This is a genomic window from Shewanella sp. SP2S2-4 (assembly GCF_031932025.1).
Taxonomy (GTDB): Bacteria; Pseudomonadota; Gammaproteobacteria; order Enterobacterales; family Shewanellaceae; genus Shewanella; species Shewanella baltica.
The window spans coordinates 1-57,671 of sequence record NZ_JAUOER010000028.1; the positions used below are offsets into that span (position 1 = coordinate 1).

A 57,671-nucleotide genomic window follows, 5' to 3' on the forward strand; every position below is an offset into this window, starting at 1 on the left:
TCCGTCTTACGACTTCAGCGGCTCAATGAATTCTGATTTTTTTGTTTCTCGCTAAAAGAAACAAACTGTACATATTGCTATGAACACTCATTGTTACATTGATTTAAATTTTTGACTGCCAACCCGAAGGTTAAGCAGTTTCGATTAACTCAACACCTGTGAGTGTCCACACAGATTTCTTGTTTTATCTTGTTAAAGAGCAACTCAATATCCGTAAGAGGACTTGAGTACCACACTGAGCGCCGAACGCTTCCAGGTGGCTAGGGCTGCGTATTCTACGCATTTCCCGTTTTGCGTCAAGGAGTTTTTGCAAACTTTCTCAACACTCATCAATCAGTAAACTCATCGATGAACTGTCACATCAGGCTGCTTAACGCTGTCTGCCGTGTCAGTGGATGCGCATTATAGGGAGATTGAGAAAGTGCGCAACCCCTATTTTTAAGATAATTGTCATTTTCTCACTGTTCGTTGGATATTTGACCTGACCAGCTAGTTTTTAACCTTTATAATACAAAAAACCACTCAATTAGGGACTTTTCTATGTCAGGGCCTCTCAGAACTTACCAAGGTATTCATCCTCAATTAGGCAATAATGTGTATGTAGATGAAGCTTCGGTGCTTGTTGGCGATATTGCGTTAGATACTGATGCCAGTATTTGGCCTATGGTGGCGGCGCGTGGTGATGTTAACCATATTCGTATTGGTAAGCGCTCTAATGTGCAAGACGGTAGCATATTGCATGTGACGCGTAAGTCAGCTGCTCGTCCCGATGGTCATCCACTGATTATTGGTGATGATGTGACTATTGGTCACAAGGCGATGCTTCACGGTTGCAAAGTCGGTAACCGAGTATTAGTGGGCATGGGTGCAATTATTCTCGACGGTGCGATTTTAGAAGATGATGTGATCTTAGGTGCGGGCTCTTTAGTGCCACCGGGCAAGGTATTACAGAGCGGCTATTTATATGTAGGCAGCCCAGCTAAGCAGGCTCGTCCATTAACACCTGCCGAAATGGCCTTTTTGCCAGAATCTGCCGACAACTATGTCAGACTGAAAAACGAGTACTTAGTTGAGTTACAAAACATCTAGTCGGTTAGCGTTAGTCGCTTAGTATCGCTATATAAGAAAGGCGGCAGAGACTCATTCAGTCTCTGCCGCCTTTTGCTATTTATTGATTCAAAATCTATCCACTGAAACTCGCTATCAAACTAGCCTAGGCGTACTGCGCCAAACTCATCAAACTCTTCGGCTTCGATTAAGTCTTCTGCCATTTCTTCGGCGTCAAATCTCACCGCATCAAATAATGCCAGCATAGCAGCCGCTTCATCGGTGCTCGGCTGTTCAGAGAAATCATTCAGCTCAAGTAATTTAGCAGCACTGATATAGCACTTGATGTTCATCCCCTGCGATTGCGCCATAAAACAGATTTGCCCTTGGGCATCGTCCCAATATTGCAGATCGGGGAAAAGAATACTTTGATTCATGCTTCCTACTTAGGCTCTGCCATTAGTTTGTCCCGCAAAAGCGTCAACACCACTTGGGTGTCGGGCTCAATACCTCGCCATAAGGTAAAACTCTTAGCCGCTTGTCCGACTAACATACCTAGCCCATCAATGACTTTCGCCGCACCTTGGGAGAGTGCCCATTGGTTAAACGCGGTGACCGAGGCGCCATACATCATGTCATAACAAACGGTTTGGGTGGTGATGATATGTGCTGGCAAAGGTGGCAACTCGCCCGCAAGGCTTGCCGAGGTTGAATTGATAATGATATCGAACTCGCCCGCAAGCTCACTCATTTCTACGGCGGTGACTTTACTCGCGTAAGCGCCGTTATCCACAGAAGTAAAGATATCGACCAAATGCTGCGCCTTTGTGTGGGTGCGATTGCTGATGGTCAGCTGCGCAATTCCCGCATTTAATAACGGCAGAATACAACCGCGCGCCGCGCCACCAGCGCCAATGAGTAATACGCGCTTATCTTGCAAGCTACCTAAGTTAGCGATGAGATCGGCCACCAGCCCTAAACCGTCGGTGTTATCACCGCGAATAGTGCCATCGGCCAATAAACTTAAGGTGTTGACTGCGCCAGCGAGTTTGGCTTCGGGGCTGATACTGTCACACAGCGCAAAAGCTTGCTCCTTAAAAGGCACGGTCACATTGGCGCCCTTGCCGCCCGCATTGAAAAACGCCGTCAATGAGGCTTCAAAACCATCGACCGGAGCAAGAATGGCTTCATAGGTTAATGACTCTTGGGTGGGCGCGGCAAATTGTCCATGGATGAACGGCGATTTACTGTGGCTAATTGGATTGCCAAACACTGCGTATCTGTCTGTCATAGCGATATGAAATTTTAGGTTCAATGGCTTTGCAGTCTACCGCGCTTTTGAGCCCACGCAAGACGAATTATGCTCAACTAAATTTCACGCTAGGTTTCACGCTATAATGCGCCATCGGCTCAATACACTCTATTTAGTGAACGACTATTCCAATGAACTGGCTTAAAAAGATGTTTAGTAAACACACTCCGCCGCAGGATGATCGCGATCCGAGTCAATCTAACGCTTACGACTTAATCGGCGGCGAAAAAGTGATCCGCGCTATCACTAAATGTTTTTATCAGAAGATGGCAAGTTCGGCAGAAACGACAACACTGCTTGCCATTCATAGGGCGCCCATTGCGGAGTCTGAGCAGAAGCTATTCGAATTTTTAAGTGGTTGGCTCGGCGGACCGCAGCTTTATCAGCAAAAATATGGTCATCCCGCATTGCGTGCACGACACATGCATGTCGATATTGATGAGGCAATGCGCGATCAATGGCTGTTTTGTATGAAGTTTGCGATTGAAGAGAATATTAAAAAGCCAGAGCATCGAGCCGCCATCTTTGAGGCGATTTCAACTCTGGCCGATCATATGCGTAATCAATAAAGTGGATATGGCGTCCACTTTTTAAGATTAACGGCTAAACCCAGTCGCGTGGTTTGAGGTAGTTATCGTACAAATCTGCCTCTGGGCTTCCCGCCTCTGGCGTATAAGCATATTGCCAACGCACTAATGGCGGCATCGACATTAAGATAGACTCGGTACGTCCACCTGTCTGCAGACCAAACAACGTGCCTCTGTCGTAGACTAAGTTGAACTCAACATAACGACCACGGCGATAGAGTTGGAACTGACGCTCACGCTCACCGAACTCAGTATCCTTACGACGCTCAACAATCGGCGCATAGGCCGTTAAGAAGCCATTGCCCACGGCTTGCATAAAGCTAAAGCTTTGATCGAATCCTGCTTGATTCAAGTCATCGAAAAACAGTCCGCCCACACCGCGGGTTTCATTACGATGCGGCAGGAAGAAATACTCATCGCACCATTTCTTATATTTGGGATAAACCTCATCCCCGAAAGGCGCACAAATATCCTTAGACGTTTGATGCCACTCGCGCACATCTTCCTCAAATGGATAATAAGGTGTTAAGTCAAAACCACCGCCAAACCACCACACAGGATCGGCACCTTCTTTTTGGGCGATAAAGAAGCGCACATTGGCGTGAGTCGTCGGGATATACGGATTGTTAGGATGGATCACTAAAGACACACCCATAGCTTCAAAACTGCGACCCGCCAATTCTGGGCGATGCGCCGTTGCCGACGCAGGCATAGCGGCGCCAGTCACATGGGAAAAGTTAACTCCAGCTTGCTCGAATACTGCACCTTGGGTTAATACTCGGCTCGTGCCACCACCGCCTTCGGCGCGGGTCCATGAATCGGCGGCAAACGTTGCTTGGCCATCCAAAGCCTGTAAACCGGCACAAATTCGGTTTTGTAAATCGAGTAAAAACGCTTTTACCACTGCAGCATCAGGCACACTCATCTTGTTATCCTTATTATTGGTTTGCTCATTGTCCATTTCGTAAAATTTTGCCGCTTCGTGCATCGATAATGGTCGAGGGCTGACGTTGTTCGCCGAGTTCGCCTAATACCAGTGCATCGATTTTACCGGTAAAATCAGCGAGGATTTCAGCGGCAGTTAATGCGGGATCTTCACCTGCAAGGTTAGCACTGGTCGACACTAAAGGTTTATTAAGCGCGCGGCACAGGGCTTGTACCCCAGCATGGGCCGACACTCGCACTGCGATAGAGTCAAATTCGCCACAGAGGTATTTTGAAACATGCGCTTTGATTGGCATGACAAAGGTAAAAGGCCCGGGCCACTTGGAAAATGCAAATTCAAGCTGCTCAGCCGTCAATTGCGATTCATCAACATAAGCTAAAAGCTGCTGAAAATCACTGGCGACTAAGATCAGTCCTTTCTGCCATGGGCGCTGTTTTACCGCCAATAACTTTTGGATAGCTGTGTCGTTATCAGGGTCACAACCTAGGCCATAAACCGCCTCGGTTGGATAAGCGATAACGCCACCTTGAAGAATGATGTCTTTTATATCGGATGGGTGTAGCTGCAACATTATCAAATCACCTTATGCGTCTTGTCAGTTTTTGTCATTACCCGAATCTTCGCCGCCCCATCTAACGGTCGGTTGGGGATTATACTCAAGCCGCACTAAGGCAACAAATATTATGCAATGGCCTCGCTACAAGGGACGCTTGTACTTGCAGGTTTTTTGCGGACATTCTAAACGCATCCCCGCCGCACCTTTACGCTCGACTAAGATCCCAAAACCACAACTTGGGCAATCTTCAGCAACCGGAGGATAATTCACAATAAACTTGCACTTAGGGTAAGCGCTACAGGCATAAAAACTCTTTCCGAAGCGGCTCGTTCTGTGCTCCAGTTTACCCGTTTTACATTCTGGGCAAGGGATATCAGGCTTGTCGCTCGCTTGATCCTGTTTTTCAATATGCGTGCAGCTAGGATATTGAGTACAACCGATAAAGATCCCAAATCGCCCAGACTTTACCGCCAGTTCGTGGCCGCATTCAGGACATACAGAACCTTCAATCACTTGAGTTTCAATGGATTCGTGCTGCACTAAGGGACGAGTGTAATTACAGCTAGGGTAATTATTACAGCCAATAAAACCGCCGTGCTTACTGTGTTTGACCGATAACTCGCTGCCACATTCAGGGCAAAGTTCGTATTCTTTTTCCAGTGCGTGTTCGTGGGCACTAAATAATTGTTCATCAATCTTAGACATAATCATTCACCACCTGTCGTAGCGCATTAGGATATCAAGCGCAGTGCCATCAAGGAATTTATGGCATCAAAAAAGGAGGTCTTAGCCTCCTTTCTCTCATAATTCATCTTTCAAAACGATTAAGAATGTAGTCGGCCTTCGGGCTGTTCGAAGATTAAATCTTCCATTTGCTCATAAGCGGACTCATGACCAGGAGCGTTAAACAACACCATTAAGATAACCCATTTGAGATCTTCTAAAATCAGAGTTGGCTCATCCAACTCCATGACTCTATCGATCACCATTTCACGGGTTTCGACATTCAGCACTTTAACTTGCTCTAAAAACAGCAAGAAACCGCGGGATTCCACATCCAGCTTGTCCATTTCGTCCTTTGTATAGATACGAAACGAATGCTGATCGTGATTACAAAGATAAGGTTTATCACCTTCTTGTAATTCAGCTAAGCGCTCTAACCAAGTTAACGCTTTTAAAATCTCGGATTGATGAAATCCGGCACGAGTGAGTTCCTTGGTTAACTCGTCTTCATCAACTAGTAGTTCAACTTCACTGTGAACATAGTTTTCAAATAGATACATGAGGATATCAAACATGGCTAGCTCCTCTTTACTCTGACGTAACCACCGGGTACTGCAATCACCCAACCTTGCAACTCAAGTTCAAGCATTTGTTCTAACACCAGATCTATCGTTTTCCCACTATGTTCAACTACTGCATCAATGGATGTAGTTTCATAACCTACACTAGCTAACAGAGACGAAAATGGCAAATTACAAATCTCGCCTTGCTGTATATGGTGGCATAACTTCAATTCTTCAAGGTGGTAAGCGGTTAAACTTGCCAACTCCTCCACTATATCGGCGGCTGTTTCCACAAGTTTTGCCCCATCACGTAATAAATCATGACAGCCTTGATGGTAACCGCCCAAGATTGAGCCCGGAACGGCAAACACCTCACGCCCTTGCTCCATCGCCAACCTAGCTGTGATTAAAGAACCGCTTTTACGACAGGCTTCAACCACAAGTGTCCCTAAAGAAAGACCGCTAATAATCCGATTTCGTTTCGGGAAATTCCCCGCAAAGGGACCGACATCTGGCCAAAACTCGCTAAGTATACAGCCTTGCTGCTGAATATCATGATAAAGCTGCCGATGTTTTCGTGGATAGACAGTCTCAATGCCAGTCCCGAGCACAGCAACAGTTCTCCCTTGATGTTCAACACAGGCTTTATGGGCAGCGCCATCAATCCCCATCGCCATACCGCTACAGATACCAAATCCCATTGAGGACATCTCCGCAGCCAGCTGATAAGCGACCTGCAATCCGCCTGGTGAAGCATTACGACTGCCGACAATTGCAAGATAAGGCAGGGCTAACGCCTCCAAACAACCTTTAACGAACAGGACGGCGGGCGGATCTGAGAGTTGTTTTAATAACGGCGGATAAAGCGGATCGGAGAAACAAACGAGATAATGGTCAGCGGCTTGCTGCTGCCATTCGAGGGCGACATCGACTTTTTGATAATCAATAGCAAGACTATGGAGCAGATGGTCAGATAAAGGTAGCGCTTCTCTCTCGTGCTCTAACCTTTGCCTGAGGTCGTCCACTTCCATGTGCGTTAATAATTGTTGGATCCGAGCGGGTCCCAGCCCAGATACAGCGCAAACAACTAACCAATCGACCAAATGTTCAGATATTACTGACCTCTTAAAGCTAAAGACTCAGGGGCAATTAACTTATCGTCGACACGCACAGGCCGCTCGGTGGAGACAATCAAACCTAAGCTCGCTTTGTCGAATACTTTGAAAACCAACAACTTACCATGATAGATATCTGGCATTTGAATAGCGCGATCCGATGAGACAGATGCCATCAGGTTATCGTAGGCGGTGCGCTCAGTGGCAGGCACTGGCATACCATCATTGTTGATGACGATGACTTCACCATCACGATAAATAGAAAACACGACTCCGGGCTCAACTCCATCCTGGGTGCCTTTATCTAAGTACACCACATCCAACTTACCCGCTTCACGCATCTTTGATTCGATAGCAAGCACCACAGCTGGCGTCTTTAACTCTGCTGGTTTTGGGGTGAAGTAAGCTGACATCAAGGAATCACTTTCCATCGGCATGACTCTGAAACCCGCTTTAGTTTCACGAAAGCTGGTTAACAACTTAATTTTTGAAACCTTACCAGACTCAACCACTTGCCCAGTTGAGGCTAAAATAGCTTCTTGTCCTATCGCCTCGCCAGACTCCTTATTGAAAAACTCGCGACCACGTTCGTAAACACCGTACTTTTGATTCATCGGCAGTTCAGCATCGATATAAATGACATCACCCACAATATGGTGACGCGATGGGCTTTCACCTGCCAATACCATAGGTTGCTCGGCAAGCCAGTCGGTTGCGACAACGCGATTCTGCACTAAATACTGTTCAATTAAGGCCAAGTCGACGGCAGGAATGGCATTGCTCTTAGCAATGATCCGTCCTTCAGGGCTCTTCTTCACATGGGGTTTAGCACTGTCGACCATGTCGCCGTTGCGCACAAGCCGAGGCTGACCATCGACAAACACGAGCGTGAGTTGATCGCCAGGATAAATAAGATGGGGATTGGCAATCTGCGGGTTTACATCCCAAAGACGTGGCCATTTCCATGGATCATTCAGAAACGCTGCGGAGATATCCCAAAGAGTATCGCCCTTTTTCACTACATATGACTCAGGATGCCCCGCTTTCAGCGTAAGGGTATCGGCGGCAACAAACGTGCAATTGAATGTCATTAACGCGAGTAAAATTAACCGTTTCATGGGTATTTCCATGTTGTTTGGCTCTTAGTTTGAGCTTTTACTGTTATTGATAGGCACTAAAGATTAAAATTAACCCATTAGCATCAGTCAGTATAACTAACTGGCAGAGATTTGACAGACTTGTTAAGAGTTTATGTATGACACTATTAAAAGTATTACAATTCCCTGACGAAAGATTGCGGACACAAGCGACCCCAATCACAGAGTTTAATGCCGAGCTGCAGACTCAAATTGATGATATGTTCGAAACCATGTATCAAGAGAAAGGTATCGGTCTGGCCGCGACCCAAGTGGATTACCATAAACAACTTATTGTCATGGACTTACAAGATGAAGTCGAACGACCTAAAGTGTTTATTAATCCCGAAATTATCGCCAGCAGCGGCGACTTCTGCAATGAAGAAGGCTGCCTGTCGGTGCCGGGTATTTATGCCAAAGTCGATCGCGCTGAATTTGTTACGGTAAAAGCCTTAGACAGGCACGGCAACGAATTTATTGTTGAGGCCGATGAGCTTTTTGCTATCTGCATTCAACACGAAATGGATCACCTCAAAGGCAAATTGTTTGTCGATTATCTGTCACCGCTAAAACGTCAGCGGATCAAACAAAAACTTGAAAAAGCGGCCCGATTGGACGCCAAAGAAGCATAGGATCAGATTTGAAACCACTCAACATCATCTTTGCCGGAACACCGGATTTTGCCGCTCGCCACTTACAAGCACTGCTTAACTCACACCACAATGTGATTGGCGTTTACACTCAGCCCGATAGACCCGCTGGCCGCGGCAAGAAACTGACCGCCAGCCCAGTAAAAGAACTCGCCGTCGCCAACAATACTCCTGTGTATCAACCGGGTTCATTACGTAAAGAACCCGCGCAACAAGAACTTGCCGCGCTAAATGCCGATATTATGGTGGTAGTTGCCTACGGTCTGATCTTGCCAAAAGTCGTATTAGATACACCACGTTTAGGTTGTATTAACGTTCACGGTTCTATCTTGCCACGCTGGCGTGGTGCCGCACCGATCCAACGCGCACTTTGGGCCGGCGACAAAGAAACTGGCGTGACCGTTATGCAGATGGATGTGGGTTTAGATACCGGCGATATGCTACTGAAAACCACTCTGCCGATTGAAGATAGCGACACCTCAGCCAGCCTTTACGAGAAATTGGCTGAACAAGGTCCTGTTGCCCTATTGCAAGCCCTAGAAGGTCTAGCAAACGGCACCTTAGCCGCTGAAAAACAAGATGAAGCCCTAGCGAACTACGCAGAAAAACTCAGTAAAGAAGAAGCCAGACTCGATTGGAATAAATCTGCCAAGCAACTCTGGCAAGAAGTCCGAGCCTTTAATCCTTGGCCTGTGAGTTACTTTGAGCACCAAGGCAATACTATTAAAGTGTGGCAGACCCAAGTTAGCGAAACCACCAGCACAGCCGCTCCCGGCACTATTATCAGCGCCAGCAAAAAAGGCATAGAAGTCGCCACCGCCGACGGCGTATTAACCCTGCTGAGTATGCAGCTGCCGGGGAAAAAGCCGCTCAATGTTGCCGATATACTCAATGCACGAGGTGAATGGTTTAGCCCGAATACTCGCCTCGCAAACGAGGCACAATAGTATGAACTTGCGCGCACTGGCTGCGAAAGCCATCTTCGAAGTATTAGAAAAAGGCGTGTCACTCTCAGTGGCATTGCCCGATCAGCAAAAGCACCTTTCCAGCGGCAAAGATAAAGCCCTACTCGCCGAGCTCTGTTACGGCGTGATGCGCACTCTGCCGCAAATAGAGAAACGCATCAGTGAATGCCTAGCGAAACCACTCAAAGGTAAGCAAAGGATTATCCACCAGCTGCTGCTCATAGGTTGCTATCAACTTTACTTCACTCGCATTCCAAGCCACGCCGCGATTTCAGAAACCGCCGAAGCCTGTCGCCAGTTAAAATTTGAAGGCATGGTTAAGGTCGTTAATGGCGTACTGCGCAACATTCAGCGCCAGCTTTCGCCGCTAAGCACTGAGTCAGATACCTTAAGCTACAACACGCCCGCTTGGTTGATTAAGCGCTTGAAAGAAGCCTATCCCGAGCAGTGGCAAGACATCATTCAACAAAGCCATGAACGCCCACCTATGTGGCTGCGTAATAATCGCTTATCCCAGAGCCGTGCCGAATACCTCGCCGCCTTAGCCGAACTCGAGATTGAAGCGAGCGAAGGCAGCAGTGCCGATGCCATTCTCTTGGCGCATCCAAAGGATGTCGCCACACTGCCACGCTTTCATGAAGGTGCAGCCTCTGTGCAAGATGGCGCGGCGCAATGGGCGGCGACATTACTGGCGCCACAAGCGAATGAGTTAATCCTCGATGCCTGCGCGGCGCCCGGTGGCAAAAGCTGTCATCTACTCGAACTTGAACCAAGCATTAAACTGGTTGCCGTCGACTTTGATGCCAAACGCCTCGAGCGCGTGCAACAGAACCTTGACCGCTTGTCATTAAAAGCGGAGCTTATCCATGGCGATGCGGCCAATATTGACTCATGGTGGCAAGGTGGACAATTTGATCGTATCTTACTGGACGCGCCATGCTCGGCCACAGGAGTGATCCGCCGCCATCCCGATATTAAATGGTTACGTAAAAACCATGACATCGAAGAACTGGCTGAACTACAACAGCAAATTCTCGATCATTGCTGGAAGTGGCTCAAACCCGGTGGCACGCTTCTTTATGCTACTTGCTCGATTTTACCGCAGGAAAACCGCGACCAGATCAGTGCGTTTTTAGAGAGAACGGCAGATGCTAAGCTAGACACACTCTCCCAGCAAAATTCGCCACAGGATATAGGTTGGCAAATCACGCCAGGACAAGACAATATGGATGGGTTCTATTACGCCCGTTTATTAAAAGCGACCGATTAGGAAGTAAGCAAGGCCATGAAAATTATCATATTAGGTGCGGGTCAAGTCGGGGGAACCTTGGCCGAGAATTTGGTAGGTGAGAATAATGACATCACCATAGTCGATCATGACAAATCCAGACTACGCGCCCTGCAAGATAAATATGACCTTCGCGTTGTGGCGGGCCATGCAGCCCACCCCGATGTGCTCAGAGAAGCGGGCGCAGAAGATGCCGACATGCTGATCGCGGTAACCAATAGCGATGAATGCAACATGGCCGCCTGCCAGATTGCTTATACCCTTTTCGGCACGCCAACAAAAATTGCCCGTATTCGCTCAGAACCCTATCTGGCGATGCGCGATAAACTCTTTATCGACAGTGAAACCAAAAATAGCGACGGTCGCCCCCGTGGTGGCTTCGTGATCGATGAATTAATCGCCCCTGAACAGTTAGTGACCGCTTACATTCAGCGACTTGTTGAATATCCCGGCGCGCTACAAGTACTCGAATTTGCCGAAGGACGGCTAAGCCTAGTGGCCGTTCGCGCCTACTATGGCGGTCCACTGGTGGGTAATGCGTTAGCGGCACTGCGCGAACACATGCCGAATATTGATACCCGGGTTGCGGCGATTTTCCGCCAAGGCCGCCCTATCATGCCTCGCGGTACCACTATTATCGAAGCCGATGATGAAGTCTTCTTCGTCGCCGACAGTCGCCACATTCGCGCTGTGATGAGCGAAATGCAAAAGCTCGATAACTCTTACCGCAACATTATGATCGCCGGTGGCGGTAACATAGGCTTAGGTTTAGCCAAACGCCTTGAGCGCACCCACTCAGTTAAACTAATTGAGCATAAGTATGAACGGGCTGAAGCCTTATCAGAGCAACTGGAAAATACTACCGTGTTCTGCGGTGACGCTTCAGATCAAGAATTACTGCTCGAAGAACACATAGATCAAACCGACGTATTTATTGCGGTGACCAATGACGACGAAGCCAACATTATGTCAGCATTACTGGCAAAACGTATGGGCGCAAAAAAGGTCATGGTGCTGATCCAGCGCGAAGCCTATGTCGATATCGTCCAAGAAGCTAACATCGATATTGCTATCTCACCCCAACAAGCCACCATTTCGGCACTGTTAACCCATATCCGTCAGGGTGATATCTGTAACGTTTACTCCCTACGTCGCGGCGCCGCCGAGGCAATTGAAGCCATTGCCCATGGAGATGCCAGCACGTCTAAAGTCGTTGGCAAAGCCATTGGTGATATTAAGTTGCCACCGGGAACCACCATTGGTGCTATTGTCCGCAACGACGAAGTATTAATGGCCCACGACAAAACCGTGATAGAGCAAGGGGATCACGTGATCTTATTCCTAGTGAATAAAAAGTTTGTCGGCGAAGTCGAGAAGCTTTTCCAACCAAGTGCTTTCTTCTTCTAAGAACCTAAGTAAGCCAACTTATGCTGAACTTTAGACCACTATTGTTTATTTTAGGGCTGTTTTTGTCCATGCTGACAGCCTTCATGTTGATCCCACTGCTCCTCGCCGTGTTTAATGCCGAGGAAACCGTGGGCTCTTTCATGCTGTCGGCGTTAGTGACAGGCATTAGTGCCAGCTTGTGTTTACACAATGGCCAGAGTAAAACCATTAACCTCAATATCCGCGATATGTTCCTGTTGACCAGCTTGACGTGGTTGATCGTGAGCCTGTTTGCGGCCATGCCCTTTACCCTGTATCACGGGATTGGCTATACCGACGCCTTCTTTGAGACTATGTCCGGCATCACGACCACAGGTTCTACTGTGCTCTCGGGGTTGGATACCATGGATCACAGCATTTTAATCTGGCGCTCTTTATTGCAGTGGCTTGGTGGGATTGGCTTTATTGTGATGGCGGTGGCCATTCTGCCCTTCTTGAACGTCGGTGGTATGCGGCTGTTCCGCACTGAATCTTCGGATTGGAGCGATAAAGCCGTACCACGCACCCAGAGCATGGCTAAGTACTTATTCTTTATTTATATTTTGCTGACTGTTGCCTGCTGCGTTGCCTATCATCTGGCGGGGATGACTTGGTTTCAAGCCATCAACCATGCCATGACCACCCTATCAACCGGCGGCTACTCAACATCTGATAGCTCAATGGCCGCGTTCTCCCACTCGGCTCACTGGGTTGGCGTGTTCTTTATGGCGGCGGGTGGCTTACCGCTACTCATGTTTGTGCACACCATACAGCAAAGGGATCTGCGGATTTGGAACGATGCTCAGGTCAAAGGCTTCTTATTTTTCCTGACCTTTGTGTCCTGTTTTATTGGCTTTTGGCTGTGGCAAACCCGCGATATTGAACTCCTCGATGCGCTGCGTTTATCCAGCTTTAACGTGGTTTCTGTGGTGACCACCACAGGTTATGGCTTAACGGATTACGGTGCTTGGGGGGGCTTTGCCAATATAGCTTTCCTGTTTTTAATGTTTGTCGGAAGCTGCTCTGGCTCAACCTCTGGCGGGATTAAAATCTTCCGCTTTCAAATCGCTGGCGCCATTATGCGTGAGCAGTTGAAACAGCAATGTCATCCAAACGGTATCTTTAGGGAACGCTACAACAATCGTATCATCAGTGAAGATATCGTGCGCTCGCTGATCACTTTCGTGCTGTTGTTTGTGATGGTGATTGTTGGCTTGTCAGTAATTTTAGTGCTCACTGGGCTCGACCCTATGACCAGTTTTACTGGCGCTATCACAGCGGTCACCAACGTAGGTCCAGGTTTAGGCCCAATTATTGGCCCTGCGGGTAATTTCTCAACCCTGCCCGACGTAGCGAAATGGGCCTTGTCACTCGGTATGCTCCTCGGCCGTTTAGAAATTCTGACCGTAGCAGTGTTATTCCACCCGAGTTTTTGGAAGTATTAATTCTGTAGAGCTTGGATACTAAAAAGGCGCTTAACTTGTTAAGCGCCTTTTTTATTAAGCCTGACCAGTCCTAAATAGCGGTAACGTCAGCTAATTCCAACAGATGATCGGCATAGACCTTCACATCTGCCCAGTCGGTGTAATCGATAACCGACTTAGGATCGGTTGGGCCTTTGGTCATTTTCATAATCAACTGGATCATCCACCTGTCGTACCAAGGCCATGAAGGATAATCCACTTTCCCCGCAATAATTTTAAGATCGGCTGGCGTCCACGGCGATAAGGCGATGAACTTTTGCAGATATTTATTATTCTCAGGAATACGTTTTTCTGGATTTCTCGCCACCACGTTGACGCAGAAGAAACTGTTTGGCAATGCACCCAAAGCCTCTGCATGTTGCTCGATAAACTTGAACACACTCTTATCATAGGTGCCATAGAGTACGCAGGCACCTAAGGCGACGACCTCGTAATCGGGCCAATTGATACAAGTCGCGGCAGCACTATTGATATCAACGAGATCGACCTTAGCGCCACGAAAGGTTAATTGGTCGGCAATTGCATTGGCAATCTTGGCCGTGTGGCCACCACGGGTAAAATAAAGTACGAGAACGCGTGTCATAGGGAATTACCGATCCACTGAGTTAATGTCACCATTGTGGCAAGATTACGTTAAATAAACCTCTGATAGGATCACAAATCAGCCGTATCTCATATTCTGAGATGCAAAAATTGAGATCTGCATGGCTGAGCAGTATGATTGCGTAAACACAGGTGTTCAATTAGAATTATCTAATCAAAAGCGATGAAGTGAGTGACCTTATGCAAAATGACATAGATGTAGCTGCAATGGTAACTAATGCGGAAAGTGCGGCTAAATGGCTTAAGGCCATAGCGAACCCTTATCGCCTAATGATTTTGTGCCTATTACTAGACAAAGAGTTGAGCGTAACTGAACTCAATGCCACTGTGCCATTAAGCCAGTCGGCACTATCCCAGCATTTAGCCGTATTACGCGCTGAAGATCTGGTGGATACCCGTAAGAGCTCGCAAATTGTTTACTACAAGCTCAAGAACGAACAAGTCACCCAAGTGATTTCGATTCTGCATAGCCGCTACTGCGCAGTGTAACACGGTAAAGCTAGCTTAAATTTAAGCCCTAATCGCTTGCAAGTGATTAGGGCTTAATGGTTTTTAGTGCTGGCTAAAGTGGTTACCGAAGGCGTCGACTTTTTCCCAATCGGTAAACTCAAAGGTGCCTGTGATATCGGTTGGCCCTTTAGTCATCCACATGATGAAACGTATCATAGTGCGATCGAAGAAACCGTATTTAGGATAATCAATCTTGCCCGCAAACACTTCTAACTGCTGAGGTTGCCACAGTGAAAGCTGCAGAAACTTTTGCATATAAGGATTGGTTTCAGGCGTATTCTTTAAGGGTTTGCGCGCCACGACATTAACGGTAAAAAAGCCATTAATCTTAGTATCGAGCACCGCATGGTGGCGGTTCACAAACTGGTAAAGTTCAGGTCTATGCTTACCATAACGAATACTGGCGCCGATCAGCACTTTATCAAAATCAGCTAAGCTCAACGCATCAGCCTGCTCTAATGTGACCAGCGAAACCTGCTCTCCCGCCTGCTCAGCAATCGTCTTCATTTTTTGGCAAATTGCCAATGTTTGGCCATCAATTGTCGAATAAATTATTAACGTCTGCATGATCAATTCTTCCAAAAAGTTGGCGTAAACAAAATCAGTAAGGTAAATACTTCGAGGCGACCAAACAGCATAGCCACGACCAATACCCATTTGGCGCCATCGCCAATACTAGCGTAGTTACTGGCTACAGCACCTAAGCCTGGGCCTAGGTTGTTTAAGCAAGCTGCGGTGGCACTAAAGGCGGTAATATCATCTAATCCCATCGCCATGAGTGCAAGCATACAGATCACAAACACCAGCGCATAGGCAGAGAAGAACCCCCACACGGCATCAACAACGCGATCAGGCAAAGCTTTAGAACCAATACGGATAGAGAACATCGCCTTAGGATGAACCAGTCGCTTTAATTCGCGCGAGCCCTGTAACAGCAGCAAAATGACCCGAATCACCTTAATCCCACCCGCAGTCGATCCGCCACAGCCACCGATAAAGCTCGAAAATATCAATAGAATAGGTAAAAACAGCGGCCACATGTGGAAGCTTTCAGTACCAAACCCTGCGGTAGTGGCCACGGAAACCGCCTGAAATAAGGCATGATCTAAGGTTTCTTCCGGCGAATCATAAATGCCCGAATGATAAAGCGTGAGGAAACAAATCGCGGTGAGAATGAGTTGAATCGCCACCAACATCTTAAATTCGGCATCTTTAAAATAGACTTTAACGTTAATCCCTCGGCGCGAAAATGCCGCAAAATGCACGCTAAAGTTCACCGCAGAAACGATTAAAAAGAACACGCAAATAAGGTTAATCACTGAGCTATCGAAATACCCCATGCTGGCATCGTGGGTCGAAAAACCGCCAATAGCGATAGTAGAAAATGAATGGCAAACCGCATCGAACACACTCATGCCCGCCAGCCAATAGGCGGTTGCACAGGAAATAGTTAACAGTAAATAGATATACCACAGTGCCTTAGCGGTTTCGGCGATCCGCGGGGTCATCTTACTGTCTTTCACTGGGCCCGGAATTTCAGCGCGATAGAGCTGCATTCCCCCGACGCCAAGCACAGGTAAAATCGCCACGGCGAGCACAATAATCCCCATACCGCCGAGCCATTGCAGCATATGACGATAAAACAGAATGGCTTTAGGTAAGAAGTCGAGCCCGACAATCACTGTGGCTCCGGTGGTGGTTAACGCAGAGAAAGATTCGAAGAAACTATCGGTCCAGCTGAGGTCGGGTTGACTCGAGAAGATAAACGGTAAAGCACCGATAGAACCCAGTACGGTCCAGAATAGGACCACAATCAAGAAACCCTCTCGGGTACGCAATTCTTCTTTACAGTGGCGATTGGGATACCAGAGCCAGAAACCAATAAATAGGCTGACAAAAAATGCCTGCATAAACGCCGTGCCGCCGCCATCGTTATACCAAACAGCGATCAGTGCTGGTGGCAGCATAGTGATTGAAAATAAACCAATCAGCAGGCCTATGATTCGTATTATGGTTTTATATTGCATTAAGCGAGTTCAATCATTCCATTGGCTGCAAAGGTATTTTCAGCATTTGGGCTATTTTGGCATAATTTACGCAGGCATCACAGCTCAAACTCAGGCCTCAAACTTCCCTGACTGAGCGTCGCCAGCGACTCACACAGTAATGCCTGTTGCTGCCGACCTATCTCAAACACAATATCGACCGCTGCGGCAAATTGCTTATCGATAATCACGGCATCCATTTGTTGTAATAGATGCTCCACATCGCGTAGCTGCGCATAATCACAATGCAACTTGGCGGGATAACGTAACTGTTTAAGTCGCGTCGGCAATTGAACCAAACCTTGCCGTAAGCCCGACGTATAAGCCCGAACCAGTCCACCTACGCCTAGCTTAGTGCCACCATAATAACGCACCACAACAGCACCCACTTCGCCGATATTCGCCCCTTGCAGCACAGCTAACATAGGGCGACCAGCGCTACCTGCTGGCTCACCATCATCACTCGAACCAATTAAGACGCTATCATCCGGTGCGCCAGCCACAAAAGCAGAGCAATAATGGCTTGCGCCGGGATAGTCACGCTTTATGTCAGTGAGTGCTAACTTAAATTTATCAAAGCTATCGCAATGAAACAGAAAAGAGATAAAGCGGCTATGCTTTATCTCTTCTTCAATCACGATATCTTCACAGGGAACGCTATAACTTTCGAGCACACATCCGCCCTAATCTTAACCCTATATCAATCAGCCAAGCCAAGTTCACGGGTCATGTTCTCGTTTCTATCTTGATGCACTATAACGTTATCTTCGATACGAATACCGCCAAAAGGCCTTAACTCATCCACCGTTTGCCAATTGATCTGTTGGCCACGACTATCTTGTTTAAGCTCATTAAGCAAAGTATCGATAATGTATAACCCGGGTTCCATGGTCAGCACTTGGTTTGGCGCTAAAATGCGGGTGCAACGTAGGAATGGATGAGCCTCTGGCGCCGCAATATGAGTTCCGCGTTCATCGTGGGAGAAGCCGCCAACATCATGCACTTGTAGGCCTAACATGTGACCTAAGCCATGGGGGAAGAAAGCACTGGTTATGCCTTGATCGACCAAACCTTGGGTATCACCTGTGGCTAAATCAAAATCCAATAGCATTTGTGCGACTTTAGCGTGGGTGGCCAAGTGTAAATCGGGATAACGCACGCCCGGACGCATCATGTCGATAAGCTCTAGCTGTGCCTTGTTCATCGCAGTGATCAATTCATCGAAACGATTCTTCTCGAATGCGTAGGTTCTGGTGATATCAGAGGCATAGCCAAAGTAACTCGCGCCGGCATCGATAAGAAATGACAAACGTTTCGCAGGGCTTTGGTGTTCAAGTGCGGTGTAATGCAAAATCGCCGCATTTTGGTTAAGGGCGATGATATTGCCATAGGGCACCTCATTCTCGCTCTGGCCAACTGCAGATAAATAGTGCTGCTGGATTTCGAACTCGCTCGCACCATTATAAAAGGCATTTTTAGCAGCCAAATGTCCCTGCACCGCAATTTGATTCGCGCGGCGCATGCATTCTAGCTCATATTCGGTTTTAGTGGTTCTGTGGTAATGCAGATAACTCATCACAGCATCGGGATTACGACTGGTAAAACCCAACACTTCGGCCACATCTAAATGCTCACCTAAATAGGCCCAATTAGCGATATCTGTCGGTAAAAACTCAGCGGCCTTATCAGCCTTGGTTAGCAGCTTAATATCGAAATACTCAGTCCAAAACATATCAGGCACATCAGACACTTTGTGCCAAAAATCCACAGGACGATAAAAAATCAGCTGCGGCTTATCACGGCCGTTGACCACTAACCAACAATTCGGATTATCCAACACAGGCAACCATGCCTTGAAGTGCGGGTTTGCCTTAAAGGGATAATTGATATCATCCAAAAACATCCGATGCGGCTGACCCGAATGGATCACTAAACCAGACAAGGCTTCTCGAGACAAAATCTCTGCGACTCGACGGTTTAACTCGGCAATATGAGCACGATAGTGATGAGCCAACTGATCCATTTGTCATCTCCTGCAATGAATAAAAGTTAATAATATGAGCCGAATTTGCTCACATAATCTTAATCTGATCATGAACAACAGATTCAATCAAAACACTAAACTGTCACTCTATCTAAAATACATGGCTGCGGAACAAAGAACATTAAAGCGATAACGTCATGATTATCTTTAAGAGTTATGTTCAACCCTAGCATAGCTGCAGCGTTTAAACGTCTAAGGTAAACAGCCACAAAGACCTATTTATCCGCAAAGTGATTTAACGCATTCTAGCTGTTCTACACTCAGTGCAGTGTATCACAAAGGTGAAAAATCACTCTAGCCGACAAGAAATTAAACAGTCGTTTAAATTGGGTGTTGTAATTTATCGAATTTCGAAGCACACTGGCACACAACTGGTCAAATGATGGCCGAAGCTGCTGTGAGATAGAGAGTCGTACTAGCACCAACACATAATGGTGGGTATCACTTTTAAGCCAAAAGGAAGCAAGCAATGATCTACCAAAGTCCTACAATTCAGGTTGAGTTACTCGAGGATAATATTGCCAAGCTGTGCTTTAACGCACCCGGTTCGGTGAACAAATTCGACAGAGAAACCCTCGCCTCGCTCGATGCGGCATTAGACAGCATCAAGCAAGATTCCAATATCAAAGCGTTAGTGCTGACCTCAAGTAAAGATACCTTTATTGTGGGCGCCGACATTACCGAATTTTTAGGCCTGTTCGCACAAGATGACGCCGTATTGCTCTCTTGGGTTGAACAAGCCAACGCAGTCTTCAACAAACTCGAAGACTTGCCTTTCCCAACCGCATCAGCAATCAAAGGCTTTGCCTTAGGTGGCGGCTGTGAAACCATTCTGGCAACCGATTTCCGTATCGCAGACACCACAGCCAAAATCGGTTTACCCGAAACTAAACTCGGCATCATCCCAGGTTTTGGCGGCACAGTTCGTCTGCCACGTGTGATTGGTGCAGATAACGCACTTGAGTGGATCACCACAGGTAAAGACCAACGCGCTGAAGATGCACTGAAAGTCGGCGCTGTTGATGCCGTGGTTGCACCACAAGCGTTAGAAGCTGCTGCGATTCAAATGCTGAAAGATGCTGTTGCTGAAAAGCTGGATTGGCAAGCACGTCGTCACCGTAAACTGTCTGCGCTAACACTGCCAAAACTTGAAGCTATGATGTCATTCACCACAGCCAAAGGCATGGTGTTTGCGGTTGCGGGTAAACACTACCCTGCACCAATGGCTGCTGTAAGCGTGATTGAGCAGGCATCGACTAAAGGTCGTGCTGAAGCATTACAAATCGAACATCAAGCCTTTATCAAGCTAGCGAAAACCGACGTTGCTAAAGCGCTTATCGGTATTTTCCTTAATGATCAATTTGTTAAAGGCAAAGCGAAGAAAGCCGGCAAGTTAGCGAAAGAAGTAAACAACGCGGCCGTATTAGGCGCAGGCATTATGGGCGGCGGCATCGCTTACCAAAGCGCCAGCAAAGGCACACCGATTGTCATGAAAGACATTGCCCAGCCAGCATTAGATTTAGGCCTCAATGAAGCCGCTAAACTGCTGTCTGCCCAAGTCGCCCGTGGCCGTTCAACGCCAGAAAAAATGGCTAAAGTGCTGAACAACATCACGCCTTCGTTAGATTATGCCGCGATTAAACACAGTGATGTTGTCGTTGAAGCCGTTGTTGAACATCCAAAAATCAAAGCACAGGTTTTAGCCGAAGTTGAAGGTTATGTGAGTGAAGATGCAATTATCGCGTCAAACACCTCAACAATTTCAATCAACTTGCTCGCTAAGAGCATGAAGAAACCTGAGCGTTTCTGCGGTATGCATTTCTTCAACCCAGTGCATAAAATGCCGTTGGTCGAAGTTATCCGTGGCGAGCACAGCTCTGAAGAAACCATCGCCTCTGTTGTGGCTTATGCCAGCAAAATGGGCAAGACCCCAATCGTTGTTAATGATTGCCCAGGCTTCTTCGTTAACCGCGTACTCTTCCCTTACTTTGCAGGCTTTAACGGCTTACTTGCCGAAGGTGGCGACTTTGCTGCAATCGACAAAGTGATGGAAAAACAATTCGGTTGGCCAATGGGTCCAGCTTACCTGCTCGACGTAGTCGGTTTAGACACAGGTCATCACGCCCAAGCTGTTATGGCTGAAGGTTTCCCTGATCGCATGGGTAAATCAGGCACTGATGCGATTGATGTGATGTTTGAGAACAAACGTCTTGGCCAGAAAAATGGCAAAGGTTTCTATGTCTATTCAGTCGATAGCCGTGACAAGCCGAAGAAAGATGTCGATCCAACGAGCTACGGCCTATTGAAAGATGCCTTTGGCGAGTTAAAAGCCTTTGAAGCCGATGCCATTATTGCCCGTACTATGATCCCTATGATCATCGAAACCGTGCGCTGTTTAGAAGAAGGTATTGTCGCATCGCCTGCCGAAGCGGATATGGGCCTAGTTTATGGCTTAGGATTCCCGCCATTCAGAGGCGGCGTGTTCCGTTACTTGGATACCATGGGTGTCGCGAACTTTGTCGCCTTAGCAGACAAGTACGCTCACTTGGGCGGTCTGTATCAAGTCACAGATGCGATGCGCACATTAGCAGCCAATAACGGTAGCTACTACCAAGCCTAATTAGCGGGAAAGGAATTTAATCATGAAACAAGCTGTTATCGTAGACTGCATCCGTACTCCGATGGGCCGCTCAAAGGCTGGCGTATTTCGTAATGTGCGTGCAGAAACTCTGTCTGCCGAATTAATGAAAGGTCTGTTGCTGCGTAACCCGCAACTCGACCCAAACCTGATTGAAGACGTGATTTGGGGTTGTGTGCAACAAACCCTAGAGCAAGGCTTCAACATCGCCCGTAACGCTTCGCTATTAGCGGGCATTCCAAAGACTGCTGGCGCTGTGACAGTTAACCGCCTATGTGGTTCATCAATGGATGCTATCCATCAAGCTGCACGTGCGATTATGACTGGCATGGGCGACACCTTTATTATTGGTGGCGTAGAACACATGGGCCACGTGCCGATGAGCCATGGTGTCGACTTCCACCCAGGTCTTGCTAACAACGTTGCAAAAGCCTCTGGCATGATGGGTTTAACGGCTGAAATGCTGGGTAAACTGCACGGCATTACCCGTGAGCAGCAAGATGCGTTTGCGGTACGTTCACACCAACGCGCTTATGCTGCGACGGTTGAAGGCCGCTTTGCCAAAGAAATCTATGGCATTGAAGGTCACGATGCTAATGGTGCCTTAATTAAAGTCCTGCAAGACGAAGTGATCCGCCCAGAAACCACAATGGAATCTTTGGCTACACTGCGTCCCGTATTTGATCCAGTAAACGGTACTGTGACTGCTGGTACTTCTTCTGCACTGTCTGATGGCGCCTCAGCCATGTTGATCATGGAAGAATCTAAAGCGCGTGCACTTGGCTTACCAATTCGTGCACGCATTCGCTCTATGGCGGTTGCAGGTTGTGACGCGGCTATTATGGGTTACGGCCCAGTGCCAGCCACGCAAAAAGCACTGGCTCGCGCTGGTATTACCGTTGCCGATTTAGATGTGATTGAACTTAACGAAGCATTTGCTGCTCAGTCTTTACCTTGTGTGAAAGATTTAGGTTTAGCAGATGTGGTTGATGACAAAATCAACCTCAACGGCGGCGCAATTGCACTAGGTCACCCACTGGGTTGTTCAGGCGCTCGTATCTCTACGACGCTGATCAACTTAATGGAAGACAAAGACGCGACCTTAGGGTTAGCGACCATGTGTATTGGTTTAGGCCAAGGTATCGCCACTGTATTCGAACGCGTTTAATTCGTTACTAGAATAATTTCAAAGCCGGAACTTGTTCCGGCTTTTTTATGCCAAATTTTCTGCCAGCGTAAATATTAATATTTCTCATTTCTTCTGCTGTTCATTTGAAAATCAGTCCGTTATCAACTTAACTACAAGGGCATCACTGGCTATTGTGGACGACAACAGGCAAGCAATCATCAGCCAAATCTAGGCAGTGTAGTGCAAGGATGCAATTCGTTGTTTTACAAGAGGAATGCCTGATGCTACAAACGGAACAGACCCTTTTCGAACAAATGCGGATCACTGAACTGGAGATCGAGTCTCGTAAGGCGCTCTTCTCTTTTACTGGGGCGGACGTAAAGGCCCTACAATCCTTTAAGCCCATCATTGAAGAAAACATAGATAAAATCGTCGATGACTTTTATGGCTTACAAACCAGCGTTTCAGAAATTGCGCTGCTGATCGGAGACTCTGACACCCTTGCCCGCTTACGTACCGCACAGAGAAGATATGTGCTCGATTTATTTAATGGTGTTTATGATCTTGAGTACGTAAACAATCGCCTGCGGATTGGGTTAGTCCATAAACGCATTGGTGTTGAGCCTAAGCTTTACCTGTCTGCGGTACACACGCTAAAAGAGCTTATCTACGCCGTGATCAACTGTTCAGTGCAAGATACACATCAAGGCGAATGTATCCGTGTCGCGATTGATAAACTGGTGCTGTTTGATGTCACGCTGGTATTTGATACTTATATTCGCAGCTTAGTATCCGAGATTGAGAACGCTAAGGATAAAGCCGAAAAATATGCCCAAAGCATGGAAAGCAAAGTCAAAGAGCGAACCCAGCAGTTAGAAGAATTGTCGCAAACCGATCCCTTAACAGGCCTGCTCAATGTAAGGCACTTGCAAGAAACCGCAACGCGCATACTCAGAGCAGCCCAAAGGCGTGCAGAACCCGTCAGCGTGATCTACTTAGACGTAGATGATTTTAAGTCATTCAACGACACTCAAGGCCATAGATCTGGGGATGAAGTACTGCGCGCTGTAGCAAAAGCGATTAAAGAAATCACTCGGGCCGAGGATCATTGCTTTCGATATGGTGGAGATGAGTTCTGTATCATTATGCCTAACTGCCGTGAAGAACAAGCTCGGGATAATTTCATCACTCGATTCAATCAAAAAATAAAACTCAGTTTAAACAATATTTCCTTAAGCTTTGGCATTATTGATACTGGACCCTACGAATATGAAGAAGCCAATAGCTTAATTCATAAAGCCGATCAGCGAATGTATAGCTACAAACGTGCATCCAAACAGCAGCAACAAACTATGGCGGCAGCAAATGATTTAGTACCTGAGAATAGTACCGCAGATGTCCATTCAATCTCTCAATCTCAAAGCGTTGATAAAGCCGTCGAGTAATTTTTAAACCCATTCGTCATCATGTTCCACGTGGAACATTAAATATCTAACATTCGTATTGATAGAACATCTCAATGAAACCAGATCACAAATTGAAACCGCCAACTTGGTTTATCATGGGGGCTAGAGTAACATTAGCTAATTCTGCTTAACCGTTCAGTAGAGGTAATATGAACGACGCTTTCTCAACCGCGCAGCATAGACTCGATGCTCTTGGTTTACGCTGCCCAGAGCCTGTAATGATGGTGCGTAAAACCGTAAGACAAATGGCTACCGGCGAGACACTGCTGATCATTGCCGATGATCCTGCTACGACGCGCGATATTCCAAGCTTTTGTGAATTTATGGATCACACCTTAATTGCCAGTGAAACCACACAAACGCCATATCAATATTTGATCAAAAAAGGACTTTAAGTCGTATTCGTTAACGACTTAATCATGAACAAAGGATGTGAGAAACTATGCCAAAACTGCTGGCGATTGCCTATAAAACTGTAAAGCGCGGCCCAATGAATGAAGTTCTCTGTGCCAATGTCACCCAACTCAGTGGCGTAGAGAAAGATGTGTTTGGTCGTCCAGGCAAACGCCAAGTCACTGTGCTTTCTAAAATTCAGTGGCAACAGGCCTGCCATAGTATCGAGGCAGATTTACCATGGACGACTCGCAGAGCAAATCTGCTGGTTGATGATCTCGTATTTAGTAGTGCCGATGTTGGTAAACATTTACAGATCGGCGAGTTGCGACTTGAAATAACGGGTGAAACCGATCCCTGTAAAAAGATGGAAATAGCGCATATCGGTTTAGAGGCCGCGCTCAGGCCAGATTGGCGAGGTGGTGTAACCTGCCGAGTATTGAATGATGCCATGATCCACTTAGGCGATGAGATCACTCTGGTGAATCCAAGCTAATTTTATTCCCAGCGAGTCAGCCACTCTTACTCTTAGTTAAATCTCCATACTCCTCAGTAAATAGAACCAATTGACTTGGTTCTATTTCTGCTATGCCCGCTTTCTTATCTATATCGCCGTTACTTTTCCATTCCCTCGGTCATCAATTGAAACAGTATTTACGTGTTCCTTCTTCCCTATTTATGCGATAACTAGACTAAGTATTAACAAAAGTTCATCTTAAAATTAATACAACTCAAGCAGTCCATAAGAACGATAACAGGAAGTGACATGTTGAAATCTAAACTTACCCCGCTTTATATCGCCCTCGCTCTAGGGATGAATACCCTCGCCGTTAACGCAGCAGAAACTAAGGAGGCCGAATGGAATGTTAACGCTCCAGCGAATGCCCCCTTAGAGCAAGTCAAAATTGACGTTAATGAAGGCACTTGGATGAACCTTAGTGTCAGTCCAGATGGCAAGCATATCGTCTTCGACTTACTCGGCGACATTTATCAAATCCCAGTATCAGGCGGTGAAGCTAAGCCATTAGCCCAAGGTATTGCTTGGCAGATGCAGCCCGTCTATAGCCCAGATGGCAAACACATCGCATTTACCTCGGATGGCGATGGTGGCGATAACATTTGGATCATGGATGCTGATGGCAGCAATCCACGAACTGTCACCCAAGAAACATTCAGGCTGCTAAACAGTCCAGCTTGGAGCCCTGACTCTCAGTATCTTGTTGCACGTAAGCATTTTACCGCCAGCCGCAGTTTAGGTGCGGGTGAAGTGTGGCTATACCACGTAGCTGGCGGCGAAGGCGTAAAACTAACTGAACGCCCAAATGATCAGAAAGATTTAGGCGAACCCGCGTACTCGCCCGATGGCCGTTATATCTACTTTAGCCAAGATGATACGCCAGGCAAAACATTCCACTATTCAAAGGACTCAGTTAACGGTATCTACAAAATCAAACGTTATGATACCCAAACCGGTGACATTGAAATTTTAATTGAAGGTACCGGTGGCGCAATTCGACCAACCCCGAGTCCTGATGGCACTAAGCTCGCCTATATAAAGCGCGATGATTTTAATTCATCACTCTACCTACTCGACCTCAAGTCTGGTGAAACCACTAAACTGTTTGGCGAACTAGACCGTGATATGCAAGAGACTTGGGCGATTCATGGCGTCTATCCAACAATGGCATGGACTCAAGATAACAAGGATATTTTCTTCTGGGCGAAGGGAAAGATTAACCGCCTGAATGTTGCCAGCAAAACACTCACAGATATCCCCTTTAGCGTAAAAACTGAGTTAGCAGTACAACCCTCAGTGCGCTTTAAGCAAGATATAGATAAAGATGTTTTCGATGTCAAAATGCTACGTATGGCGCAGGTCTCTCCCGATGGCAGTAAAGTCGCCTTCGAAGCACTAGGGAAGATTTGGTTAAAATCATTACCCGATGGAAAAATGTCGCGCTTAACTGAACTCAATAATGGGATTGAAGAACTGTATCCCCAATGGTCACGCGATGGCAAAAATATTGTTTTCACCACTTGGAATGACCAAGAACAAGGAACAGTGCAAGTCATTAGTGCCAAAGGTGGCAAACCTAAGCAGCTAACATCTGAGCCAGGAAAGTACGTAGAACCCACCTTTTCACCCGATGGTGAACTTGTGGTGTATCGTAAAACCCAAGGCGGTAACCTCACACCAAGAACTTGGTCGCAGGAGCCTGGACTATATAAAGTCGATATCAAAGGCAAACAAAATAAGAAAATCAGTGCCGATGGCTACCAAGCTCAATTCGGTGCCAATGCCGATCGCGTCTTTTTTATGAATAGCAGCGAAGATGAAACGCCACAGTTATCATCTATCAACTTAGATGGCTTCGATAAACGGGTTCATTACAGCAGCAAGCATGCGACTGAGTTTAGGGTTTCACCCGATGGTGAGCAACTCGCCTTCGCCGAACGCTTTAAGGTTTGGGTGACGCCTTTTGCTAAACACGGTGAAACCGTTGAGATTGGACCCAATGCCAACAATTTACCCGTAAGTCAATTGAGTGTCCGCGCGGGTGAAAGTATCAGTTGGAGCAGTAAAAGCAACCAACTATATTGGACACTTGGCCCCGAACTTTATCAAGCCAAGGTTGATACTCGATATCTCAATAAAGATGAAAAGACTCAGCCAAGTATTATCAATTTGGGCTTTACCGAAAAAGCCGATGTTCCACGTGGAACAATCGCCTTCGTCGGTGGCAAAGTGATTACGATGGAAAATGACCAAGTCATAGATAATGGCGTGGTCATAGTCAAAGACAATCATATTGTCGCCGTAGGTGATGCCAATATCGCGATTCCAAAAGATGCACAGATCATCGACATCAAAGGCAAATCCATCATGCCAGGGCTATTCGATGGCCACGCCCATGGACCGCAAGCAGATGATGAAATTGTGCCACAACAGAACTGGGCGCTTTATTCTGGTTTATCTTTGGGTGTCACCACTATTCACGATCCCTCGAATGACACGACAGAGATTTTTGCCGCTTCCGAGCAACAAAAAGCAGGACACATAGTTGGCCCGCGTATTTTCTCTACTGGTACCATATTGTATGGTGCCAATGCGCCAGGTTACACATCGCACATAGACTCACTCGATGATGCCAAGTTTCATCTTGAACGTCTGAAAAAAGTCGGGGCGTTTAGCGTAAAAAGCTACAACCAACCACGCCGTAATCAGAGGCAGCAAGTCATCGCTGCCGCACGTGAACTTGAAATGATGGTCGTGCCTGAGGGTGGCAGCTTGCTGCAACACAATCTCACTATGGTCGCCGATGGCCACACAACGGTTGAGCACTCTCTGCCAGTGGCAGCGATTTATAATGATATCAAACAATTCTGGAGCCAAACTAAAGTCGGTTACACCCCAACCTTAGTGGTCGCCTATGGCGGTATTTCAGGCGAAAACTACTGGTACGATAAAACCGATGTGTGGGCGCATCCACGCCTGTCCATGTATGTCCCCGCCGATATATTACAGGCGAGATCAATGCGACGCCCGCATGCTCCAGATGGCCACTACAATCATTTCAATGTTTCTAAAGTGGCTAACGAACTCAATAAGTTAGGGGTTCACCCCAATATTGGCGCCCACGGTCAGCGTGAAGGTTTAGCGGCACATTGGGAAATGTGGATGTTCGCCCAAGGCGGCATGAGCAATATGGAGGTATTGAAAACGGCCACCATTAATCCGGCGACGACCTTTGGTATGGAACAACAGCTAGGCTCGATTAAAGCAGGTAAGCTCGCAGACTTAATCGTTATTGATGGTGATCCATTAACCGACATACGCGTCACAGATAAAGTCACTTATACCATGGTCAACGGTAAGCTTTTTAATGCTGAGACGATGAATGAGCTTAATGGGGATAAGGAAAAACGTAAGCCATTTTTCTTTGAGAAAATCTAAACTCTATCCTCAAGGCTAGAATGAATGGGAGAGTCGCTTTCCTGTTTTAATTATTTGGTTTAACCAGATATCACCAATGAAGATAAAAGCATGTTCCACGTGGAACATGCTTTTTTACATTTTGTGCATTATTTATTGTGTATATGGACAAGAACTCGAATATTGCTATGAGTACTGTCCTACATCACATCAGCAAGATGAGCGATTACCGATGTTCGCAGTGATGCTGACCGGCACAGGAATCAACACAGGCCTGGTAGGAAATACACTCTACAAGGTGATCATTTACCATGCCCACCGCCTGCATAAAGGCATAACAAATTGTTGGGCCGACGAAATTAAATCCAAGCTTCTTTAACGCTTTTGACATGGCTTCAGATTCCGGCGTTTGCGCTGGAACCTGCGACATAGCAGTAAACTGATTCACTATGGGCTTACCCCCAACAAAGCTCCATAAGAATGCAGAGAAATCCTTCCCATCGGCAGTATAGGCCAAATATCCTTTGGCATTCTTGATAATAGAGTTCACCTTCAAGCGATTGCGCACTATGCCGGGATTCAACATAAGTTCCTCCACTTTCGCCTCATCAAAGCCAGCAATCGCTTCTGGTTCAAAATTGGCAAAGGCCTGCTCATAGTTTTGTTGTTTCTTCAGGATCGTAATCCACGATAATCCAGCCTGTTGACCATCTAAACACAACTTAGCAAACAGCTCCTTAGGATCATAAACCGGCCGCCCCCACACTTTGTCATGATACTCACGATACAAGGGATCATCACTTACCCAGCCACAACGGATCTCTTCCATGGTATATAACCTTATTGTTTTAATTAAGAAGGTAAAAAATAACCTACATAAGCAGATATCTACAAGGTATAATCGAACCCATTTTCTATTCAGGCTGACGGCAGTAGACAAGTAGACATGACGACAAAACACGACGTAAAAACATTTCAGGGTTTCATTCTTACCCTGCAGGAATATTGGGCACAGCAAGGCTGTGCAATCGTTCAACCTCTAGATATGGAAGTCGGCGCTGGAACATTCCACCCACAAACTTTCCTACGTTCTTTAGGGCCAGAACCTATGAGCAGTGCCTATGTGCAGCCATCGCGCCGCCCTACGGACGGTCGTTACGGTGAAAACCCTAACCGTCTGCAGCACTACTACCAATTCCAAGTCGTGTTGAAGCCTTCACCTGACAATATTCAAGAGCTGTATTTAGGCTCACTGCAAGCGCTGGGTATCGATACTCAAATCCACGATATCCGCTTTGTAGAAGATAACTGGGAATCACCAACACTAGGTGCTTGGGGCTTAGGCTGGGAAATCTGGCTAAACGGTATGGAAGTAACTCAGTTTACTTACTTCCAACAGGTTGGCGGCATCGAATGCAGCCCAGTCACAGGTGAAATCACCTATGGCCTAGAGCGTCTGGCTATGTATATCCAAGGTGTTGATAGCGTTTATGATCTCGTTTGGACCGATGGTCCACTTGGGCGCATCACCTATGGCGATGTGTTTCATCAAAACGAAGTCGAGCAATCGACCTATAACTTCGAGCACGCCGATGTGGACTTTATGTTCACCCTGTTCGATCAGTGCGAAAAAATGTGTCAGCATTTATTGTCACTGGAAAAACCTTTACCTCTGCCCGCCTACGAGCAAGTGATGAAAGCCTCGCACGCCTTCAACTTACTCGATGCCCGCCATGCCATTTCAGTGACCGAGCGCCAACGCTACATCTTACGCGTCCGTACTATGGCGAAAGCGGTCGCTGAATCTTATTATCAGGCACGCGAAGCGCTTGGCTTCCCAATGTGTAAGTAGAGGTAAAAACATGAATTTTGAAAACTTACTCATAGAGTTAGGCACAGAAGAGTTACCCCCTAAGTCACTACGTAAACTGGCTGAATCCTTTTTAGCTAACTTTACCGAAGAACTCAGCAAAGCCGATTTAGCATTTAGCTCTGCCGTTTGGTACGCAGCGCCACGTCGTCTGGCGATTAACGTCACTGAACTTGCCCTTGCACAAGCCGACAAAGTGGTTGAAAAACGCGGCCCCGCCGTGAGTTCAGCCTTTGATGCTGAAGGTAAGCCGACGAAAGCCGCCGAAGGTTGGGCGCGTGGGAATGGTATTACTGTTGAACAAGCCGAACGTTTAGTGACAGATAAAGGCGAATGGTTAGTCCATAACGCCAAAGTTGAAGGCGTCGAAACAAAAAGTTTGATCGCTGCTATGGCTCAACGTGCACTCGATAAATTGCCCATTCCTAAGCCAATGTGTTGGGGCAATAATAAAACCCAATTTATTCGCCCTGTGCACACCGCGACTATGTTGTTAGGCAGTGAGTTGATTGAAGGGGAATTGCTGGGTATCAAATCGGCACGCACTGTTCGCGGTCACCGCTTTATGGGACTCAAGCAGTTTGAATTAGCGCACGCTGATCACTACCTTGCCGACCTAAAAGAAAAAGGCAAAGTCATCGCCGATTACGAAAGCCGTAAAGCATTGATCAAAGCCGATGCCGAAAAAGCCGCCGCTAAGATTGGTGGTACAGCCGATATCGAAGATAGCCTACTTGAAGAAGTCGCCTCTTTGGTTGAATGGCCAGTGGTATTGACCGCCAGCTTCGAAGAAAAATTCTTAGCCGTACCGTCTGAGGCTTTGGTCTACACCATGAAGGGCGATCAAAAATACTTCCCAGTCTTTGATGACGCGGGCAAGTTACTGCCAAACTTTATCTTTGTGACCAACATAGAATCTAAAGATCCTGCGCAAATTATCTCTGGTAACGAGAAAGTCGTTCGTCCACGTCTTGCCGACGCAGAATTCTTCTTTAATACCGATAAAAAACACACGCTGGAATCACGTTTACCTAGCTTAGAAACAGTCTTGTTCCAACAGCAGCTGGGTACATTAAAAGACAAAGTAAATCGTATCTCTGCCCTAGCCGCCTTTATTGCCGAGCAAACTGGCGCGAATGCGGTTGATGCAGCCCGTGCAGGTTTGTTATCTAAAACCGATTTGATGACCAATATGGTGATGGAATTTACCGATACTCAAGGCACTATGGGCATGCATTACGCCCGCCTCGATGGTGAAACCGAAGCCGTTGCAGTTGCAATGGAAGAACAATACAAACCTAAGTTCTCTGGCGATACAGTGCCAAGTGCTGGCGTATCTTGCGCTGTCGCATTAGCAGATAAACTCGATACTTTAGTCGGTATCTTTGGTATTGGCCAAGCGCCTAAAGGCGCAGCCGATCCCTTTGCCCTACGCCGCGCAGCAATTGGCGTGCTACGTATCATAGTAGAAAACAAGCTACCACTTGATTTAGTTGATCTTATTGCTAAAGCACAAGCTCTACATGGCACTAACTTAAGCAACGCCAATGCAAGCGATGAAGTGTTAGAGTTCTTAATGGCACGCTTCCGCGCTTGGTATCAAGATAAAGGCATTGGTGTTGATGTGATCTTAGCCGTGCTAGCACGTCGCCCAACACGCCCAGCTGATTTTGATAGCCGTATCAATGCGGTATCACACTTTAGAAGCCTAGAAGCTTCTAGCGCACTTGCGGCAGCGAACAAACGTGTATCGAACATTCTGGCTAAGGTTGAAGGTGCTTTACCGACCACGATCAATGCGAGTCTGTTAACTGAAGCCGCAGAACAAGCATTAGCGGCCAAGTTGAACGAGCTACAACCACTGCTGGCACCATTGTTTGCCAATGCCGATTACCAACAAGCCTTAACCTTGTTAGCTGGCCTACGTGAAAGCGTGGATCAGTTCTTCGAAGATGTGATGGTAATGGCAGATGATGAAGCGTTGAAAAACAATCGTTTAGCATTGTTGAATAATCTACGCGAGCAGTTCCTGCACGTCGCGGATATATCACTACTGCAATAACAATACTAACGTTTTTTAAATTATCGCTTTATAAAAAACGCGCTAAATAGCGCGTTTTTTATTGCCCTGATTTCTTAAACAGCCCAATCAGAACTGCGTCAGTTTTTGATGTAAGCCATCAAATTGAGTTTGATCTAAGTTAACTTGCTGCAGTAAATTCGCCAGTATTTCAGGAGACAATTGCCCTGCTTGATGCAGCATAGAAATCTCGCTGATCACATTCGCCCGCCATATCACAGCGGCGAGCCCAGCTTGCTGGCGCGAGTTCACACTGGCGAGCTTGTCTAATTCTGTTTCAAAGGTATTGGGTAACTGCCAATACTTAGCGAGCAATGAACTCAAGGTTAACGATTTCGTCGTCATCACTTGTCTAAATAACCCAGAATTAGGCTGTTCTCCGGGCTCCGCCTGCACAAACGCATCGAGTAGCATTTTGAAAATGGCCAGCTTGCCGACATCATGCAATAAGCCCAATAAAAAAGCCGTATCTTGATCTTCATCGCTTAACTCACTGGCGAGAAAGGCGACCTGCATCGAGTGGCGCCAAATTTCAGCGCCGAAACGACGAAAATAAATTGGCTTGATATCCAACATTTCACGCACTAGACAAGTGGTGACAAACTTTCTTAACTGTTCACGACCAAGCTGTACCAAAGCCTGCTGCAAACTGGTGATATCCCTATCACTACGTTTAAACGCAGGGGAATTACATAGCTTAAGTACCTCAATACTCAGTAAAGGATCTCGCTCAATAAGCGCTAATAGATCCTTAATATCAAACTGAGGATCGGCCAGCTTACGATCTAGCTCCAATACCTTTGACGGCAGCTTTAGCACTTTTTCGGCGATCAATTGTGGCGATGCCAAGGCCTGCTCTATCTCCGCCATGACTCGACGTTCAAGATTATTAGCTACACCGCCAGTGTCCTTAACCCGTGTCGGAAACAACAAACTATAAAAGAGTGCGGCTAAATCCACTGATACCACACTAATGTCTTCGAGAGGTTTAGCTGGCTTTCGCGCAGGTTCAAGCGACTTACCTAAGTCAGTGGTTGAAAAACTTTTGGGCCTCTCAACCGTCGCTGTATCGCGAATATTAAAGAGCTTATTAAAAAGTGATTTAATCAAGAAGCATCAACCTATCATTATAAATAATTGTTAAAAAGTCAGTTAAATATTGCCCATAATAAATCCATTTTGATCCGCTAAAGCTATATATAAACACGTTGCAGACATGCTAATGGCTTGCTTAAGTGTAACATATTCAATTCATTTCTGACGCCAGCAATCCCATGATTGTAGCCTCTATTAGGACAATCTTGGTTACAACTTGAAACCTCAAAAAACTTACATTCCGGCATCATTTAGCTGACAATATGTCCACCCTTCATAAAGTGATACGTATTTCGTCTCCCTTTAAGTCATTCACGACATACTCGCCAGCTAACGACGGAATATTTGATGATCGAGGTAATAAAAGCGGGTGCACTAACCACAGTTCAAGATCTCGGACGCATGGGATACCGACATTTAGGTGTAACCCAAGCTGGCGCCTTAGATAGACCTGCCCTGTGTTTAGCAAACCGTCTATTATCAAACCCAGATAACACACCCGTATTAGAATTGACCTTCGGCCAATCGATTTTTTTGTTTAAACGCGACGCTTGGATTGCCTTAACCGGTGCCGATTTCGATGCTCGTATAGACAATAAGCCCATAGTTTGCGGCTGGCGTTACTCCATTAAGGCAGGGCAAAAACTCAGTCTTAGAGGGGGAAACAAAGGCATGCGTGCTTATATTGCCGTTGATGGCGGCGTTAAAGTACCGCTAGTGATGAATTCTGCCGCTACCGATTTAACCTCAGGTATCGGTGGATTTCATGGCCGCGCATTAGAAGCGGGCGATCGCCTGACCCTAGGTTCAGCTCATCCACTAAGAAGGCAAGTTGGCGCAATTCAAAAAAGTTGGGATGGGCATATTCGCGCACTCGCGACCAAGCACACTCAAGCCTTCTCGTTGAAATCTCAGCAAACATTCTGGCAAACACTGTGGCAACTTTCAGCTGAAAGTGATCGTGCGAGTGCAATACTCAAAGGTGATACGTTAACATTGGCAAAACCATTCCCTGTGCAATCACACACAGTCACGCCCGGAGTGGTTCAAGTCTCCACTTCAGGGCAACCACTCGTGTTACTTGCCGATGCGCAGACCACCAGCAGTCATCCGCAAATAGCCGTGATTATTGAAGCCGATCTTTGGAAGCTTGCCCAAACTCGCCCAGGGCAAACAGTTAAATTCGAATTAGTCGACGATGAACAAGCCGCAACGGCGCAAGCAGAATGGCATGACTACTTCTATCGCTTACAACGCAGTCTAGGTTAACAGGCCGCTTCATCATCGCGGCCAAGAAACATCATCCTGCATTCCTAGCAAGCTACATTGGACTTCATTCAAATCGTCCCCATAATAACGCTAATTCGCACTTAGGTTCGGTGTAACTTGCTGGCTATAAAACAGCGCCACATCTTGCAATTGCTCAGAGCTTAACGCGCTGACTTGCGCCTGCATCAAAGGATCTACTCGTAAACCAGTTTTAAAATCAACAAGCTGTTTATTGAGATAAGCTATTTTCTGTCCCTTCAAGTTTGGGAATTGTTTAGCCATAGTGATCACCACATTGCCATGGCATGACTCACATTGAGCCGTAGCCAGCACCTGACCACGTTCAATATCTGCTTGATAACCTTCTGCATAAACCGCTGTGGATAAACCGCACAAGACGAGCAAACTGACGATAAACGCTTTCATTGAGATTTCTTAACGGCAGGCTTAACAGGCGGAGGCAACTGGCTTGATTCAATGGGCAGACGCCTAAAGATAGTCATATCCATTTCAGCTTGGCCATAATAAGTACTGAGATAGCTCAATGTCGGCTTCCAAGTATCCGACAAGTCCCATAAGCCTTGAGTATCCACCATCCATTGCAAGGTTTCTTGCCAAAACGCTTTATCACCGCGATTTTGGGTAACAATCATGCTGGTGTGACAGGCATTGCATTGATAATTAACCAACTCCCAACCGGGTGCCATAATGAGGCCCGATTGAGGGTCCACGGGATACTCTGCAGCGAACGTCGCCCCAGTGAAAAGTAACCCGCACACTATCAATTGATTGATATGCGATTTCATCACACCACCCTCACGGCAATACGGTGGCAGCCGTTAAACATATATCCCTTAGGATTCCATTGCGGTTGTACGACTGGCTGACTATCACCTTCACTATCGGTCGCTTTGGCCCAGATTTCATAATAGCCCTGCGACGGTAATTGCAATTCAATCTTCCACTGCTGCCATGCCGCTACGTTTTTAGGTTTTTCTAACTCAGCGGTATACCAGCGGGTGCCATAGTCATAACTCACTTCCACTTTAACGACTTCCCGTAATCCCGCCCAAGCGTGGCCTGCGATGGCTATCTTCTGGCCCACGGCTAATTCTGTTCCCGATTGAGGATCGGTAATCAAGGACTTCACTATCATTTCTTCTATGATTTTATAGTCTTTATCATCAACGGACTCACCTGGCGCTATCGGATATTTAGGGAGTTGATATGCTGGCGCTGCCATTTTATGTCCATCATGCACTTTATTGCGCACACTGATCCCCGTAGCGGCTTTTTGCGAAACGGAGCCCGGCCGTCCACCAAACACAATACGCAAGGGATATCCATGTAGATAAGGAATGTCCTCGCCGTTCATCGACCATGCAATGAGTCCCAGCTCTTCGAGCGCCGCCTTTATTGGCACACCGCGTGAAATCGCCTCACCTTTACCGCTCAAATGCCGATCAACACCGTGATGACCCGTATAAACAGCATCGGCTTTAATACCGCAATCCTTAAGCACGTCACTCACTAACACACCCGTCCACTCGGAGCAAAATACGCCGGCATTATTCCATTGATTGCCTTTCGTGCTAGGAAAGAAGCCTGAACGACTATTGCCACCACATTCAATCAGTAACTCTAATGTGTAATGCTTAAAACGGCGCTTAAGTTCATCGATTGTGTAGGTTTTTGGAGTGATAACAGACTCGCCATCCACTTTAAAAGTCCAAGTCTTAGCATCCAGCGCCTTAAAATCGGGCACTATGCCATTCCAACGGATAAATGAGGCATCAGCAGGCGTCACGGCAGGAGCGAGTTTATGCTCCGGCGGAAACGCATTCAGTGGATGAGTGTTTAACACGTTGAAGTAACTAGGTAAATCCTCAGCCTTAGTCCAAGTTAATGCTGATATATCCAGAGGAGTGACGGCTGCGGGAAGCTGATCGGCAAATACCCACTTAACGGGTAAGGCAGATAACACAGACGTCGCTACCGCCCCTTTAATAAAAACCCGACGATTAAGATCCATGTTATTTATCCTTTCCGAGGTAAAAGTAATCCGCCATCAGCTGCATATCAGCCTCACTCAACAATTGAGCGGCTTTAGTCATTGTGGGATCTTGGCGATTTTCCGCCTTAAAGGCTCGCAGTTGCTTCAACAGGTAATCCGAGTTTTGCCATCCGATATTAGGGATATGCTCAAAACGACTCACACCGGACTCGCCATGGCAGGCCTTACACATATTCAATAACTTATTAGCTTCATCGGCGTTTGCCACCGCTGATAGCATAAAAATCAGTGTACTTACGGGGTAAATCACTCGCTGCCACATCCATTTATCTCGCCAGTTAGTCTTCATCCCGACGAGTTCCCATCGAACGAAGTAATTAAGATATGGTTAAATTATCTCAATGCGGTTAGTGATTTAAATTCAATAAAAGTGATTCGAAAGCTCAAGAGAAATGACGCGTATTAGCGGATGTAGAATGGGTAAAATATTCATTAGTCATAGGTGAAATGAGCCCATATAGTAGCTTTGCAGAAACACTCGGCATTTCACTCAAGGACAAACAATGGATCTTTATATTGGCAATAAAAACTACTCTAGCTGGTCACTGCGGGCTTGGTTAATGGCCGCGAAATCTGGCGTGCAGTTCAACGAAATATTACTGCAACTCGATACCGACAGCTTTTATCAGCAACTCAAAGCCATTTCGCCGACGTTAAAAGTACCGACATTAGTCGATGGCGATATCACGGTATGGGATTCACTCTCAATTTGTGAATACCTCAACGACACCTATCTTGCCGGTAGCGCATGGCCGCAAGATCCTAAACAAAAAGCCAAGGCTAGATCGATAGCCAGTGAAATGCATTCTGGCTTTAATGCCGTGCGTAACGCTCTACCAATGAACATACGCGCGAGCCGTTATGTTGAGATCACTAATGCAGTCCGCAAAGACATTGAGCGCATCGATGCGATTTGGTCAGCACAAATGGCCGAGTTTGCACCATCAAATGCCGAAGGTACTTGGTTATTTGGCCAATGGTCGATTGCCGACATGATGTTTGCCCCTGTGGTCATGCGCTTTATCACCTACGGTGTTGAAGTCTCGCAGGCAAGCCGTGCCTATATTCAGCATGTGATCAGCTGTCCGGAAATGCAGGCGTGGATGAGTGCGGCTAAAGCTGAGACTGAAATTGTTGCAGCGGATGAAGCGGGTATTGATCGATAAAGGGATAAATCATAGAAATAAAAAAGGGAAAGCCTTGGCTTTCCCTTAATCATTTACGTACTGCTAATCACTTAACGCGCATTAAACGTCTAAGTTAGCCACGTTCAATGCGTTCGCTTCGATGAACTCACGACGAGGTTCAACTTGATCACCCATCAAACAAGTGAACAACTGATCGGCACCCACGGCATCATCAATCGTGACTTGCAACATACGGCGTGATTCAGGATCCATTGTAGTTTCCCACAATTGCTCAGGGTTCATCTCACCTAATCCTTTATAACGTTGAATGTATAAGCCGCGTTTGGCTTCAGAAATCGTCCAATCTAGCGCTTCAAGGAAGCTACCGACTTCTTTAACACGTTCGCCGCGTTGTACATAGCCGCCTTCTTCGATCATGCCATCCAAGGCCGCACCTAACTTACCGATACGTTGATAATCGCTTGATTGGAAGAAGTCATAAGTAAACAGATAGTTAGTATCGATACCGTGTTTACGAATGGTGATCTTAGGCAGATACACTTTACGCTCAGGATCGAGAATCGGCTCAGCAGAATACAGTACGCCACTGCTTTCCATTTCCACCAGCTCATGGATAAAGGCATCGATCCACTCTTTCATCTTGCCTTCATCGGCCAACATCTCGTTGGTGATCATTGGGTGGTAAAGCATACGGTTAGTAATGTGCGTTGGGTAGCGTTGCTCTAAACGGGCAACAATGGCTTCCACTTCACGATACTGAGTCACTAAACGCTCTAACGGCTCACCTGACATACCAATCGCACCTTGCGTTGGGTACACAATAGTGCCATCCAATGCTTGAGTCGTAAGATATTGAGTCAATGCAGGCTCGTCTTTCAAATACTGTTCTTGCTTGCCCTTTTTCACTTTAAATAGTGGTGGCTGAGCAATATACACATAACCACGTTCAATCAATTCAGGCATTTGACGGAAGAAGAAGGTCAACAGCAAAGTACGAATGTGCGAGCCGTCGACGTCAGCATCCGTCATGATGATGATGTTGTGATAACGGGTTTTATCTGGGTTATATTCGTCGCGACCAATACCACAACCAAGCGCCGTGATCAGTGTGGCCACTTCTTGAGAAGACAACATCTTATCGAAGCGGGCTTTCTCAACGTTTAGAATTTTACCTTTCAGTGGCAGAATCGCTTGGTTCTTACGGTTACGTCCCTGCTTAGCGCTACCGCCAGCAGAGTCACCTTCCACTATGTAAATTTCTGAAAGACCAGGATCTTTTTCTTGGCAATCGGCCAGCTTACCTGGCAAACCACCTAAATCGAGCGCGCCTTTACGACGGGTCATTTCACGGGCTTTACGCGCCGCTTCACGGGCACGGGCCGCATCGACAATTTTACCGACAATCAACTTAGCATCGGCTGGGTTTTCCAGCAGATAATCGTTCAGCTTCTCACCCATGGTTTGTTCAACCGCAGATTTCACTTCACTCGAAACTAACTTATCTTTAGTTTGTGAGCTGAACTTAGGATCGGGCACTTTAACAGAGATAACGGCGGTCAAACCTTCACGGGCATCATCGCCTGTCGCGTTAGTTTTGCCTTTCTTGTTATAGCCTTCGTTTTCCATGTAGTTGTTTAAGTTACGCGTTAAGGCGCCACGGAAACCCGCTAGGTGAGTACCACCATCACGCTGTGGAATATTGTTGGTAAAACAGAAAATATTTTCTTGATAACCATCATTCCACTGCATCGCCACTTCAACGGTAATACCATCCTCACGCTCTTGCATAAAGTGGAATACGTCTTTATTGACGGGAGTTTTATTACGGTTCAAATAATCGACGAATGCGCTAATACCGCCTTCGTATTTGAAGAATTCATTCTTGTTGTCACGTTCATCAACTAAACGAATACCGACGCCTGAGTTCAAGAATGACAATTCACGTACGCGTTTTGCCAAAATTTCAAAGTGAAACTCAACATCGCTGAAGGTATCTTCACTTGGCCAAAAACGGATTTCAGTACCCGTTTTAGTCGCATCACCAATCTCTTTGATTGGCGCATCAGGCACACCGTGGGTATAAAACTGCTCGTACACTTTGCCCGCACGGCGAATAGTCATTTGCAGCTTTTTAGATAAAGCGTTTACAACCGAGACACCCACACCGTGGAGGCCGCCAGACACTTTATAAGAGTTATCGTCGAACTTACCACCGGCATGCAATACCGTCATGATAACTTCAGCAGCCGATACGCCTTCTTCCTCATGTATAGAAACCGGAATACCACGGCCGTCATCTTTAACAGAAACCGAACCATCGACATGGATAGTAATGGTAATATCGCTGCAGTGGCCGGCTAAGGCTTCATCGATAGAGTTATCGACTACTTCGAACACCATATGATGTAGACCCGTACCGTCGTCGGTGTCACCAATATACATCCCAGGTCTCTTACGTACTGCATCAAGGCCCTTAAGGACCTTAATACTCGAAGAATCGTAACTATTCTCTGACATATTATTCTCTCAATGGTTATTCAATTACCGTTACACGTCCCTGTTCCACATGAAACATCCTACTGGGAGGTGTGTGTAACGAATCGACTATTGCTGCAGGCTCAATGGCAGTGACAAACACTTGTGCACCTGTATCCACTAACTGCTTTAGCAATAGCTGCCTATGCTGTGCATCCAACTCGGATGGAAGATCATCCACAAGATAAATACTGTGTTTATCTATTTGTTGTTTGAGCAACTTTCCCTGTGCAATACGCAGTGCACAGACTAATAATTTCAATTGACCACGGGACAGGGCATCCTGCGCCGGCAAAGTGCCTACACGAAGTCTAAGGTCAGCTTTATGGGGACCGCTGACGGTATGACCTGTGGCCAAATCTCTGGAATATTGGTTTTCGAGTAGTTCTGCAAAATCCGTTTTACTATCCCAGCCGCGGGTAAATGAAACCTTCACATCTACACTCGGTAAAAACTCCCCGATTATACCCTTAAGTAGCTCATTTAACGAGTCTACATAATGGTTTCGTATTTCAGTAACCTGCTCGGCATAACGCACAAACTCTTGGTCCCAAAATTGAATATGGCTATAAGCTGAACCATTCCTAAGCAATTGATTTCTTTGCTTAAGAACCCGACGAACATTCGTCCAAGCGCCATAAAACTGTGGGTCAGCATGAAATGCGCCCCAATCGATAAATTGTCGACGTGATTTTGGGCCTTCAAACAGCAGCGAAAAGCTTTCAGGCGTGATCACTTGGATAGGTAAGGTTTCGGCTAAAGTCGACAGACGTTTGACTTTTTCACCATCGATTCTTACTTCAGTCTCACCACTGCGGAATCGGCGTAAACCGATTTTACTGTCACCAAGCGCTAAATTTAAGGTCGCAAACAGGGTTAACTTATCGTCGTCGATATTAATCACTCGCTGGGATAAATGACTGCGAAACGAACGCCCCATACCGAGGAAATAAATCGCCTCAAGAATACTGGTTTTGCCGCTGCCATTTTGGCCATAAATCAAGTTAATCCCAGGTGCAGGGATTAACTGTGCGGACTGAATGTTGCGAAACGCTTCGATATTGAGACGGGTCAGGCTCATGCATTACTCATTAAGCCGCGTAAACGGCGAAGGCAAGGATTCATAACACTTAACAGGCAACTCAATCGCTGCCACAGGCTAAGGCTATCGGTAAATGAGTGAAGGAATGGCCAATGCTGCGTATTAAACACTGTGCCGCAATTAAGCGGCATAGCTATCGGAGACAGAGCTACAGACACGGGTAACGTAAAAGTCGATGGTTTATAAGCGCATCGGCATAACCACATACATGGAATCTTCTTCCAAATGGTTTTCGATTAAGGCGCTGGAGTTACCATCAATGAGCGTAATACGCACATCATCGGACTTAAGGTTGTTGAGCACGTCGAGTAAATAACTGACGTTAAAACCAATTTCTAAGGCTTGGTTATTGTATTCCACATCGATGATCTCTTCCGCTTCTTCCTGTTCAGGATTGTTAGCGGTGATCTTGAGCAGACCATTTTCGAGTTGAATACGCACACCACGGAATTTTTCGTTAGATAAAATCGATGCGCGGGTCAGCGCTTGCTTCAGGTGATTACGACTCGCAATCACTATTTTATCACCGCCCTTTGGCAATACACGGCGATAATCAGGGAAGCGGCCATCGACTAATTTACTGGTAAATACAGTGTTAGCCGTAGTGGCACGAATGGCATTATCACCAATGGCAATCGCGATATCGAGATCGTCCGACTCCAATAAACGTGCCATTTCCATTACGCCTTTGCGTGGAACAATGACTTGTTTTTCAGGTAATTGTGCTTCAATCGTGCGGTGACTTAAGGCTAAACGGTGGCCGTCGGTCGCAATAGCGCGCAACACATTACCTTCAGTTTCAAACAATAAACCGTTGAGGTAATAACGCACATCTTGGTTAGCCATAGAAAATTGCGTTGAGTCGATAATCGACTTCAACACGCCCTGCTTCAAGCTAAATTCAATCTCAGCTTGGAAGGCTTCAACGTTGGGATATTCTTCTGCGGGCAAAGTCGCTAAGGAAAAACGGCTACGGCCTGAACGCAGCAACCATTTATTATCTTGTTGTTCGACTTTCAGTTCGCTTTGTTCTGGCAAAGACTTAACAATATCGAGCAGCTTTTTAGCCGGAACCGTAGTACGACCTTCTTCGATATCACCGTGAACCACAACTTGGCCCACGAGTTCGACTTCTAAATCTGTTCCGGTCAGCTTAAGTGAGTGACCACTTACTTCTACAAGGAGGTTAGACAAAATGGGCAAATTATGGCGTCTTTCTACCGCACCACACACCAATTGCAACGGCTTTAATAGGGCATCCCTATCAATTGAGAATTTCATAGTGTCCAAATTCCTTGTTTTAAGAAGATAAGGTTCTAATCAAATTAGCATAATCTTCTTTAATGTCGTGGCTCTCTTCCCGTAGCTGAGCAATCTTACGACAGGCATGCAACACTGTGGTGTGATCTCGACCACCAAAAGCATCACCAATTTCCGGCAAGCTTTGGTTAGTTAATTCTTTGGATAACGCCATTGCCACTTGTCTTGGCCGCGCGACACTGCGTGAACGGCGCTTAGACAACATATCAGCCATCTTGATCTTGTAGTATTCAGCTACGGTTTTCTGAATATTGTCTATAGTGACTAATTTTTCTTGAAGTGCCAAGAGGTCACGTAAAGCTTCACGAACAAAATCAATGGTAATTGGTCGACCAGTAAAGTTAGCGTTAGCGATAACGCGGTTTAACGCCCCTTCTAGCTCACGCACGTTTGAACGTAAACGTTTAGCAATAAAGAAGGCCACTTCATCGGGCAAGTTAATGCCGCTCTCTTGGGCTTTACGCATCAAAATCGCCACGCGGGTTTCTAACTCTGGTGGCTCAATCGCCACGGTTAAACCCCAACCAAAACGAGATTTCAATCTGTCTTCAACACCGTCGATCTCTTTTGGATAACGATCTGAAGTCAAAATTATTTGGTGATTCCCCTCAAGCAAGGCATTGAAGGTATGGAAGAATTCCTCTTGGGATCTGTCTTTATTGGCAAAAAATTGAATATCATCGATAAACAAAGCATCGACGCTACGGTAGTAACGTTTAAATTCTTCGATCGCATTGTTTTGCAGCGCTTTAACCATGTCTTGGACAAAACGCTCGGAATGCATGTAAACCACTTTGGCATTCGGATTATTTTTAATGATCCCGTTACCGACAGCGTGCAACAAGTGAGTCTTACCTAGACCTGTTCCGCCATATAAGAATAATGGGTTATAAGCACCACCTGGATTTTCAGCAACTTGCAACGCCGCAGCCTTACCTAATTGGTTCGACTTACCTTCTACGAAGTTATCAAACTGGTAGCTAGGATTGATATTACTGCGGTGATTCGCGTTCGCCATCGGCTCGGCTTGGACGTTAAACGTCGTGCCTACTGTCGCTTTAGTTTGGGTATTAGCTACACGAGTTGGCGCTATAGGTGCTGGCACACTTGGCTTTTTCGCCGAAGGACGACTACCAATATCGAAACGCAATTTAGGTGCATCGCTGCCCATCTGCTCAGTAAAGAACTGATTAATGATATTGATGTACTTATCTCTGACCCAATCAAGCACGAAGCGGTTGGGCGCATAAAGCACCAGAGTATCTCCATCCATTTCGGCTTGTAACGGTCTGATCCACATACTGAACTGCTGAGCAGAAAGCTCATCTTGCAATCGTCCGATACATTGTTGCCAAAGTGAAACAGCCACTTAGTTATCCCCAAAAGATCATCAAAAAAGAGGTGTATTCTATAGCGAGATCTCAAGGATCGCTATCCTTAAAAAATATTTATCCCCAGCGAGATCATTCTGTGTGGATATCCTCGATCATCAAAGATCCAAAACGATCCTTTTATTCTGCACTATCCGCAAATCCTGCTTTATTAAGCGATCCACATTGATCTATAATGGCGCCCCTTCGATCGGCTCGAAGATCCCCTGCACTACTATATGTAGTGTCCGTACACAGAGTTATCCACATCTTATGGTGTATTCTGGGGATTGATCAAAGGATACGCTGGCAGAAATAAAGCACTTACTTACTTTCGTTGTTGACGTGACTAAGTATTGTGATTACAATTCGGCCTCTTTTTTGCCCTTACCTCTATCCTAGAGATAAGGATATGTTCACTAATTAACAAAGACGGATTGCCATCATGAGTAAACGTACTTTTCAACCTAGCAACCTGAAGCGCAAGCGTTCTCACGGCTTCCGCGCTCGTATGGCTACTGTAGGCGGCCGTAAGGTGCTTGCACGTCGTCGTGCGAAAGGTCGCGCTCGTTTATCTGCTTAATAAGTGGGTAACTAGTTGACTAGCTATACCTTTTCGCGGGAGTTACGTTTGTTAACTCCCGCGCAATTTAAATCTGTATTTTCCAATCCCATCAAAGCATCTTCTGCTGAAATTACCTTGCTCGCTATTCCTAACACGGAACAACATCCGCGTATGGGCCTTACTGTTGCCAAACGCTTTGTAAAACGCGCCAATCAACGTAACCGTATTAAGCGTGTGATCAGAGATAGTTTTCGCTTAAATCAACACGACATTCCTCATCTTGATATTGTTGTGCTTGTCAGAAATGGCGTGATGGAAATGGAAAACGCTGAAATCAACAAATTGATAGAAAAGCTATGGCGCAAACTCAGTCGCCGCTACAATGGCTAGCGACCACGTTAATTCGTGGCTATCAAGTATTCATAAGCCCTATACTGGGCCCTCGATGCCGTTTCAATCCCACCTGCTCTCACTACGCTATTGAAGCAATAAAAGTGCATGGAACCGCGAAAGGTTGTTGGTTTGCATTGAAACGCATATTAAAATGTCACCCTTTACATCCCGGCGGTAGTGATCCCGTCCCCCCTAAAAATGACAGGTGTAATAAATAGGCTATGGAATCTCAACGCAATATATTGCTCATAGGACTACTGTTTGTCAGCTTTTTGCTGTGGCAACAGTGGCAAGCAGACAAAGCTCCTAAACCAGTTGCAACCGAATCGTCCTTAGTGGCGAACGCGGCAAACTCACACAGTGCCGATGTTCCAGAAGCTGATACAGGTGTTCCTGCAGCAGTGACAGCAACCAGCAAACTGATTACTGTGAAAACAGACCAATTGGATGTTCAAATTAATCCAATCGGTGGTGACATCGTTTTTGCTGCGTTAGTTTCGCACAAGATGGAACAGGATAAAGATCAACCCTTCGTGTTGCTTGAGCAAACGAAAGATTTCACTTATATCGCCCAGAGCGGCCTTATAGGTCGCGATGGTATCGACAGCAGCGCCAAAGGCCGTGCCACATTTAGCACTGCAGCGACTGAATATACCTTAGCCGAAGGTCAAGACACTTTAGAAGTGCCGTTAACTTATGTCGGCGATAATGGCGTGACATACACTAAAGTGTTTGTATTCCATCGCGGTAAGTTCAACGTAGATGTTGACTATAAAATCAACAATACTTCAGCTGCTCCACTGCAAGTTCAAATGTACGGTCAAATAAAACAAACGATTAAACCGTCTGAAAGCAGCATGATGATGCCTACCTATCGTGGCGGCGCATTCTCTACGCAAGATGTGCGTTATGAGAAATACAAATTTGATGACATGGCGAAAAGCAACCTGAACCAAGCAACGTTGGGTGGTTGGGCTGCCATGCTACAACATTACTTCGTTTCGGCGTGGATCCCACCGGCTACCGACAGCAACACTATTTTCTCTAGTGTCAGTGCGGGCGGTTTAGCCAATATTGGTTTCCGCGGCGCGGTACATGATATTGCACCTGGTGCGACCCAAGAAATTAGCTCACAGTTCTATGTCGGTCCTAAGGATCAAAAAGCACTGTCAGCCATCTCTGATACCTTAAACCTAGTGGTCGATTACGGCTTCCTATGGTGGTTAGCCGTACCAATCCACTGGTTATTGATGTTCTATCAATCATTCGTCGGTAACTGGGGTGTGGCGATTATTCTGATCACCTTAACCGTTCGTGGTTTACTGTTCCCGCTGACAAAAGCGCAGTACACCTCAATGGCGAAAATGCGTAACCTGCAACCTAAACTGACTGACTTGAAAGAACGCTTTGGTGATGACCGTCAAAAGATGGGTCAGGCCATGATGGAACTGTATAAGAAAGAAAAAGTTAACCCTATGGGTGGCTGTTTACCTATTATTTTACAGATGCCAATCTTCATTGCCTTGTACTGGGTATTGTTAGAAAGCTTCGAATTACGTCACGCACCATTTATGTTGTGGATCCACGATTTATCGGTACAAGATCCTTACTACATATTACCGTTGCTGATGGGCGTATCTATGTTTGTGATGCAGAAGATGCAACCTATTGCACCGACTATGGACCCTATGCAAGTGAAAATGATGCAATGGATGCCAGTGATCTTTACCGTATTCTTCCTCTGGTTCCCAGCGGGTCTAGTACTGTACTGGTTAGTGGGTAACATAGTTGCTATCACGCAGCAGAAGATTATTTATGCAGGTCTTGAGAAAAAAGGCTTAAAATAAGCCTAAGATTTCCAAGACTCTAGCGCATCGTTACAGATTAATGTGAACGCATGACACTAAAAGGCGGCTTAATTGGCCGCCTTTTCCTTTACATGATTTAGTAGATATTAGTTTGGTGGGTATTTCCATGACAACTGACACTATTGTGGCTCAAGCCACCGCGCCCGGACGTGGCGGCGTAGGCATCATTCGAATTTCAGGCGACAAAGCCAGTGATGTCGCTATGGCCGTATTAGGTCATCTTCCTAAAACCCGATATGCCGATTATTGCGATTTTAAAAGTGCATCGGGCCAAGTGATAGACCAAGGCATAGCGCTATTCTTTAAAGGACCTAATTCCTTTACTGGCGAAGATGTACTGGAACTTCAAGGCCACGGCGGCCAAATCGTCCTCGATATGTTGATCAAACGGGTAATGGAAGTCGGTGGCATTCGTATCGCAAAACCAGGCGAGTTCAGCGAACAAGCCTTTATGAACGATAAGCTCGACTTAACCCAAGCCGAAGCCATTGCCGACCTTATCGACGCCACCAGTGAGCAAGCCGCTAAAAGCGCGCTGCAATCACTACAAGGTGAATTTTCTAAGGAAGTCCACGAGCTGGTGGACCAAGTCACTAACCTGCGTTTATACGTTGAAGCCGCAATTGATTTCCCCGATGAAGAAGTCGACTTTTTAAGTGATGGCAAGATTGCCAATGCTCTCTATAGAATCATCGACAAACTCGACCTAGTGCAAGCCAGTGCCAAGCAAGGTTCTATCATTCGTGAAGGGATGAAAGTGGTGATTGCCGGTCGTCCCAATGCCGGAAAATCAAGCTTACTGAATGCGTTAGCGGGTAAAGAGTCGGCCATTGTGACTGAAATTGCCGGAACAACACGCGACGTATTACGTGAACATATCCATTTAGATGGTATGCCGCTGCACATTATTGATACCGCAGGCCTGCGTGATACCACTGATACGGTAGAACAAATTGGTATTGAACGCGCATGGAATGAAATAAATAGCGCCGATCGCGTGCTATTTATGGTGGACGGCACGACAACCGCCGCTGTCGATCCCCATGCTATTTGGCCTGACTTTGTCGATCGCCTGCCCTCCAATTTAGGCGTGACAGTGATCCGTAATAAAGCCGATCTCACGGGCGAAGACTTAATGATGACCGAAGAACAAGGTTATAGCGTCTACCGGATCTCGGCTAAAACAGGCTTAGGTGTTGAAGAATTAAAGCAACACTTGAAGTCACTTATGGGTTATCAGAGTAATCTCGAAGGTGGCTTTATCGCCCGTCGTCGTCACTTAGAAGCCCTTGAATTAGCCGCAGGACACCTGCTATTAGGTAAAGAGCAGTTAGAGGTTTACCTTGCCGGAGAGCTGCTAGCGGAAGAGCTACGTATGTGCCAATTAGCACTATCTGAGATCACTGGCCGCTTCACTTCTGACGATTTACTCGGCAAGATTTTCAGCTCTTTCTGTATCGGGAAATAACTAACCTTATTAGTTCCATATAAATCAGCCCATACAATATGGGCTGATTTTCTATCTACAACCGAATATTTCCATCCATCTTTATGATTCGACGTGGCGGTAATGATCTTGCATTTGATAGGACCTTGCATAAAGCGCAAATATCAATGCTGCCAAGATGGCAAAACCTGCGAAGAAAAACATCTGAAATGCGGTAATACTGATCCCAGTTTGGGCAATCTGTTCGGTCACAGCAGGGCTTTTCACACTGACGTTCGCCAATAACACCCATAAGTTACCGACGGTCACAGATAAGGTCCAAAAACTCATGATAGTGCCTTTCATAGCTTTAGGCGCTTGACTGTAGGCAAACTCTAGCCCTGTGGCTGAAACTAATACTTCACCAAAGGTGAGCAAAGCATAGGGCACAATCTGCCAAAATATTGATAATGCCGAGCCGCCATCCATCACCAATTGAATGCTACCAACGACTATCCAACTCACTCCCGTGATGGCAATCCCAGCCCCCATTTTACGCAAAGCAGTTAACTTTACCCCCATGCGCTCAATCGCCGGATATAACACAAAGTTATTAAATGGGATCAGTAACATAACTAATAATGGGTTTAACGCTTGCATCATGGCAGGTTCAAACCATGCCGGTTTTGACATGTCATTGGCTTGCAATATCCAAGTGGACGCTTTCTGATCGAACAAAGACCAAAAGGGAGTCACTAACGCAAATAAGATTAAGATCCGTAGAACTGAACGCACACCATCAACGGCGATATCCGGATGGATCCCCCTAGCCCGTTCGAGTTGCAATGAAGCCCCTGCGCCAACAAATCCCATAACAAGCACTAACGCACAGCACAAACCAGCAACGATACCTAAGGTTGGAATATTGACTAAGGCATACGCTGCAGAAATGATCCCAACTAAAGCTAACACTAAACCTATGTTGGCTTGGCCAGCGATTTTAGTGAGCAATGCGGTACGAATAACGGGTAAAAAACCATGGGGATTTTTCGGTTCGGGTGGCATATGCACATAACGTTTGCGGCCTAACCAGAAGAACACAGTTGCAATAAACATCAAGACACCAGGGATCCCAAATGCGACCGCAGCACCATAATATTTCAATAGTAATGGCATAGATAACGAGGCAAAGAAGGAGCCAAAATTAATCGTAAAATAAAACAGATCAAACGCTTTCTGCGCCAATGTTTTATTGGTTTGATCAAATTGATCTCCCATAAAGGAAGAAACCAAGGGCTTAATCCCACCCGATCCGAGCGCAATTAAAAATAATCCCGTATAAAACCCTTGAATGCTGTGTTCAAAAATAGCGAGAAACGCATGACCAACACAGTAAATTAAGCTTAACCATAAGATAGTATTGTATTTACCGAAAAAACGATCAGCAATCCAACCACCGAGTAATGGGAAAAAGTACACTCCAATGACAAAGGAATGGAACACATCCTTAGCCATAGTTCCACGTAGTTCTTCTGGAATAGACAACAAAAGTGCTGTCATCAAGAATGGGGTAAGAATATTCCGCATACCGTAAAAGCTAAAACGTTCACAAGCTTCACTGGCGATGATGTAAGGAATTTGCCGTGGCCACTGGGGCGCATTTACGGGTGTTGTCATAGAACATCCTATTATAATTATTTGATTTAAAATGAAATTAAATTGGTAAATATATTAATTTTGTATCAAGAAGCTAAAGGTAACATGTAAGCCAAACCAACATTATATAAAGGATGCAAAAACTGCAAAAATCACGTATTGCTTCTGTGGTCCGATCCACATTTCCTTTATGATGAACATAATAATAGCCATTGAGCTATCTATTTAATTGAAATTTGTTTTAAAAACAACAACACACTGAGAAATCATAATGGCAAAGATTGAAGTAATAGTTGGCACAACATTGGGCAGTGCAGAGTATGTTGCTGACGAAATGATGGCGCAATTAACGGATCAAGGGCACCAAGTTCAAGTGCATTTAACTCCAACACTGTGCGAAATCGACACCCATGCACTATGGATTATCGTGTCATCTACCCACGGCGCGGGTGATCTTCCAGATAATATCCAGCCCTTTTTCAACGAAATTACCGAACAAAAACCGGATCTCAGCCAAGTGAACTTTGCCTTATGTGCAATTGGCGACTCAAGTTATGACACCTTTTGCCAAGGCCCTGAAAAACTCATTTCAGCGATTCAAGACTGCGATGCAAAAGCCTTTGTGGATAAGATCCAGATCGATGTACAACTTGATCCTGTGCCAGAAGACCCAGCGCTTGCATGGTTAGCACAATGGCAACAGGATATTTAAGATCGCTTATTGGATAAGGTCGAGATCTATGTACAGTTTAGATCCTATTTATCCACAATTTACTTATTTAAAGTATAAACATGTGGATAAGGTATTATTTAGATCTGATCAACCTCTGTACTATTCACAGTCCGATCTGCTTAATGATCCACCTTGTGGATAAGTAGGCGATCTATCCCCATGTTTAATGGCGTTAGATCGCGATCAGATCACAGGATCAAGATCGCGCTAATTAATGATTTATATACTTAATTTGGGTTATACACAGAAAAACGCGATCCTAATAGTAAACATAATAAGAAGATCTATATAAAGATCTTAATATCTATTAGTCCGGATCATCTCGATCGATCAAGGTAAAATGATCATTCACCTAGCGCAAAGCAAATGCTAAAATACTCGGCTCGTACTGAGTCTCTTAGCAATTGAAGGTAGTGGCATGCATTTTCATGAACGGTTTGATGTTATTGTTGTTGGTGGTGGTCATGCCGGAACTGAAGCCGCGTTGGCTGCAGCAAGAATGGGATCAAAAACATTATTACTAACGCACAATATCGATACGTTAGGACAAATGTCATGTAATCCAGCGATCGGTGGCATAGGCAAAGGCCACCTAGTGAAAGAAATTGACGCCTTAGGTGGTGCAATGGCGATCGCAACCGATTATGCAGGGATCCAATTTAGAACCTTGAATTCAAGCAAAGGCCCTGCCGTACGAGCAACACGTGCACAAGCTGACCGTGCCTTGTATCGTCAAAAGATCCAAAACATATTACAAAACCAACCTAATTTACGTATTTTCCAACAAGCCGTTGATGACTTAATTGTTGAAAATAATCAAGTTGTTGGCGTAGTGACTCAAATGGGATTAGCTTTTGAATCTCCAGCCGTTGTATTAACAACTGGTACATTCTTAAGCGGCAAAATCCACATAGGGTTAGAGAACTACAGCGGTGGCCGTGCAGGCGATCCACCAGCCATTGCTTTAGCCAATCGTTTACGTGAATTACCGATCCGTGTAGGCCGTTTAAAAACGGGTACCCCACCACGTATCGATGCAAACACGATTGATTTTTCTCAAATGGCTGAACAGAAAGGTGATTCTCCATTGCCTGTGATGTCGTTTATGGGCGATGTCAGTCACCATCCAAAGCAAATTTCTTGCTGGATCACTCATACCAATGAGAAAACCCATGAAATTATTCGTGGTGGTTTAGACAGAAGTCCAATGTATTCTGGCGTAATCGAGGGTATAGGCCCACGTTACTGCCCATCGATTGAAGACAAGATCCACCGCTTTGCGGACAAATCTTCGCATCAGATCTTCATCGAACCTGAAGGCTTAAATACTAATGAGATCTACCCTAACGGGATCTCAACTAGTTTACCTTTCGATGTACAGTTGAATTTAGTGCGTTCGATCCAAGGTATGGAAAACGCCGAAATAGTGCGTCCAGGTTATGCGATCGAATATGATTATTTCGATCCAAGGGATCTGAAAAACTCACTAGAAACCAAAACGATCAACGGGTTATTCTTCGCTGGCCAAATAAACGGTACTACAGGTTATGAAGAAGCCGGTGCTCAAGGTTTATTAGCGGGCATGAATGCGTCGCTGCAAGTGCAAGGCAAAGAAGCTTGGTGTCCACGCCGTGACGAAGCGTATCTTGGGGTACTGGTTGACGATCTGTCGACTCTGGGTACCAAAGAACCGTACCGCATGTTTACTAGCCGTGCCGAATACCGTTTGTTACTCCGTGAAGATAACGCCGACATTCGCTTAACGGCCAAAGGTCGCGAACTTGGTTTAGTCGACGACGCTCGCTGGGCAGCATTTAGTGAAAAGCTAGAATCCATTGAACTTGAACTGCAAAGGCTACGTGGCCAATGGGTACATCCAAATTCGCCTTTGATCCATGCGTTAAACCCACATTTGAATACGCCGATCTCTCGCGAAGCGTCATTTGAAGAGTTACTGCGTCGTCCAGAAATGGATTACAGCAAGTTAATGCAGATTGAAGGTTTTGGTCCTGGGCTTGAAGATCCACAAGCAGCTGAACAAGTTCAGATCCAAGTGAAGTACTCTGGTTATATTCAACGCCAGCAGGAAGAGATCAACAAAGCCGTGCGTAATGAGAACACAGGTTTACCTTTGACGCTCGATTACAAAGAAGTACCGGGCTTGTCGAACGAAGTGATTGCTAAGTTAAATAACCACAAACCTGAAACCATAGGTCAAGCGTCACGGATCTCTGGTATTACCCCTGCGGCTATTTCAATTTTGTTGGTTCACCTCAAAAAGCGTGGCTTATTACGTAAGAGTGCGTAAAAGCTAGCTTAATCGCTGCTTAGGTCATAGAAGGGAAGCATTCAGGCTTCCCTTCATCGTTTTCGGGCTTCATAATAGCCTTCGCGTTCATAATCGTATCTTTGTTGAGGTTGCTCAGTGTTATCTGCCCAGTTAGAGGCTTATTTAGCCGAAATTAATTTGCCCGCAACCGCCGAGCAAAAAAAACAACTAATTGATTTTGTTGGCATGCTCAACAAATGGAATAAAGCCTATAACCTGACATCGGTGAGAGATCCCGAAGCCATGTTGATCCGCCATATAATGGACAGCTTAGTGGTTTCAAAACATCTACAAGGTGAACGTTTTATCGATGTGGGCACAGGACCCGGTTTACCTGGGATCCCGTTAGCGATTATGAATCCCGATAAACAATTTGTGTTATTGGACAGCTTAGGTAAACGCATTCGTTTTCAAAAACAAGTGTCCTTTGAATTAGGCATTCATAACATCAGCTCAGTTGAAAGCCGCGTAGAAGCTTATCAACCAGAGCAAAAATTCGACGGCGTATTAAGTCGTGCATTTGCTTCAATCCAAGATATGCTGACTTGGTGCCATCATTTACCCGCCGATCATGGGCAGTTTTATGCCCTTAAAGGCCAGTTAAATGATGAAGAGATGCAACATATTCCAAGTGGATTTGCAGTGAAAGAAGTCATCGAGCTTAAGGTGCCTAAACTCGATGAACAAAGACATTTATTGAAAATAATCAAAGAATAACAGGCTTGAAAGTGATGAATAAATCATTTTTAAGTAAGGGCAATAAACCAGCATTTACATACAGGGTGATATTGTGGGTAAAGTGATTGCCGTGGCTAACCAGAAAGGTGGCGTAGGAAAAACAACTACTTGCGTTAACCTCGCCGCTTCGTTAGCAGCAACAAAACGTAAAGTATTATTGATCGATCTTGATCCCCAAGGTAATGCCACTATGGGTAGTGGTGTCGATAAATACGAGGTCGAAAATACGGCCTACGAATTATTGGTTGAAGAAAAAACCTTCGATGAGATCGTCATTAAAAACACTGCGGGTAAGTATGATCTGATCGCCAGTAATGGCGATGTGACAGCGGCAGAGATCAAACTGATGGAGTTTTTTGCGCGTGAAATCCGTTTGCGTAACGCGCTCGCACCGATAAAAGATCAATATGATTATATCTTTATCGACTGCCCTCCTTCATTGAACATGTTGACTGTGAACGCTATGTCAGCGGCTGACTCTGTGCTCGTGCCTATGCAGTGCGAATACTATGCCCTAGAAGGCTTAACGGCGCTGATTGATACCATCACTAAACTTGCCGCTATGGTTAACCCAGGGCTTGGCATTGAAGGCATTTTACGCACTATGTACGATCCGCGTAATCGTTTGTCTAATGATGTGTCCGATCAGCTAAAACAGCATTTTGGTGACAAGGTATATCGTACTGTGATCCCACGTAATGTCAGGCTGGCTGAGGCGCCAAGTTTTGGTGCGCCTGCTATGTATTACGATAAATCGAGTGCCGGCGCCAAGGCGTATCTAGCGCTTGCGGGTGAAATGATCCGTCGTTCAGAACAACAAACTCAGGCTAAGCAAGCGTAAAGGATCACCATGACGTTAAAGAAAAGAGGATTAGGCAAAGGGTTAGATGCCCTACTGAGTAACAGCCATGCCGCCAGTAAAAAACACACTGACGAAGCTAATGTTGTCGATAAAAAAGAAGAGCTTATCCATCTCGATTTAGACTTATTACAACCGGGTAAGTATCAACCTCGTAAAGACATGTCTCCCGAAGCGTTGGAAGAACTGGCGCATTCTATCCGCAACCAAGGCATTATTCAGCCCATCGTTGTAAGACAAGTGGCAAACGACATGTATGAGATCATTGCGGGCGAACGTCGCTGGCGTGCTTCTCAACTTGCTGGCTTAAATAAAATCCCCTGCATAGTCAAACAAGTGCCCGATGAGGCCGCTGTTGCTATCGCTTTGATTGAAAACATCCAGCGTGAAGATTTAAATGCCATGGAAGAAGCCATTGCATTACAACGTTTAATGCAAGAATTTGAACTGACTCACCAACAGGTTGCCGATGTTGTGGGAAAATCCAGAGCGAGTGTATCTAACTTGTTACGTTTAAACGGCTTAAATGAGCCAGTAAAACGTCTACTCGAGTATGGCGACATCGATATGGGTCATGCTCGCGCTTTGTTAGCAATTGAGGGAGAAGAACAAACAAATCTTGCGAGATTAGTGGCCGCTAAGGAATTAACCGTTCGCGAAACTGAACGATTAATTAATCAAACCTTAAATCCGCCTAAACAAGCCGAAACTACGACTAAAGATCAAGATGTTTGTCGTTTAGAGCAGCAGTTAATTGAAAGATTAGGTGCCAAGGTTTCTATCGCTCATAGTAGTAAGGGCACAGGTAAAATTGTAATTAACTATCAGAATCTGGCTGAATTAGACGGAATTCTTAGTAAAATTCATTAATGTCTGTAGATTAACAGTTTTTAATGTAAATTTGTGACAGATGCTAATCTTACATTTTAACTCGTTTGGCGCTAGATCACGTTAAAAGTGTTGTTTTTCCTTATCTCAAAGTTGCAATGAAGGCGTGAAAAGGTATACTTTCGCAAGCTTTTTGTGCATCGACATAAATACGGGTATTTGTCATCCGGTCATCGAAACAAAAAGTATGAATGCGGAGAGGATGAATTGAGTAAGGTTTTAGCGCGTCGTGGCCGGTGGTCAGCCTATAAATTGGTGATGATGCAGGCGGCGGTCGCTGGGGGTGCTTCAATTCTCTTTTTCGCCGTGTGGGGAGTTCAGTTTGGCTATTCTGCGTTAGCAGGTGGTTCAATCGCTGTGCTCCCTAATTTTGTATTCGCAACCCTCGCTTTCTCCCACACGGGAGCAAGTTCAGCTGCAAAAGTCATAAAGACTTTTTACTGGGGGGAAGCGGTAAAGTTGCTGTTAACCATCGCAATGTTTTCGTTTGTATTTATCAATCTTAAGGTCGCTTTTATGCCGCTTTTTGTTTGTTATGTGTTGACGCTAATCGTGCATTGGACAGCTCCTTTATACTTCAAGCAAAGTTAAGTGGGATGAATCATGGCTGCAACTGGTGAAGCGTTAACACCGCAGGGCTATATCCAACATCACCTTACCAACTTAAGTGTTGGTGAAGGCTTTTGGACATGGCACATTGATTCGTTGTTCTTTTCGGTTGGTCTTGGTGTTCTGTTCCTGTGGATTTTCCGCAGCGTTGGTAAAAAAGCGACTTCCGGTGTTCCTGGCAAACTGCAATGTTTTGTTGAGATGATCGTTGAGTTCGTAAATAACAGCGTGAAAGAAAGTTTTCATGGTCGCAATGCTCTGATCGCACCTTTAGCTCTGACCATTTTTGTATGGGTATTCATGATGAACTTCATGGATATGATCCCGGTAGATTGGCTGCCTCACGCAGCAAGTTTAATGGGTATTCCATATCTTAAAGCGGTTCCGACGACTGACGTTAACATTACCTTTAGCTTAGCTATTGGTGTGTTCGTGCTGATTATTTTCTACAGCATTAAGGTCAAAGGTGTGTCTGGGTTTGTTAAAGAACTGACACTACAGCCCTTTAACCATAAGGCAATGATACCCGTCAACCTCCTATTAGAGACAGTTACTTTGATAGCTAAGCCAATTTCATTGGCATTGCGACTCTTTGGTAACTTGTACGCAGGTGAGTTGATCTTCATCCTTATTGCGCTGATGTATGGTACCAACTTGTTATTATCTTCCCTAGGTGTGACTCTACAACTGGGTTGGTTAATATTCCACATTTTGGTTATCACACTGCAAGCGTTTATCTTCATGATGTTGACCATTGTTTATTTAAGCATGGCGCATGAAGATCATTAAGGATTGCTGAAGAAATTTTAAACTAAATCATCAACTAATACAGATTTAGATACTGGAGATACAGATGGAAACGATTTTAGGCATGACAGCTATCGCTGTTGCTCTGCTGATTGGTATGGGTGCTCTTGGTACTGCAATCGGTTTCGGCTTATTAGGCGGCAAGTTCTTGGAAGGCGCTGCGCGTCAACCAGAAATGGCTCCTATGCTACAAGTTAAAATGTTCATCGTAGCGGGTCTTCTTGACGCCGTAACTATGATCGGTGTTGGTATCGCATTATTCATGCTGTTTACCAACCCACTGGGTGCAATGCTGTAAAAAACGCTTCTGTCTTAACTCTAAATAGGAGGCTGTTGTGAATTTCAACGCTACCCTAATCGGTCAGACGGTCGCCTTTA

The 57,671-nt window shown here is 45.9% G+C and carries 56 protein-coding genes (1 of these 56 running past the window's edge); 32 read left to right on the forward strand and 24 right to left on the reverse strand.

All coding sequences use genetic code 11. From position 1 onward, the window contains the following. Positions 1 to 540: 540 nt before the first annotated feature. Positions 541 to 1,089 carry a gamma carbonic anhydrase family protein gene (locus Q4Q54_RS18360; RefSeq protein ID WP_006083786.1) on the forward strand — a complete coding sequence of 183 codons (549 nt, stop codon included), beginning with the start codon at positions 541 to 543 and terminating at the stop codon, positions 1,087 to 1,089. Between the two features lie 119 nt (positions 1,090 to 1,208). Here the strand turns inward: Q4Q54_RS18360 and Q4Q54_RS18365 are convergent, their stop codons facing one another. Then, positions 1,209 to 1,484 (reverse strand): DUF1488 domain-containing protein, encoded by a 276-nt coding sequence (locus Q4Q54_RS18365; protein WP_311989207.1) that lies wholly within the window; start codon positions 1,482 to 1,484, stop codon positions 1,209 to 1,211. A gap of 5 nt (positions 1,485 to 1,489) precedes the next feature. Then, positions 1,490 to 2,338: a shikimate dehydrogenase gene (aroE, locus tag Q4Q54_RS18370; RefSeq protein WP_311989235.1), complete on the reverse strand. Its 849-nt coding sequence runs from the start codon at positions 2,336 to 2,338 to the stop codon at positions 1,490 to 1,492. A 152-nt stretch (positions 2,339 to 2,490) separates the two neighbouring features. On the opposite strand from aroE, the gene Q4Q54_RS18375 reads away from it, so the two are divergent. Beyond that, positions 2,491 to 2,928: a group II truncated hemoglobin gene (locus Q4Q54_RS18375; RefSeq protein ID WP_311989208.1), complete on the forward strand. Its 438-nt coding sequence runs from the start codon at positions 2,491 to 2,493 to the stop codon at positions 2,926 to 2,928. Positions 2,929 to 2,962: 34 nt separating this feature from the next. On the opposite strand, the gene hemF is transcribed toward Q4Q54_RS18375, so the two are convergent. The 6 genes from hemF to Q4Q54_RS18405 form a co-directional block, all read right to left on the reverse strand. Beyond that, positions 2,963 to 3,871, reverse strand: a complete 909-nt coding sequence (gene hemF / locus Q4Q54_RS18380) for an oxygen-dependent coproporphyrinogen oxidase (protein WP_226060051.1) — start codon at positions 3,869 to 3,871, stop codon at positions 2,963 to 2,965. A 25-nt stretch (positions 3,872 to 3,896) separates the two neighbouring features. Continuing rightward, positions 3,897 to 4,463, reverse strand: a complete 567-nt coding sequence (locus tag Q4Q54_RS18385) for an L-threonylcarbamoyladenylate synthase (protein ID WP_011845357.1) — start codon at positions 4,461 to 4,463, stop codon at positions 3,897 to 3,899. 126 nt (positions 4,464 to 4,589) lie between these two features. After that, on the reverse strand, positions 4,590 to 5,153 hold the full coding sequence (locus tag Q4Q54_RS18390; protein ID WP_006083792.1) for a type I DNA topoisomerase: 564 nt from the start codon (positions 5,151 to 5,153) through the stop codon (positions 4,590 to 4,592). Positions 5,154 to 5,272: 119 nt separating this feature from the next. Beyond that, positions 5,273 to 5,746, reverse strand: a complete 474-nt coding sequence (locus Q4Q54_RS18395; protein WP_006083793.1) for a DUF494 family protein — start codon at positions 5,744 to 5,746, stop codon at positions 5,273 to 5,275. A gap of 2 nt (positions 5,747 to 5,748) precedes the next feature. Next, positions 5,749 to 6,765, reverse strand: a complete 1,017-nt coding sequence (gene dprA, locus Q4Q54_RS18400; RefSeq protein WP_311989209.1) for a DNA-processing protein DprA — start codon at positions 6,763 to 6,765, stop codon at positions 5,749 to 5,751. A gap of 83 nt (positions 6,766 to 6,848) precedes the next feature. After that, positions 6,849 to 7,979, reverse strand: a complete 1,131-nt coding sequence (locus tag Q4Q54_RS18405; RefSeq protein ID WP_311989210.1) for a LysM domain-containing protein — start codon at positions 7,977 to 7,979, stop codon at positions 6,849 to 6,851. 125 nt (positions 7,980 to 8,104) lie between these two features. Between Q4Q54_RS18405 and def the strand changes: the two genes are divergently transcribed. From def to Q4Q54_RS18430, 5 genes are read left to right on the forward strand one after another with little or no spacing between them, the layout of a single operon-like run. Next, positions 8,105 to 8,617: a peptide deformylase gene (gene def, locus Q4Q54_RS18410; protein WP_206766142.1), complete on the forward strand. Its 513-nt coding sequence runs from the start codon at positions 8,105 to 8,107 to the stop codon at positions 8,615 to 8,617. Between the two features lie 8 nt (positions 8,618 to 8,625). Next, positions 8,626 to 9,582: a methionyl-tRNA formyltransferase gene (fmt, locus tag Q4Q54_RS18415; RefSeq protein WP_311989211.1), complete on the forward strand. Its 957-nt coding sequence runs from the start codon at positions 8,626 to 8,628 to the stop codon at positions 9,580 to 9,582. Between the two features lies 1 nt (position 9,583). Beyond that, positions 9,584 to 10,870, forward strand: a complete 1,287-nt coding sequence (rsmB, locus tag Q4Q54_RS18420) for a 16S rRNA (cytosine(967)-C(5))-methyltransferase RsmB (RefSeq protein ID WP_311989212.1) — start codon at positions 9,584 to 9,586, stop codon at positions 10,868 to 10,870. A 15-nt stretch (positions 10,871 to 10,885) separates the two neighbouring features. Then, complete coding sequence (trkA, locus tag Q4Q54_RS18425) at positions 10,886 to 12,295, forward strand: Trk system potassium transporter TrkA (RefSeq protein ID WP_006083799.1); 1,410 nt, start codon at positions 10,886 to 10,888, stop codon at positions 12,293 to 12,295. Positions 12,296 to 12,315: 20 nt separating this feature from the next. Next, complete coding sequence (locus tag Q4Q54_RS18430) at positions 12,316 to 13,758, forward strand: TrkH family potassium uptake protein (protein WP_311989213.1); 1,443 nt, start codon at positions 12,316 to 12,318, stop codon at positions 13,756 to 13,758. 70 nt (positions 13,759 to 13,828) lie between these two features. On the opposite strand, the gene hemG (Q4Q54_RS18435) is transcribed toward Q4Q54_RS18430, so the two are convergent. Beyond that, entirely contained in the window at positions 13,829 to 14,380 is a 552-nt protein-coding gene (hemG, locus tag Q4Q54_RS18435) for a menaquinone-dependent protoporphyrinogen IX dehydrogenase (protein ID WP_259523866.1), read from the reverse strand. A 200-nt stretch (positions 14,381 to 14,580) separates the two neighbouring features. Between hemG (Q4Q54_RS18435) and Q4Q54_RS18440 the strand changes: the two genes are divergently transcribed. After that, positions 14,581 to 14,889, forward strand: coding sequence for an ArsR/SmtB family transcription factor (locus tag Q4Q54_RS18440; protein ID WP_006083802.1), 309 nt, complete (start codon positions 14,581 to 14,583; stop codon positions 14,887 to 14,889). A 63-nt stretch (positions 14,890 to 14,952) separates the two neighbouring features. Here the strand turns inward: Q4Q54_RS18440 and hemG (Q4Q54_RS18445) are convergent, their stop codons facing one another. From hemG (Q4Q54_RS18445) to pepQ, 4 genes are all read right to left on the reverse strand, one after another. Beyond that, on the reverse strand, positions 14,953 to 15,477 hold the full coding sequence (gene hemG, locus Q4Q54_RS18445) for a menaquinone-dependent protoporphyrinogen IX dehydrogenase (RefSeq protein WP_259508267.1): 525 nt from the start codon (positions 15,475 to 15,477) through the stop codon (positions 14,953 to 14,955). A 2-nt stretch (positions 15,478 to 15,479) separates the two neighbouring features. Then, positions 15,480 to 16,937: a TrkH family potassium uptake protein gene (locus tag Q4Q54_RS18450; RefSeq protein ID WP_106648749.1), complete on the reverse strand. Its 1,458-nt coding sequence runs from the start codon at positions 16,935 to 16,937 to the stop codon at positions 15,480 to 15,482. 77 nt (positions 16,938 to 17,014) lie between these two features. Continuing rightward, positions 17,015 to 17,629, reverse strand: coding sequence for a YigZ family protein (locus tag Q4Q54_RS18455; protein WP_259583132.1), 615 nt, complete (start codon positions 17,627 to 17,629; stop codon positions 17,015 to 17,017). Between the two features lie 26 nt (positions 17,630 to 17,655). After that, entirely contained in the window at positions 17,656 to 18,978 is a 1,323-nt protein-coding gene (gene pepQ / locus Q4Q54_RS18460) for a Xaa-Pro dipeptidase (protein ID WP_311989214.1), read from the reverse strand. Positions 18,979 to 19,468: 490 nt separating this feature from the next. Between pepQ and fadB the strand changes: the two genes are divergently transcribed. From fadB to Q4Q54_RS18490, 6 genes are all read left to right on the forward strand, one after another. Further along, a complete protein-coding gene (fadB, locus tag Q4Q54_RS18465) occupies positions 19,469 to 21,619 on the forward strand; it encodes a fatty acid oxidation complex subunit alpha FadB (protein WP_311989215.1) in 2,151 nt (716 codons plus the stop codon). A gap of 22 nt (positions 21,620 to 21,641) precedes the next feature. Next, positions 21,642 to 22,805: an acetyl-CoA C-acyltransferase FadA gene (gene fadA / locus Q4Q54_RS18470; RefSeq protein WP_311989216.1), complete on the forward strand. Its 1,164-nt coding sequence runs from the start codon at positions 21,642 to 21,644 to the stop codon at positions 22,803 to 22,805. Between the two features lie 242 nt (positions 22,806 to 23,047). After that, a complete protein-coding gene (locus Q4Q54_RS18475; RefSeq protein ID WP_311989217.1) occupies positions 23,048 to 24,211 on the forward strand; it encodes a diguanylate cyclase domain-containing protein in 1,164 nt (387 codons plus the stop codon). A gap of 170 nt (positions 24,212 to 24,381) precedes the next feature. Then, entirely contained in the window at positions 24,382 to 24,627 is a 246-nt protein-coding gene (gene tusA, locus Q4Q54_RS18480) for a sulfurtransferase TusA (protein ID WP_259512326.1), read from the forward strand. A 47-nt stretch (positions 24,628 to 24,674) separates the two neighbouring features. After that, on the forward strand, positions 24,675 to 25,121 hold the full coding sequence (locus Q4Q54_RS18485) for an MOSC domain-containing protein (RefSeq protein ID WP_261273065.1): 447 nt from the start codon (positions 24,675 to 24,677) through the stop codon (positions 25,119 to 25,121). Between the two features lie 270 nt (positions 25,122 to 25,391). After that, a complete protein-coding gene (locus Q4Q54_RS18490) occupies positions 25,392 to 28,580 on the forward strand; it encodes an amidohydrolase family protein (RefSeq protein ID WP_311989218.1) in 3,189 nt (1,062 codons plus the stop codon). A gap of 205 nt (positions 28,581 to 28,785) precedes the next feature. Here the strand turns inward: Q4Q54_RS18490 and Q4Q54_RS18495 are convergent, their stop codons facing one another. Then, positions 28,786 to 29,388, reverse strand: coding sequence for a DNA-3-methyladenine glycosylase I (locus Q4Q54_RS18495; RefSeq protein ID WP_311989219.1), 603 nt, complete (start codon positions 29,386 to 29,388; stop codon positions 28,786 to 28,788). Between the two features lie 117 nt (positions 29,389 to 29,505). On the opposite strand from Q4Q54_RS18495, the gene glyQ reads away from it, so the two are divergent. Continuing rightward, positions 29,506 to 30,411 carry a glycine--tRNA ligase subunit alpha gene (gene glyQ / locus Q4Q54_RS18500; protein ID WP_006083814.1) on the forward strand — a complete coding sequence of 302 codons (906 nt, stop codon included), beginning with the start codon at positions 29,506 to 29,508 and terminating at the stop codon, positions 30,409 to 30,411. A gap of 10 nt (positions 30,412 to 30,421) precedes the next feature. After that, a complete protein-coding gene (gene glyS / locus Q4Q54_RS18505; RefSeq protein WP_311989220.1) occupies positions 30,422 to 32,491 on the forward strand; it encodes a glycine--tRNA ligase subunit beta in 2,070 nt (689 codons plus the stop codon). Positions 32,492 to 32,578: 87 nt separating this feature from the next. On the opposite strand, the gene Q4Q54_RS18510 is transcribed toward glyS, so the two are convergent. Then, entirely contained in the window at positions 32,579 to 33,619 is a 1,041-nt protein-coding gene (locus Q4Q54_RS18510; protein ID WP_311989221.1) for an HDOD domain-containing protein, read from the reverse strand. Positions 33,620 to 33,952: 333 nt separating this feature from the next. Here Q4Q54_RS18510 and Q4Q54_RS18515 point away from each other — a divergent pair, with 333 nt between their 5' ends. Beyond that, positions 33,953 to 34,873 (forward strand): biotin-dependent carboxyltransferase family protein, encoded by a 921-nt coding sequence (locus Q4Q54_RS18515; protein ID WP_311989222.1) that lies wholly within the window; start codon positions 33,953 to 33,955, stop codon positions 34,871 to 34,873. A gap of 90 nt (positions 34,874 to 34,963) precedes the next feature. Here Q4Q54_RS18515 and Q4Q54_RS18520 read toward each other — a convergent pair whose 3' ends face one another. The 4 genes from Q4Q54_RS18520 to Q4Q54_RS18535 are packed head-to-tail and all read right to left on the reverse strand — an operon-like array spanning position 34,964 to position 37,209. Next, the gene (locus Q4Q54_RS18520) at positions 34,964 to 35,299 is read right to left on the reverse strand and encodes a c-type cytochrome (RefSeq protein WP_220591571.1); all 336 of its coding nucleotides are present in this window, start codon (positions 35,297 to 35,299) and stop codon (positions 34,964 to 34,966) included. Continuing rightward, positions 35,296 to 35,679 (reverse strand): cytochrome C, encoded by a 384-nt coding sequence (locus tag Q4Q54_RS18525; RefSeq protein WP_311989223.1) that lies wholly within the window; start codon positions 35,677 to 35,679, stop codon positions 35,296 to 35,298. Before Q4Q54_RS18525 ends, Q4Q54_RS18520 begins: the two co-directional genes overlap by 4 nt. Then, the gene (locus Q4Q54_RS18530; protein ID WP_311989224.1) at positions 35,679 to 36,905 is read right to left on the reverse strand and encodes a sulfite oxidase; all 1,227 of its coding nucleotides are present in this window, start codon (positions 36,903 to 36,905) and stop codon (positions 35,679 to 35,681) included. The genes Q4Q54_RS18525 and Q4Q54_RS18530 overlap by 1 nt, the downstream gene beginning before the upstream one ends. A 1-nt stretch (position 36,906) precedes the next feature. After that, positions 36,907 to 37,209: a cytochrome C gene (locus tag Q4Q54_RS18535; protein ID WP_311989236.1), complete on the reverse strand. Its 303-nt coding sequence runs from the start codon at positions 37,207 to 37,209 to the stop codon at positions 36,907 to 36,909. A 241-nt stretch (positions 37,210 to 37,450) separates the two neighbouring features. Between Q4Q54_RS18535 and Q4Q54_RS18540 the strand changes: the two genes are divergently transcribed. Next, complete coding sequence (locus tag Q4Q54_RS18540) at positions 37,451 to 38,113, forward strand: glutathione S-transferase family protein (protein WP_311989225.1); 663 nt, start codon at positions 37,451 to 37,453, stop codon at positions 38,111 to 38,113. Between the two features lie 81 nt (positions 38,114 to 38,194). On the opposite strand, the gene gyrB is transcribed toward Q4Q54_RS18540, so the two are convergent. From gyrB to dnaA, 4 genes are all read right to left on the reverse strand, one after another. Beyond that, the gene (gyrB, locus tag Q4Q54_RS18545) at positions 38,195 to 40,612 is read right to left on the reverse strand and encodes a DNA topoisomerase (ATP-hydrolyzing) subunit B (RefSeq protein WP_220776523.1); all 2,418 of its coding nucleotides are present in this window, start codon (positions 40,610 to 40,612) and stop codon (positions 38,195 to 38,197) included. 16 nt (positions 40,613 to 40,628) lie between these two features. After that, a complete protein-coding gene (recF, locus tag Q4Q54_RS18550; protein WP_311989226.1) occupies positions 40,629 to 41,711 on the reverse strand; it encodes a DNA replication/repair protein RecF in 1,083 nt (360 codons plus the stop codon). 201 nt (positions 41,712 to 41,912) lie between these two features. Continuing rightward, positions 41,913 to 43,013 carry a DNA polymerase III subunit beta gene (gene dnaN, locus Q4Q54_RS18555; RefSeq protein WP_006083825.1) on the reverse strand — a complete coding sequence of 367 codons (1,101 nt, stop codon included), beginning with the start codon at positions 43,011 to 43,013 and terminating at the stop codon, positions 41,913 to 41,915. Between the two features lie 19 nt (positions 43,014 to 43,032). Beyond that, positions 43,033 to 44,421, reverse strand: coding sequence for a chromosomal replication initiator protein DnaA (gene dnaA, locus Q4Q54_RS18560; RefSeq protein ID WP_006083826.1), 1,389 nt, complete (start codon positions 44,419 to 44,421; stop codon positions 43,033 to 43,035). A gap of 446 nt (positions 44,422 to 44,867) precedes the next feature. Here dnaA and rpmH point away from each other — a divergent pair, with 446 nt between their 5' ends. From rpmH to mnmE, 5 genes are all read left to right on the forward strand, one after another. Next, positions 44,868 to 45,005: a 50S ribosomal protein L34 gene (gene rpmH / locus Q4Q54_RS18565; protein WP_006083827.1), complete on the forward strand. Its 138-nt coding sequence runs from the start codon at positions 44,868 to 44,870 to the stop codon at positions 45,003 to 45,005. A 15-nt stretch (positions 45,006 to 45,020) separates the two neighbouring features. Continuing rightward, positions 45,021 to 45,377, forward strand: a complete 357-nt coding sequence (gene rnpA, locus Q4Q54_RS18570; RefSeq protein ID WP_006083828.1) for a ribonuclease P protein component — start codon at positions 45,021 to 45,023, stop codon at positions 45,375 to 45,377. After that, positions 45,344 to 45,598: a membrane protein insertion efficiency factor YidD gene (yidD, locus tag Q4Q54_RS18575; RefSeq protein WP_006083829.1), complete on the forward strand. Its 255-nt coding sequence runs from the start codon at positions 45,344 to 45,346 to the stop codon at positions 45,596 to 45,598. Before rnpA ends, yidD begins: the two co-directional genes overlap by 34 nt. Before the next feature lie 3 nt (positions 45,599 to 45,601). Next, positions 45,602 to 47,227, forward strand: coding sequence for a membrane protein insertase YidC (gene yidC / locus Q4Q54_RS18580; RefSeq protein ID WP_311989227.1), 1,626 nt, complete (start codon positions 45,602 to 45,604; stop codon positions 47,225 to 47,227). A 127-nt stretch (positions 47,228 to 47,354) separates the two neighbouring features. Next, on the forward strand, positions 47,355 to 48,716 hold the full coding sequence (gene mnmE, locus Q4Q54_RS18585; RefSeq protein WP_311989228.1) for a tRNA uridine-5-carboxymethylaminomethyl(34) synthesis GTPase MnmE: 1,362 nt from the start codon (positions 47,355 to 47,357) through the stop codon (positions 48,714 to 48,716). A gap of 81 nt (positions 48,717 to 48,797) precedes the next feature. Here the strand turns inward: mnmE and Q4Q54_RS18590 are convergent, their stop codons facing one another. Then, positions 48,798 to 50,351, reverse strand: a complete 1,554-nt coding sequence (locus tag Q4Q54_RS18590; RefSeq protein ID WP_311989229.1) for a POT family MFS transporter — start codon at positions 50,349 to 50,351, stop codon at positions 48,798 to 48,800. Positions 50,352 to 50,601: 250 nt separating this feature from the next. Here Q4Q54_RS18590 and mioC point away from each other — a divergent pair, with 250 nt between their 5' ends. The 9 genes from mioC to atpF all read left to right on the forward strand — a co-directional run. Next, positions 50,602 to 51,042 carry an FMN-binding protein MioC gene (gene mioC / locus Q4Q54_RS18595; RefSeq protein ID WP_261273093.1) on the forward strand — a complete coding sequence of 147 codons (441 nt, stop codon included), beginning with the start codon at positions 50,602 to 50,604 and terminating at the stop codon, positions 51,040 to 51,042. A gap of 439 nt (positions 51,043 to 51,481) precedes the next feature. Then, positions 51,482 to 53,371, forward strand: a complete 1,890-nt coding sequence (mnmG, locus tag Q4Q54_RS18600) for a tRNA uridine-5-carboxymethylaminomethyl(34) synthesis enzyme MnmG (protein WP_311989230.1) — start codon at positions 51,482 to 51,484, stop codon at positions 53,369 to 53,371. Between the two features lie 117 nt (positions 53,372 to 53,488). Further along, positions 53,489 to 54,109 (forward strand): 16S rRNA (guanine(527)-N(7))-methyltransferase RsmG, encoded by a 621-nt coding sequence (gene rsmG / locus Q4Q54_RS18605; RefSeq protein ID WP_311989231.1) that lies wholly within the window; start codon positions 53,489 to 53,491, stop codon positions 54,107 to 54,109. Between the two features lie 73 nt (positions 54,110 to 54,182). Then, positions 54,183 to 54,971: a ParA family protein gene (locus Q4Q54_RS18610; RefSeq protein WP_006083836.1), complete on the forward strand. Its 789-nt coding sequence runs from the start codon at positions 54,183 to 54,185 to the stop codon at positions 54,969 to 54,971. Between the two features lie 9 nt (positions 54,972 to 54,980). Then, on the forward strand, positions 54,981 to 55,859 hold the full coding sequence (locus Q4Q54_RS18615) for a ParB/RepB/Spo0J family partition protein (RefSeq protein WP_006084765.1): 879 nt from the start codon (positions 54,981 to 54,983) through the stop codon (positions 55,857 to 55,859). A 225-nt stretch (positions 55,860 to 56,084) separates the two neighbouring features. Beyond that, positions 56,085 to 56,468 carry an ATP synthase subunit I gene (locus Q4Q54_RS18620; RefSeq protein ID WP_105250794.1) on the forward strand — a complete coding sequence of 128 codons (384 nt, stop codon included), beginning with the start codon at positions 56,085 to 56,087 and terminating at the stop codon, positions 56,466 to 56,468. A 12-nt stretch (positions 56,469 to 56,480) separates the two neighbouring features. After that, positions 56,481 to 57,275 carry a F0F1 ATP synthase subunit A gene (gene atpB / locus Q4Q54_RS18625; RefSeq protein ID WP_106648792.1) on the forward strand — a complete coding sequence of 265 codons (795 nt, stop codon included), beginning with the start codon at positions 56,481 to 56,483 and terminating at the stop codon, positions 57,273 to 57,275. Positions 57,276 to 57,339: 64 nt separating this feature from the next. After that, a complete protein-coding gene (atpE, locus tag Q4Q54_RS18630; RefSeq protein ID WP_006083840.1) occupies positions 57,340 to 57,591 on the forward strand; it encodes a F0F1 ATP synthase subunit C in 252 nt (83 codons plus the stop codon). A 37-nt stretch (positions 57,592 to 57,628) separates the two neighbouring features. Then, positions 57,629 to 57,671, forward strand: the 5' end (the start) of a protein-coding gene (gene atpF / locus Q4Q54_RS18635; RefSeq protein WP_006083841.1) for a F0F1 ATP synthase subunit B. The gene runs 428 nt beyond the window's last position; 43 of the gene's 471 nt are visible here — the first part of the coding sequence; its start codon is at positions 57,629 to 57,631; its stop codon lies off the right edge, out of view.

Excerpts from the sequence above, each read along its gene's own strand:
- glyS (WP_311989220.1), top strand. The coding sequence starts at position 30,422 with ATGAATTTTGAAAACTTACTCATAGAGTTAGGCACAGAAGAGTTACCC.
- yidC (WP_311989227.1), top strand. The coding sequence starts at position 45,602 with ATGGAATCTCAACGCAATATATTGCTCATAGGACTACTGTTTGTCAGC.
- Q4Q54_RS18495 (WP_311989219.1), bottom strand. The coding sequence starts at position 29,388 with ATGGAAGAGATCCGTTGTGGCTGGGTAAGTGATGATCCCTTGTATCGT.
- aroE (WP_311989235.1), bottom strand. The coding sequence starts at position 2,338 with ATGACAGACAGATACGCAGTGTTTGGCAATCCAATTAGCCACAGTAAA.
- rpmH (WP_006083827.1), top strand. The coding sequence starts at position 44,868 with ATGAGTAAACGTACTTTTCAACCTAGCAACCTGAAGCGCAAGCGTTCT.
- Q4Q54_RS18540 (WP_311989225.1), top strand. The coding sequence starts at position 37,451 with ATGGATCTTTATATTGGCAATAAAAACTACTCTAGCTGGTCACTGCGG.
- mioC (WP_261273093.1), top strand. The coding sequence starts at position 50,602 with ATGGCAAAGATTGAAGTAATAGTTGGCACAACATTGGGCAGTGCAGAG.
- pepQ (WP_311989214.1), bottom strand. The coding sequence starts at position 18,978 with ATGGATCAGTTGGCTCATCACTATCGTGCTCATATTGCCGAGTTAAAC.
- hemG (WP_259508267.1), bottom strand. The coding sequence starts at position 15,477 with ATGCAGACGTTAATAATTTATTCGACAATTGATGGCCAAACATTGGCA.
- Q4Q54_RS18520 (WP_220591571.1), bottom strand. The coding sequence starts at position 35,299 with ATGAAAGCGTTTATCGTCAGTTTGCTCGTCTTGTGCGGTTTATCCACA.
- Q4Q54_RS18430 (WP_311989213.1), top strand. The coding sequence starts at position 12,316 with ATGCTGAACTTTAGACCACTATTGTTTATTTTAGGGCTGTTTTTGTCC.
- yidD (WP_006083829.1), top strand. The coding sequence starts at position 45,344 with ATGGCGCAAACTCAGTCGCCGCTACAATGGCTAGCGACCACGTTAATT.
- dprA (WP_311989209.1), bottom strand. The coding sequence starts at position 6,765 with ATGGAAGTGGACGACCTCAGGCAAAGGTTAGAGCACGAGAGAGAAGCG.
- hemG (WP_259523866.1), bottom strand. The coding sequence starts at position 14,380 with ATGACACGCGTTCTCGTACTTTATTTTACCCGTGGTGGCCACACGGCC.
- atpE (WP_006083840.1), top strand. The coding sequence starts at position 57,340 with ATGGAAACGATTTTAGGCATGACAGCTATCGCTGTTGCTCTGCTGATT.
- Q4Q54_RS18360 (WP_006083786.1), top strand. The coding sequence starts at position 541 with ATGTCAGGGCCTCTCAGAACTTACCAAGGTATTCATCCTCAATTAGGC.
- rsmB (WP_311989212.1), top strand. The coding sequence starts at position 9,584 with ATGAACTTGCGCGCACTGGCTGCGAAAGCCATCTTCGAAGTATTAGAA.
- mnmE (WP_311989228.1), top strand. The coding sequence starts at position 47,355 with ATGACAACTGACACTATTGTGGCTCAAGCCACCGCGCCCGGACGTGGC.
- Q4Q54_RS18385 (WP_011845357.1), bottom strand. The coding sequence starts at position 4,463 with ATGTTGCAGCTACACCCATCCGATATAAAAGACATCATTCTTCAAGGT.
- Q4Q54_RS18615 (WP_006084765.1), top strand. The coding sequence starts at position 54,981 with ATGACGTTAAAGAAAAGAGGATTAGGCAAAGGGTTAGATGCCCTACTG.
- Q4Q54_RS18525 (WP_311989223.1), bottom strand. The coding sequence starts at position 35,679 with ATGAAATCGCATATCAATCAATTGATAGTGTGCGGGTTACTTTTCACT.
- Q4Q54_RS18395 (WP_006083793.1), bottom strand. The coding sequence starts at position 5,746 with ATGTTTGATATCCTCATGTATCTATTTGAAAACTATGTTCACAGTGAA.
- Q4Q54_RS18530 (WP_311989224.1), bottom strand. The coding sequence starts at position 36,905 with ATGGATCTTAATCGTCGGGTTTTTATTAAAGGGGCGGTAGCGACGTCT.
- tusA (WP_259512326.1), top strand. The coding sequence starts at position 24,382 with ATGAACGACGCTTTCTCAACCGCGCAGCATAGACTCGATGCTCTTGGT.
- Q4Q54_RS18475 (WP_311989217.1), top strand. The coding sequence starts at position 23,048 with ATGCTACAAACGGAACAGACCCTTTTCGAACAAATGCGGATCACTGAA.
- glyQ (WP_006083814.1), top strand. The coding sequence starts at position 29,506 with ATGACGACAAAACACGACGTAAAAACATTTCAGGGTTTCATTCTTACC.
- trkA (WP_006083799.1), top strand. The coding sequence starts at position 10,886 with ATGAAAATTATCATATTAGGTGCGGGTCAAGTCGGGGGAACCTTGGCC.
- fadA (WP_311989216.1), top strand. The coding sequence starts at position 21,642 with ATGAAACAAGCTGTTATCGTAGACTGCATCCGTACTCCGATGGGCCGC.
- atpB (WP_106648792.1), top strand. The coding sequence starts at position 56,481 with ATGGCTGCAACTGGTGAAGCGTTAACACCGCAGGGCTATATCCAACAT.
- dnaN (WP_006083825.1), bottom strand. The coding sequence starts at position 43,013 with ATGAAATTCTCAATTGATAGGGATGCCCTATTAAAGCCGTTGCAATTG.
- Q4Q54_RS18375 (WP_311989208.1), top strand. The coding sequence starts at position 2,491 with ATGAACTGGCTTAAAAAGATGTTTAGTAAACACACTCCGCCGCAGGAT.
- fadB (WP_311989215.1), top strand. The coding sequence starts at position 19,469 with ATGATCTACCAAAGTCCTACAATTCAGGTTGAGTTACTCGAGGATAAT.
- Q4Q54_RS18535 (WP_311989236.1), bottom strand. The coding sequence starts at position 37,209 with ATGTGGCAGCGAGTGATTTACCCCGTAAGTACACTGATTTTTATGCTA.
- def (WP_206766142.1), top strand. The coding sequence starts at position 8,105 with ATGACACTATTAAAAGTATTACAATTCCCTGACGAAAGATTGCGGACA.
- Q4Q54_RS18490 (WP_311989218.1), top strand. The coding sequence starts at position 25,392 with ATGTTGAAATCTAAACTTACCCCGCTTTATATCGCCCTCGCTCTAGGG.
- Q4Q54_RS18515 (WP_311989222.1), top strand. The coding sequence starts at position 33,953 with ATGATCGAGGTAATAAAAGCGGGTGCACTAACCACAGTTCAAGATCTC.
- Q4Q54_RS18590 (WP_311989229.1), bottom strand. The coding sequence starts at position 50,351 with ATGACAACACCCGTAAATGCGCCCCAGTGGCCACGGCAAATTCCTTAC.
- Q4Q54_RS18365 (WP_311989207.1), bottom strand. The coding sequence starts at position 1,484 with ATGAATCAAAGTATTCTTTTCCCCGATCTGCAATATTGGGACGATGCC.
- Q4Q54_RS18405 (WP_311989210.1), bottom strand. The coding sequence starts at position 7,979 with ATGGAAATACCCATGAAACGGTTAATTTTACTCGCGTTAATGACATTC.
- Q4Q54_RS18390 (WP_006083792.1), bottom strand. The coding sequence starts at position 5,153 with ATGTCTAAGATTGATGAACAATTATTTAGTGCCCACGAACACGCACTG.
- hemF (WP_226060051.1), bottom strand. The coding sequence starts at position 3,871 with ATGAGTGTGCCTGATGCTGCAGTGGTAAAAGCGTTTTTACTCGATTTA.
- mnmG (WP_311989230.1), top strand. The coding sequence starts at position 51,482 with ATGCATTTTCATGAACGGTTTGATGTTATTGTTGTTGGTGGTGGTCAT.
- Q4Q54_RS18450 (WP_106648749.1), bottom strand. The coding sequence starts at position 16,937 with ATGCAATATAAAACCATAATACGAATCATAGGCCTGCTGATTGGTTTA.
- gyrB (WP_220776523.1), bottom strand. The coding sequence starts at position 40,612 with ATGTCAGAGAATAGTTACGATTCTTCGAGTATTAAGGTCCTTAAGGGC.
- Q4Q54_RS18440 (WP_006083802.1), top strand. The coding sequence starts at position 14,581 with ATGCAAAATGACATAGATGTAGCTGCAATGGTAACTAATGCGGAAAGT.
- Q4Q54_RS18485 (WP_261273065.1), top strand. The coding sequence starts at position 24,675 with ATGCCAAAACTGCTGGCGATTGCCTATAAAACTGTAAAGCGCGGCCCA.
- recF (WP_311989226.1), bottom strand. The coding sequence starts at position 41,711 with ATGAGCCTGACCCGTCTCAATATCGAAGCGTTTCGCAACATTCAGTCC.